General features: G+C 63.4%; 63 protein-coding genes, 1 tRNA gene and 1 pseudogene (2 of these 65 running past the window's edge). 13 read left to right on the top strand and 52 right to left on the bottom strand.

Annotation, left to right across the window (positions count from 1 at the left end; all coding sequences use genetic code 11):
* Together K369_RS12540 and K369_RS12535 are read left to right on the top strand one after the other, a co-directional pair.
* On the top strand, positions 1-433 hold the 3' portion of the coding sequence (locus K369_RS12540) for a Uma2 family endonuclease (protein WP_084570807.1). 152 nt of this gene lie to the left of the window's left edge; only the last 433 of its 585 coding nucleotides appear in the window; the start codon falls outside the window, past its left edge; the stop codon is at positions 431-433.
* Between the two features lie 136 nt (positions 434-569).
* Complete coding sequence (locus K369_RS12535) at positions 570-1,745, top strand: IS4 family transposase (RefSeq protein WP_036289774.1); 1,176 nt, start codon at positions 570-572, stop codon at positions 1,743-1,745.
* A 45-nt stretch (positions 1,746-1,790) separates the two neighbouring features.
* Here the strand turns inward: K369_RS12535 and K369_RS12530 are convergent, their stop codons facing one another.
* Entirely contained in the window at positions 1,791-2,402 is a 612-nt protein-coding gene (locus tag K369_RS12530; protein ID WP_036295071.1) for a transglutaminase-like cysteine peptidase, read from the bottom strand.
* Between the two features lie 214 nt (positions 2,403-2,616).
* On the opposite strand from K369_RS12530, the gene K369_RS12525 reads away from it, so the two are divergent.
* The 4 genes from K369_RS12525 to argC all read left to right on the top strand — a co-directional run bounded on the left by K369_RS12525 (position 2,617) and on the right by argC (position 5,955).
* Positions 2,617-3,828 carry a cupin domain-containing protein gene (locus K369_RS12525; protein ID WP_036291604.1) on the top strand — a complete coding sequence of 404 codons (1,212 nt, stop codon included), beginning with the start codon at positions 2,617-2,619 and terminating at the stop codon, positions 3,826-3,828.
* A 159-nt stretch (positions 3,829-3,987) separates the two neighbouring features.
* Positions 3,988-4,476, top strand: a complete 489-nt coding sequence (rplM, locus tag K369_RS12520; protein ID WP_018266208.1) for a 50S ribosomal protein L13 — start codon at positions 3,988-3,990, stop codon at positions 4,474-4,476.
* A 2-nt stretch (positions 4,477-4,478) separates the two neighbouring features.
* Positions 4,479-4,961, top strand: coding sequence for a 30S ribosomal protein S9 (gene rpsI, locus K369_RS12515; RefSeq protein WP_018266207.1), 483 nt, complete (start codon positions 4,479-4,481; stop codon positions 4,959-4,961).
* A gap of 85 nt (positions 4,962-5,046) precedes the next feature.
* Positions 5,047-5,955 carry an N-acetyl-gamma-glutamyl-phosphate reductase gene (gene argC / locus K369_RS12510; RefSeq protein ID WP_036291601.1) on the top strand — a complete coding sequence of 303 codons (909 nt, stop codon included), beginning with the start codon at positions 5,047-5,049 and terminating at the stop codon, positions 5,953-5,955.
* 250 nt (positions 5,956-6,205) lie between these two features.
* Here the strand turns inward: argC and K369_RS26490 are convergent, their stop codons facing one another.
* Together K369_RS26490 and K369_RS12505 are read right to left on the bottom strand one after the other, a co-directional pair.
* On the bottom strand, positions 6,206-7,078 hold the full coding sequence (locus K369_RS26490) for a hypothetical protein (RefSeq protein WP_156967875.1): 873 nt from the start codon (positions 7,076-7,078) through the stop codon (positions 6,206-6,208).
* Between the two features lie 228 nt (positions 7,079-7,306).
* The gene (locus K369_RS12505; RefSeq protein WP_036291599.1) at positions 7,307-8,407 is read right to left on the bottom strand and encodes a COX15/CtaA family protein; all 1,101 of its coding nucleotides are present in this window, start codon (positions 8,405-8,407) and stop codon (positions 7,307-7,309) included.
* Positions 8,408-8,586: 179 nt separating this feature from the next.
* Here K369_RS12505 and K369_RS12500 point away from each other — a divergent pair, with 179 nt between their 5' ends.
* Together K369_RS12500 and K369_RS12495 are read left to right on the top strand one after the other, a co-directional pair.
* A complete protein-coding gene (locus tag K369_RS12500) occupies positions 8,587-9,186 on the top strand; it encodes a MerR family transcriptional regulator (protein WP_036295070.1) in 600 nt (199 codons plus the stop codon).
* 67 nt (positions 9,187-9,253) lie between these two features.
* Positions 9,254-9,331: transfer RNA gene (locus K369_RS12495), tRNA-Pro, on the top strand.
* Between the two features lie 214 nt (positions 9,332-9,545).
* On the opposite strand, the gene K369_RS12490 is transcribed toward K369_RS12495, so the two are convergent.
* The 14 genes from K369_RS12490 to K369_RS12420 form a co-directional block, all read right to left on the bottom strand.
* Positions 9,546-10,571 (bottom strand): phage late control D family protein, encoded by a 1,026-nt coding sequence (locus tag K369_RS12490; RefSeq protein ID WP_036291597.1) that lies wholly within the window; start codon positions 10,569-10,571, stop codon positions 9,546-9,548.
* A complete protein-coding gene (locus tag K369_RS12485; RefSeq protein ID WP_051949256.1) occupies positions 10,564-10,794 on the bottom strand; it encodes a tail protein X in 231 nt (76 codons plus the stop codon). The genes K369_RS12490 and K369_RS12485 overlap by 8 nt, the downstream gene beginning before the upstream one ends.
* On the bottom strand, positions 10,791-11,216 hold the full coding sequence (locus tag K369_RS12480; RefSeq protein WP_036291596.1) for a phage tail protein: 426 nt from the start codon (positions 11,214-11,216) through the stop codon (positions 10,791-10,793). The genes K369_RS12485 and K369_RS12480 overlap by 4 nt, the downstream gene beginning before the upstream one ends.
* Positions 11,216-14,038, bottom strand: a complete 2,823-nt coding sequence (locus K369_RS12475; RefSeq protein ID WP_036291592.1) for a phage tail tip lysozyme — start codon at positions 14,036-14,038, stop codon at positions 11,216-11,218. Before K369_RS12475 ends, K369_RS12480 begins: the two co-directional genes overlap by 1 nt.
* Positions 14,039-14,141: 103 nt before the next feature.
* Positions 14,142-14,528, bottom strand: a complete 387-nt coding sequence (locus K369_RS12470) for a hypothetical protein (protein ID WP_051949255.1) — start codon at positions 14,526-14,528, stop codon at positions 14,142-14,144.
* A gap of 61 nt (positions 14,529-14,589) precedes the next feature.
* Positions 14,590-15,123: a phage major tail tube protein gene (locus tag K369_RS12465; RefSeq protein ID WP_036291591.1), complete on the bottom strand. Its 534-nt coding sequence runs from the start codon at positions 15,121-15,123 to the stop codon at positions 14,590-14,592.
* Positions 15,124-15,182: 59 nt separating this feature from the next.
* Positions 15,183-17,060: a hypothetical protein gene (locus K369_RS24695; RefSeq protein WP_051949254.1), complete on the bottom strand. Its 1,878-nt coding sequence runs from the start codon at positions 17,058-17,060 to the stop codon at positions 15,183-15,185.
* A 31-nt stretch (positions 17,061-17,091) separates the two neighbouring features.
* Entirely contained in the window at positions 17,092-17,502 is a 411-nt protein-coding gene (locus K369_RS12450) for a hypothetical protein (protein WP_036291588.1), read from the bottom strand.
* A 14-nt stretch (positions 17,503-17,516) separates the two neighbouring features.
* Entirely contained in the window at positions 17,517-17,843 is a 327-nt protein-coding gene (locus tag K369_RS12445) for a hypothetical protein (protein ID WP_156967874.1), read from the bottom strand.
* A 163-nt stretch (positions 17,844-18,006) separates the two neighbouring features.
* A complete protein-coding gene (locus tag K369_RS12435) occupies positions 18,007-18,696 on the bottom strand; it encodes a hypothetical protein (RefSeq protein ID WP_036291582.1) in 690 nt (229 codons plus the stop codon).
* 87 nt (positions 18,697-18,783) lie between these two features.
* Positions 18,784-19,074, bottom strand: coding sequence for a hypothetical protein (locus K369_RS12430; protein WP_198033112.1), 291 nt, complete (start codon positions 19,072-19,074; stop codon positions 18,784-18,786).
* Between the two features lie 201 nt (positions 19,075-19,275).
* On the bottom strand, positions 19,276-19,404 hold the full coding sequence (locus tag K369_RS27965) for a hypothetical protein (protein ID WP_256380989.1): 129 nt from the start codon (positions 19,402-19,404) through the stop codon (positions 19,276-19,278).
* A gap of 6 nt (positions 19,405-19,410) precedes the next feature.
* Positions 19,411-19,608: a hypothetical protein gene (locus K369_RS12425; protein WP_036291580.1), complete on the bottom strand. Its 198-nt coding sequence runs from the start codon at positions 19,606-19,608 to the stop codon at positions 19,411-19,413.
* A gap of 37 nt (positions 19,609-19,645) precedes the next feature.
* Positions 19,646-20,617: an N-acetylmuramidase family protein gene (locus K369_RS12420; RefSeq protein WP_051949253.1), complete on the bottom strand. Its 972-nt coding sequence runs from the start codon at positions 20,615-20,617 to the stop codon at positions 19,646-19,648.
* Between the two features lie 103 nt (positions 20,618-20,720).
* Here K369_RS12420 and K369_RS12415 point away from each other — a divergent pair, with 103 nt between their 5' ends.
* Entirely contained in the window at positions 20,721-21,269 is a 549-nt protein-coding gene (locus K369_RS12415) for a site-specific integrase (protein WP_051949252.1), read from the top strand.
* A 10-nt stretch (positions 21,270-21,279) separates the two neighbouring features.
* Here the strand turns inward: K369_RS12415 and K369_RS12410 are convergent, their stop codons facing one another.
* On the bottom strand, positions 21,280-22,806 hold the full coding sequence (locus K369_RS12410; protein WP_036291579.1) for a hypothetical protein: 1,527 nt from the start codon (positions 22,804-22,806) through the stop codon (positions 21,280-21,282).
* Between the two features lie 7 nt (positions 22,807-22,813).
* Positions 22,814-23,647, bottom strand: coding sequence for a hypothetical protein (locus K369_RS12405; RefSeq protein ID WP_036291577.1), 834 nt, complete (start codon positions 23,645-23,647; stop codon positions 22,814-22,816).
* Between the two features lie 153 nt (positions 23,648-23,800).
* On the opposite strand from K369_RS12405, the gene K369_RS12400 reads away from it, so the two are divergent.
* The 3 genes from K369_RS12400 to K369_RS12390 all read left to right on the top strand — a co-directional run bounded on the left by K369_RS12400 (position 23,801) and on the right by K369_RS12390 (position 25,722).
* Positions 23,801-24,583, top strand: coding sequence for an ABC transporter permease (locus K369_RS12400; protein WP_051949251.1), 783 nt, complete (start codon positions 23,801-23,803; stop codon positions 24,581-24,583).
* A gap of 165 nt (positions 24,584-24,748) precedes the next feature.
* Positions 24,749-24,928 (top strand): hypothetical protein, encoded by a 180-nt coding sequence (locus tag K369_RS12395; protein WP_156967873.1) that lies wholly within the window; start codon positions 24,749-24,751, stop codon positions 24,926-24,928.
* 80 nt (positions 24,929-25,008) lie between these two features.
* Complete coding sequence (locus K369_RS12390; protein WP_156967872.1) at positions 25,009-25,722, top strand: hypothetical protein; 714 nt, start codon at positions 25,009-25,011, stop codon at positions 25,720-25,722.
* On the opposite strand, the gene K369_RS27155 is transcribed toward K369_RS12390, so the two are convergent.
* From K369_RS27155 to K369_RS12235, 33 genes and pseudogenes are all read right to left on the bottom strand, one after another.
* Positions 25,714-25,929 (bottom strand): hypothetical protein, encoded by a 216-nt coding sequence (locus K369_RS27155; RefSeq protein WP_036291570.1) that lies wholly within the window; start codon positions 25,927-25,929, stop codon positions 25,714-25,716. The genes K369_RS12390 and K369_RS27155 overlap by 9 nt on opposite strands.
* 87 nt (positions 25,930-26,016) lie before the next feature.
* Entirely contained in the window at positions 26,017-28,482 is a 2,466-nt protein-coding gene (locus tag K369_RS26485) for a hypothetical protein (RefSeq protein ID WP_156967871.1), read from the bottom strand.
* Between the two features lie 35 nt (positions 28,483-28,517).
* On the bottom strand, positions 28,518-29,771 hold the full coding sequence (locus K369_RS24690) for a hypothetical protein (protein ID WP_051949250.1): 1,254 nt from the start codon (positions 29,769-29,771) through the stop codon (positions 28,518-28,520).
* 10 nt (positions 29,772-29,781) lie between these two features.
* Positions 29,782-32,049 carry a hypothetical protein gene (locus K369_RS12370; protein WP_036291566.1) on the bottom strand — a complete coding sequence of 756 codons (2,268 nt, stop codon included), beginning with the start codon at positions 32,047-32,049 and terminating at the stop codon, positions 29,782-29,784.
* Complete coding sequence (locus K369_RS12365) at positions 32,049-32,690, bottom strand: phage tail protein I (RefSeq protein WP_036291564.1); 642 nt, start codon at positions 32,688-32,690, stop codon at positions 32,049-32,051. Before K369_RS12365 ends, K369_RS12370 begins: the two co-directional genes overlap by 1 nt.
* Positions 32,687-33,616, bottom strand: coding sequence for a baseplate J/gp47 family protein (locus K369_RS12360; protein ID WP_051949521.1), 930 nt, complete (start codon positions 33,614-33,616; stop codon positions 32,687-32,689). The genes K369_RS12365 and K369_RS12360 overlap by 4 nt, the downstream gene beginning before the upstream one ends.
* On the bottom strand, positions 33,616-33,996 hold the full coding sequence (locus tag K369_RS12355; RefSeq protein WP_036291562.1) for a GPW/gp25 family protein: 381 nt from the start codon (positions 33,994-33,996) through the stop codon (positions 33,616-33,618). Before K369_RS12355 ends, K369_RS12360 begins: the two co-directional genes overlap by 1 nt.
* The gene (locus K369_RS24685) at positions 33,993-34,865 is read right to left on the bottom strand and encodes a phage baseplate assembly protein V (protein ID WP_210165051.1); all 873 of its coding nucleotides are present in this window, start codon (positions 34,863-34,865) and stop codon (positions 33,993-33,995) included. Before K369_RS24685 ends, K369_RS12355 begins: the two co-directional genes overlap by 4 nt.
* Before the next feature lie 5 nt (positions 34,866-34,870).
* The gene (locus tag K369_RS12345) at positions 34,871-35,629 is read right to left on the bottom strand and encodes a hypothetical protein (protein ID WP_036291560.1); all 759 of its coding nucleotides are present in this window, start codon (positions 35,627-35,629) and stop codon (positions 34,871-34,873) included.
* Positions 35,630-35,635: 6 nt separating this feature from the next.
* Entirely contained in the window at positions 35,636-36,028 is a 393-nt protein-coding gene (locus tag K369_RS12340; RefSeq protein ID WP_036291558.1) for a hypothetical protein, read from the bottom strand.
* Positions 36,025-37,071, bottom strand: coding sequence for a major capsid protein (locus tag K369_RS12335; RefSeq protein ID WP_036291556.1), 1,047 nt, complete (start codon positions 37,069-37,071; stop codon positions 36,025-36,027). The genes K369_RS12340 and K369_RS12335 overlap by 4 nt, the downstream gene beginning before the upstream one ends.
* A gap of 55 nt (positions 37,072-37,126) precedes the next feature.
* Positions 37,127-37,801 (bottom strand): head decoration protein, encoded by a 675-nt coding sequence (locus tag K369_RS24680; protein WP_051949248.1) that lies wholly within the window; start codon positions 37,799-37,801, stop codon positions 37,127-37,129.
* A gap of 28 nt (positions 37,802-37,829) precedes the next feature.
* Positions 37,830-39,194, bottom strand: a complete 1,365-nt coding sequence (locus K369_RS12325) for a S49 family peptidase (RefSeq protein WP_051949247.1) — start codon at positions 39,192-39,194, stop codon at positions 37,830-37,832.
* Positions 39,191-40,876 carry a phage portal protein gene (locus K369_RS12320; protein ID WP_051949246.1) on the bottom strand — a complete coding sequence of 562 codons (1,686 nt, stop codon included), beginning with the start codon at positions 40,874-40,876 and terminating at the stop codon, positions 39,191-39,193. Before K369_RS12320 ends, K369_RS12325 begins: the two co-directional genes overlap by 4 nt.
* A 15-nt stretch (positions 40,877-40,891) precedes the next feature.
* Entirely contained in the window at positions 40,892-41,128 is a 237-nt protein-coding gene (gene gpW, locus K369_RS12315) for a gpW family head-tail joining protein (protein ID WP_036291554.1), read from the bottom strand.
* Positions 41,129-41,132: 4 nt separating this feature from the next.
* On the bottom strand, positions 41,133-43,169 hold the full coding sequence (locus K369_RS12310) for a phage terminase large subunit family protein (protein ID WP_051949245.1): 2,037 nt from the start codon (positions 43,167-43,169) through the stop codon (positions 41,133-41,135).
* Positions 43,166-43,804 carry a MarR family transcriptional regulator gene (locus K369_RS12305; RefSeq protein WP_198033111.1) on the bottom strand — a complete coding sequence of 213 codons (639 nt, stop codon included), beginning with the start codon at positions 43,802-43,804 and terminating at the stop codon, positions 43,166-43,168. Before K369_RS12305 ends, K369_RS12310 begins: the two co-directional genes overlap by 4 nt.
* A gap of 103 nt (positions 43,805-43,907) precedes the next feature.
* Entirely contained in the window at positions 43,908-44,492 is a 585-nt protein-coding gene (locus tag K369_RS12300) for a hypothetical protein (RefSeq protein ID WP_051949244.1), read from the bottom strand.
* 28 nt (positions 44,493-44,520) lie between these two features.
* Complete coding sequence (locus K369_RS12295; RefSeq protein WP_036291549.1) at positions 44,521-45,126, bottom strand: transcription termination/antitermination protein NusG; 606 nt, start codon at positions 45,124-45,126, stop codon at positions 44,521-44,523.
* Positions 45,127-45,413: 287 nt separating this feature from the next.
* Entirely contained in the window at positions 45,414-47,039 is a 1,626-nt protein-coding gene (locus K369_RS12290; RefSeq protein ID WP_051949243.1) for a primase-helicase family protein, read from the bottom strand.
* Positions 47,036-47,296 (bottom strand): hypothetical protein, encoded by a 261-nt coding sequence (locus K369_RS26480; RefSeq protein WP_156967869.1) that lies wholly within the window; start codon positions 47,294-47,296, stop codon positions 47,036-47,038. Before K369_RS26480 ends, K369_RS12290 begins: the two co-directional genes overlap by 4 nt.
* A gap of 380 nt (positions 47,297-47,676) precedes the next feature.
* Positions 47,677-48,882, bottom strand: a complete 1,206-nt coding sequence (locus K369_RS12280; RefSeq protein WP_036291545.1) for a hypothetical protein — start codon at positions 48,880-48,882, stop codon at positions 47,677-47,679.
* A complete protein-coding gene (locus tag K369_RS12275) occupies positions 48,879-49,358 on the bottom strand; it encodes a hypothetical protein (RefSeq protein WP_156967868.1) in 480 nt (159 codons plus the stop codon). Before K369_RS12275 ends, K369_RS12280 begins: the two co-directional genes overlap by 4 nt.
* Positions 49,355-51,868 (bottom strand): DNA methyltransferase, encoded by a 2,514-nt coding sequence (locus K369_RS12270; RefSeq protein WP_051949520.1) that lies wholly within the window; start codon positions 51,866-51,868, stop codon positions 49,355-49,357. The genes K369_RS12275 and K369_RS12270 overlap by 4 nt, the downstream gene beginning before the upstream one ends.
* Complete coding sequence (locus K369_RS12265; protein ID WP_036291541.1) at positions 51,858-52,061, bottom strand: hypothetical protein; 204 nt, start codon at positions 52,059-52,061, stop codon at positions 51,858-51,860. Before K369_RS12265 ends, K369_RS12270 begins: the two co-directional genes overlap by 11 nt.
* Positions 52,058-52,537 carry a hypothetical protein gene (locus K369_RS24670; RefSeq protein ID WP_051949241.1) on the bottom strand — a complete coding sequence of 160 codons (480 nt, stop codon included), beginning with the start codon at positions 52,535-52,537 and terminating at the stop codon, positions 52,058-52,060. Before K369_RS24670 ends, K369_RS12265 begins: the two co-directional genes overlap by 4 nt.
* On the bottom strand, positions 52,534-52,758 hold the full coding sequence (locus tag K369_RS12255) for a hypothetical protein (protein ID WP_036291540.1): 225 nt from the start codon (positions 52,756-52,758) through the stop codon (positions 52,534-52,536). The genes K369_RS24670 and K369_RS12255 overlap by 4 nt, the downstream gene beginning before the upstream one ends.
* Entirely contained in the window at positions 52,755-52,973 is a 219-nt protein-coding gene (locus tag K369_RS26475) for a hypothetical protein (RefSeq protein ID WP_156967867.1), read from the bottom strand. Before K369_RS26475 ends, K369_RS12255 begins: the two co-directional genes overlap by 4 nt.
* A 4-nt stretch (positions 52,974-52,977) precedes the next feature.
* Positions 52,978-53,274 carry a GcrA family cell cycle regulator gene (locus K369_RS27960; RefSeq protein ID WP_036291537.1) on the bottom strand — a complete coding sequence of 99 codons (297 nt, stop codon included), beginning with the start codon at positions 53,272-53,274 and terminating at the stop codon, positions 52,978-52,980.
* Between the two features lie 37 nt (positions 53,275-53,311).
* Positions 53,312-53,533 (bottom strand): annotated as a pseudogene (locus tag K369_RS28265) (GcrA family cell cycle regulator); the annotation flags it as partial.
* 3 nt (positions 53,534-53,536) lie between these two features.
* A complete protein-coding gene (locus K369_RS12245) occupies positions 53,537-53,884 on the bottom strand; it encodes a hypothetical protein (RefSeq protein ID WP_156967866.1) in 348 nt (115 codons plus the stop codon).
* Positions 53,885-54,310: 426 nt separating this feature from the next.
* Complete coding sequence (locus K369_RS12240) at positions 54,311-54,673, bottom strand: hypothetical protein (protein ID WP_036291533.1); 363 nt, start codon at positions 54,671-54,673, stop codon at positions 54,311-54,313.
* A gap of 82 nt (positions 54,674-54,755) precedes the next feature.
* A complete protein-coding gene (locus K369_RS12235; RefSeq protein WP_036291531.1) occupies positions 54,756-55,010 on the bottom strand; it encodes a hypothetical protein in 255 nt (84 codons plus the stop codon).
* An 85-nt stretch (positions 55,011-55,095) separates the two neighbouring features.
* Here K369_RS12235 and K369_RS24665 point away from each other — a divergent pair, with 85 nt between their 5' ends.
* Positions 55,096-55,529, top strand: partial view of a helix-turn-helix transcriptional regulator gene (locus K369_RS24665; RefSeq protein WP_198033110.1) — the 5' portion only. It continues 253 nt past the right edge of the window; only the first 434 of its 687 coding nucleotides appear in the window; the start codon lies at positions 55,096-55,098; its stop codon lies off the right edge, out of view.

The following is a 55,529-nucleotide window of genomic DNA, read 5'->3' as shown; positions in this document are numbered from 1 at the left end:
CCAGAACCTTTCCTCCGGCATTCGTGAGAGGCTGAGGGCGAATGGCTCGTCGTGCCGGACATTGACCGAGAGCTTCCGGCTGAGAGACGCCCCTATGGATTCATCCACGCTGCCGGATGTGATCGTGCACTGCCGACCGCTCGAGCCCGGCGCGACGTCGCTGAACGATCCGACCGTCCTCGTCGAGGTCATGTCCGAGGGCAGCAAGGCGCGCGACCGTTTCGAGAAATGGGCCGTCTATCAGAAGCTGCCGAGCCTGCGTCATTACGTGCTGGTCGAGCGCGACCGCGCGCATATAGAGACCTTCGATCGGGCAGGCGCGGTCTGGGCCGGCGTGCGCATCCTCGATGGCCTGGAGGCGGAGCTCGATCTGCCGGCGATCGGCGTGAGCGTTCCGCTCGCGGAAATTTATCGGGATGTGATTTCTATTTAGGTAGGGCGCGATCCTTCTCCCGCCTGCGGCACGGCTGTCCGGGGAATGAGTCGATAGGTCGCGGGCGCATGCCCGGCTTTCCCGAGAGTTTCGGGGTACTTTCTGGTTGTCGAGACTCAGAAAGAAAGAGCCGGACATGCGCCTCGAGAATAGCGTCTTCGTCGAGCTTCTCAAACCGATCGATCGTCGCAGCTTCCAGAAGATCGTGGATCGTCACGGCGGCGACGCCTACGACAAATCCTTCAGGAGCTGGAGCCATCTGGTGGCGCTGATCTTCGCGCAGCTGGGCGCGGTCGTCAGCCTGCGCGCCCTCGTCGCCGCCTTCAACGCCGAGGCCAATGGGCATTATCACCTGGGCGTCGGGCGTTTCGCGCGCTCGACGCTCGCCGAAGCCAGCGCCCGCCGGCCCGTCGCCGTCTTCGCCGATCTCTTCGCTCTGCTCGCCGCGACGCTCGACCGCAAGACGCGGCGCGAGGGAGCCGAGATGCTCCGCCTCATCGACTCGACCCCCATCCCTTTGAGCAAGTTCCATGCGTTCGCCCGCTCCAACGGCCGCATCCACGGGCTCAAAATGCATGTCGCCTATGATCGCGGGGCCGACCGTCCCTATCGCGTCGAGGTGACGCTCGCCAATGTCAATGATGTCACCATCGGCAAGAAGACGCCGATCGAGGCGGGCGCCACCTATGTCTTCGACAAGGGCTATTATGATTTCAAATGGTGGAAGGGCATTCACGACGCCGGGGCGCTCTTCGTCACGCGGCCAAAGACCAACACGCGCTTGAAGGTCGTCGCCGAACGGCCGCTCGATAAGACCCGCGGCGACGGCTTCACCGTGCTCGCGGACAGCGAGGTCGCGCTGGCCAGCAAGGGCGATTCCAAGCTGCGGATGCGCCTGCGCCGCATCCGCATCGAGCGCGACGCGGCGAGCCGGACGAAATCGCCGATCATCGAGGTGATCACCAACGACATGACCCGCGATGCGGTGGAGATCGCCGCGCTCTACAAGGCGCGCTGGGCGATCGAGCTGCTGTTCCGCTGGCTGAAGCAGCATCTCTCGATCCGCAAGTTCTTGGGCAAGAACGAGAACGCCATCAAGCTTCAGCTGCTGGCGGCGATGATCGCCTTCCTGCTGCTGCGCATCGCCGCGCACAGCCACGGCGTCACTCTGCCGCCGCTGCGCTTCGCCGAGCTGGCTGGCCGCTTCCTGTTCGCGCGCCGGCCCGTCGCATCGATCGACGAGCCGCCGCCCAAATATCGCGTGCCGAGCCGGTGGAAGTCCGACTGCCAGATCGAGATGATCTATGCCTGAGTTTCCCCGGACAGCCGTGCGCCTGCGGGAGAAGGAGAGGGGGCGTTATCGCGCGCCGATGCGCCGGCGGGTCTCGATCGTCACCCACACATTCGGGTCTTGCTGCGACTGGCGTTTCACGAAGCGATAGCCGGTCGCGTCCCACGGCTTCACCTCGTCGGCGAGATTGTCCAGCACGAAGTCGCCGCGATTGGTGCGCGCCGTCAGAATCGCATGGCCCTGGTCGTTCTTGTCGCGCACGATGGTCATCAGCAGCGCCTGGCGCGGAAAGCCCATTTCCATCAGCAGCCGGCGCTTCTGCAGCGCGTAGATCTTGCAGTCGCCCTTGCCGTCGGTGGGATAATCCCAATGATCGGCCATCGTGCCCCAATGCTCGAGATTGGAGAGAGGCTGTATCGCGGCGTTCACGGCGCGATTGATCTCGTTCAGCCGCGCCCAGGTTTCGCGCGAGAGGTCGAGATCGGCGGCGGGCAGGACCGTCTGTCGGCATTCCTGCGGCTGGCGGCCGCAAAAATCCATCCAGCCATAGGGGATGGAGGTCGGCTCGCCGGTGACGACGAAGCTCGCGCGCGGGACCTCCGCGCGTGCGGCCGAGGCGCTGCAGACGATGAGCGCCAGAGCGAGCGGACTCAAGACGCGAATGAGAAAATAGGCCACGCGAACCCCCGAAGCCGGCGTGGAGCGCCGCAGCCCGCCGCCGCGGCGTCCCTCGCCATCGGGGCCGAGAATGCGCGCGCGCCTTTTGCCCGCTCGCCAATTCGAACGCTCGGATTTTAGCGATCCCGCGTTTTTCCCTGCGGTTGACCCTCGCGCTGGCGGCGCAATCTGACAGAAGCGGTCGCCTTCCCCTTTCCGCTGGAGAAAGAAGCAAATGGCCACTGCAAAGAAGCGCGAGACCGCCGCGCGTCCGACCCCCTCTTTCGGCAATCCAGATCTTCCGCCGCAGGGCGCGATCAATGCGCGAAATAAAGCCAGCCTCACCGACCCCGGCCCGCGCAGCGAGGCGATCGGCGGGCAGTTTCCTTCGGCTCAGTTTCCGCCGCCCACCGACGTCAGCGACATGCCCATGTTCTGGGCGTCGTTCAACAATGCGCCCAAGCGCGTGCAGAACGGCGGCTGGGCGCGGCAGGTCACGCAATATGATTTCGCCATCGCCGAGGAGATTTCCGGCGTCGATATGCGGCTGACGGCGGGTGGAATAAGGGAGATGCATTGGCACCTCGCCGCCGAATGGGGCTATGTCTCCTATGGCTCCTGCCGCATCACCGTGCTCGACGATCAGGGCCGCGCCTATGTCTCCGATGTGAAGGAGGGGGACATTTGGTATTTCCCCGCCGGCCAGCCGCATTCATTGCAGGGGCTAGGGCCGGACGGCTGCGAGTTCCTGCTCTGTTTCGACGACGGCAAGGCGACCGAATACAACACTCTGCTCGTGACCGACTGGATCGCCCATACGCCGCCCGAGATTCTCGCCGCCAATTTCGGCCTGCCGGCCGAGACCTTCGCCAATATCCCGCTCAATCAGCTCTATATTTTCCAAGGCGAGATTCCTGGTCCCTTGGCCGCGGATCAGGCCGCATCGGCGCAAGGGGAGGGGGCGCCGCCCTATCCTTACACTTTCTCGCTGAAGGGCAGCGCCGCCGCCAAAAAGACCAAGGGCGGCGAGGTGCGCGTCGCGGACAGCGACAATTTCAAGGTTTCCTCCACCATAGCCGCGGCGCTGGTCACGCTCGCGCCGGGCGCGCTGCGCGAGATGCATTGGCATCCCAATGGCGACGAATGGCAATATTGGATCAAAGGCCATGGCCGCATGACGCTGTTCGACGCCGGACCCAAGGCGGTGACGCAGGATTTCCACGCCGGCGACATAGGCTATGTGAAGCGCGCCCATGGACATTACGTGCAGAATGTCGGCGATACGGAGCTGCAATTTCTCGAGGTTTTCCGCGCCGCGCATTTCCGCGACGTCTCGCTCACCGACTGGCTCACCCATACGCCGCCGGCCATGGTCGCCCAGCATTTGAACATAGACGAGGCGACCATCGCCAAATTCCCGCGCGGCAAGCCCATCGTCATGCCGTGAGATCGCAGGTATGATAATACCTATGCGGTCTATTGCCGGGAAATGCGGGCTTTTCGGGCGCTCACGGGCGCCCGATTCCGTTTGACAGGGGCGGCGCGGTCGCTTATCACCCAGCGATCCCACGGGCGCAGACCCGAAAAGAACGGAAATAGCTCTCCCATGTTTGGCAAGACCTATTCGGCGAAGCCCGCCGAAGTGCAGAAGAAATGGGTGCTGATCGACGCCAAGGGCCTCGTCGTCGGCCGCCTCGCCAGCCTCATCGCGCTGCGTCTGCGCGGCAAGCACAAGGCGACCTTCACCCCCCATGTCGACGACGGCGACAACATCATCGTCGTGAACGCCGACAAGGTGATCCTCACCGGCCGCAAGCGCGACCAGAAGGTCTACCATCATCACACGGGCTTCCCGGGCGGCATCAAGGAGCGCTCGGCCAAGTTCATCCTCGAGGGGCGCTTCCCGGAGCGCGTGGTCGAGAAGGCGGTGCAGCGCATGCTGCCGCGCGGCCCGCTCGGCCGCAAGCAGCTCGGCAATCTGCGCGTCTACAAGGGGCCGGACCATCCGCATGTCGCTCAGACTCCCGAGCCGCTGGACGTCGCCGCCCTCAATCCCAAGAATGCCCGCAACGGCAAGAACGCTAAGAGCGCCTGACCATGGCCGAGACCACGCTTTCCTCTCTCTCCGAGCTCAATCAGGCGACGGTCGCGGCAGCGTCCGAGGCGCCGAAATATGAGCAGAAGCTCGACAAATACGGCCGCGCCTACGCCACCGGCAAGCGCAAGAACGCCGTCGCCCGCGTGTGGATCAAGCCCGGCACGGGCAAGATCACCGTCAACGGCCGCGACGTCGCCGTTTATTTCGCGCGTCCGGTGCTGCGCATGATCCTGCAGCAACCGCTCGGCGTCGCCAATCGCGTCGATCAATATGATCTGGTCGTCACGGTTGCTGGCGGCGGCCTCTCCGGCCAGGCCGGCGCCGTGCGTCATGGTCTTGCAAAGGCGCTCACCCATTATGAGCCCGAGCTCCGCAGCGCGCTGAAGCGCGAGGGCTTCTTGACCCGCGACTCGCGCGTGGTCGAGCGTAAGAAATACGGCAAGCGCAAAGCCCGCCGCAGCTTCCAGTTCTCGAAGCGCTGATTATCTCTCGATCGGCGATACGGGCGACAAAGGGCGGCGCGAGCCGCCCTTTTTATTTGTCTCACGGGAATCGGAACCAGCACCAATGGCGAAAATCTTCATCGATGGCGACAGCGGCACCACGGGGCTCGAGATCCGCGAGAAGCTCGCGGGCGCGCCGAATCTGGAGCTCGTCTCCATCGCGCCGGAGCTGCGCAAGGAGATCTCCGCCAAGCGCGACATTCTCGCGCGCGTCGATGTCGCCATTCTCTGCCTGCCGGACACTGCGGCCAAGGAGACGGTCGCGCTCGCCGATGAATTGGGCGAGGCCGGACCGCGCATTCTCGACGCCTCGACAGCGCATCGCGTCGCGCCCGGCTGGACCTATGGTTTTCCCGAGCTCGCGCCCGGCCAGACGGAGGCGATCCGCAAGGCGCGGCGCGTCGCCAATCCCGGCTGCTACGCCACCGGCGCGATCGCGCTGCTGCGTCCGCTCGTCGATGCGGGGCTGATCGCCGCGCAGGATGCGCTGACGATCAACGCCGTCTCCGGCTATTCCGGCGGCGGCAAGCAGATGATCGAGGCTTACGAGAAAGGCGAGGCGCCGGCCTTCGAGCTCTACGGCCTCTCGCTCGAGCATAAGCATTTGCCGGAGACCGCGGCCTATTCGCGGCTCGCCGCGCCGCCGCTGTTCGTGCCGTCCGTCGGCAATTTCCGACAGGGAATGCTGGTCTCGATTCCGCTCCGGCTCGACGCGCTCTCCACGCGGCCTCGCGCCGTCGATCTCGAGGCGGCGCTGGCGCGTCACTATGCTGGCGCGACTTATGTGCGCGTCATGCCGGCGCCGAAGTCCGGCCGTCTCGATCCGCTCGCCTTGAACGGCACCAATGATCTCGAAATCTTCGTCTTCGCCCGCGAGGAGAGCCGCCACGCGCTGCTCGTCGCGCGGCTCGACAATCTCGGCAAAGGGGCGTCGGGCGCCGCCGTGCAGAATCTGTCGCTGATGCTCGCCTAGCGCGCGAGCCGACTTCACTCGGCGGCGCGGAATGATGGGAGCGGTTTTGAAAGCATGGCAAACGTATTCTGCGGATGAGATTGGACCGGAAGCCAGATCCAGGAACAGATCGACCAGCTAACGAAGCATGTCGTCAACATAGTGAAACGCCTCACCGCATTGCGGAGGCCGTTATCGGTCGGCGGCGTCCTCGGAAGGCGCGCTAACTTCCTTATGCTTAAGGTAAAGCCTAAGCTAAAAAAGTAGCGCCCTACCTACCTAGTTCCTCGAACCGTTTTCTCTTCTCTTCATCCAACATTACATCGATAATAAATTCTAAATCGACGTCATCAGCAACATTACTGCTTCGCTTGTAACCAAATTTTTGCGAAATAATACTCAGTAACGCCATTGCTTTTCCTTTTGATACCCCATCAGTAACAATAATTCTCTCGAAAATATGTCTCCAGAACTCATTCTCTGACCTTAAGTGACGTGCCTGTGAACTAAATAATAGCTTCATCCTTTGAAGCCTAATCGTAATATTTTTCAACTCGTCACCGAGGCGTGCAGCAGTATTTTTTGAATCCTCAATTTCACCACTTAGCGCGCGTCTATTTTTTCTTGAATAGTAGTTTATAGCTACAAGGAATACAAAGTATATGATCGTATATACAGCTGAGTTTGCGGCGATCTGATAAACATTTATATTCCCTCTTGTTGGGTCCGCCCGCCTCAACGCCATCCCCCTCGGAGCACTAACCAAAATCGGAGACGGAGAAACAGCCCCCTTTGTTCCTTTCACAATAGCAACATATTCAGATGTCGGTGGAACTTTACCTATTACCAATATACTACCCGCTCGGCCTGTTGGATTTAAAATTTCTATCCCAGATATGCCGGTATTTGATACCACGCCATCGATACCAATGTTCATTCCAATCTCGATATTTACCTGGTCGGGGCTATTATTATTTATTACAACACTAATATAATAATTATTCGCGTCTTCAGAAACTGAATAATCAACACCGCCAGAGAAAGTAAAATATGGCATTAGGATGTTGATCGTACCGACGAAAATTGCGGTGGACGCGGCAATAAGGAAATCCTTAAAGACGCTCACGTAGTCGATGTCCTTCATCAGGAAGCCCCGGCAACAATAGCAGTGTTAGAACGAGTCGCTCGATTTTACAGCAAACTCTGCCGCCTTTGTCCATCAAATGCGCAGGCTTGGCTACCCATTGCGGCCGTGGGCCCGGGTCATGCTCTGAAAGGTCGACTCCGTCTGCTATGAAGCGCTGCGGCGGAAGGTGTCGAATGGATTGTCGACGGCGAGCACTGACTGCAACGATTATTGGGGGCGTTCACGTCAGTCTTCGTCCGTCACGGCCTCGGCGTTATGCAGGCGACGCGCATGCAGCGTCGCCACAGCCAGCACGCCCATCGCCAGCGCCTGATGCGCGAGCCCGGCCCAGAGCGGCACGACGAGCAGAAGCGTCGTTATGCCGAGCACGACTTGCGCGCTCACATGGCCGAACAGCAGGCCGGCGCCGCGCGCGGCGCGTCCGCCCGCCGTGCCGGCCGCGTCGATGAGATGAAACAGCGACAGTGCGAGCAATACATAAGCGATCATGCGATGATCGAATTGCACCAGCGCGACATTGTCGACGAGATTGCTCCACCAAGGCGAAAGACGCAGCAAATCCTCCGAAGGCGGAATGAAGCTGTCGTCCATCAGCGGCCAAGTGTTGTAGGCGTAGCCGGCGCGCAGCCCAGCGACCAGCGCGCCGGCGCCGATCTGCGCGAGCACGAGAAAGAGCAGAAGATTCGCGAAAAAGGAGAGCCGCCGGCGCCCGCTCGCGACGATGATGCGCGTCCCATAGCCGAGCCCGCCCGCGACCCACAGACATGCGGCGAAGATGAAGGCCGCGAGCAGCAGATGAATGGCGAGCCGCTCCTGCGCCACCTCGACGCGATTGACGAGTCCCGATGACACCATCCACCAGCCGACGCCGCCCTGCAGTGCGCCTAGCGCCAATATTCCGATGAGCTTCGGCTTCACGCTTTTCGGCAGCCGTCCGCGCAGCCAGAACCAGGCGAGCGGAACGGCGAAAGCGAAGCCGATGATACGGCCGAGCAGACGATGGCTCCACTCCCAGGCGAAAATCGTCTTGAACTGCGCGAGGTCCATGTTCGGGAACATCTCGCGATACTGCGGAATCTTCTTGTAATCCTCGAAGGCGGCTGACCATTGCGCCTCCGAGAGTGGTGGAAGAACGCCTGTTATCGGCTTCCATTCGGTGATGGAGAGGCCCGATTCGGTGAGCCGCGTCGCGCCGCCCACCACCACCATGGCGAAGACCAGCGCCGCTATGACGAGCAGCCACAGGCGAACGTCGGTCGCGCTCTCCTCGCTCGGCGGCGCGACGATGGCGGGCGTGGGAGCGGGAAACTGGATCCAGTCGGTCATGGGGGCGGCTCGATGTGAGAGGCTCTCGCGCGCCAATTAAGGGGAGCCGCGCGCCCTTGTCCACGGGGCCGCGGGACCGAAACGCCGCGGGCGAGAATTTTCCGGCTGAAAAACGCCACGTCCGGGAGGAAAATAGAAGCGCGCGAATCGTCGCGTGGGCAGGGAGCGGAGCGCAGATTTTGACCGCCAAGACCGACGGCGCCTTCCGCACGATCGGCGAGGTCGCGGAGAGCCTCGACCTTCCGCCGCATGTGCTGCGCTTTTGGGAGACGCGCTTTTCCGAGATCGAGCCCGTCAAGCGCGCCGGCGGACGGCGCTACTATAGGCCGCGCGACGTGGAGCTGGTCGCGGCGATTCGCCATCTGCTCTATGGCCGCGGCTATACGATCAAAGGCGTGCAGCGCCTGTTGCGCGAGCAGGGCGTGCGCGCGGTGATCGAGAGCGCCCGCGGCGGCGGCGGGCCGGAGCGCGCCGATTTCGACGAGCCCGAGCCCCAGGCCGCCGAGGCTCCGCTCTTCTCCTATGGCGAATCGCCGGCGCGGCCGGAGCCGTCACGCTCGTTTCACGCGCCGGAAATCCACGAGGAGGACGCGCCGAGGGCGTCCACCTCTCTCGTCGCGCTCGCCGCGCGCGAGCCGCCGCCCATGCTGACGCTGCCCGCCGTGCGCCTTTCCGAGGCGCCCGCCGCCGGCCTGCGCCCGCAGGATGAGCGGCTGCTGCGGCAGGCGCTGGCCGATCTCGCCGAATGCCGCCGCATGCTGGAGCTGACGCGGCGGTGAATTCCTCGCTTCTTCTGCGCTGTCATGCGTTGCCAGCGGCTTCGCCGGCCTCTATAAGGGCGGCCATCGGAGTGTAGCGCAGCCCGGTTAGCGCACTTGTCTGGGGGACAAGGGGTCGTGGGTTCGAATCCCGCCACTCCGACCAATTAAACGCTTGTAATATAGCGTTTTTCTGGCCAATGAAGAGGCCGGGCGTTTCGCACGAAAGTGGAACGGAACCGCCCGAAAATCCCGCAACGGCGCAAAAAGTCCCGCAGAAAGTCCCGCAGGGATTCTGCTCTTGTTCCCGTCGGCCCAAGACAGCAAAAAGCCCCGCCGGCGGACCAGCGGGGCCTGAAGCTTTTCGACCATGCAGCGGCCTATCGCGCGTCTTCGCCGGCCGCGCCCTGCGGTTCTTCGACCTCCATCTCCGTCAGCCATCCAGATGATCGCGCCAGGCGGTGGACGACGCCGGTGATTCGATATTCGCCATCGATCCCGCTGCGCACGCCGGAGAGCGTCAGGGGAGCTTGCGGCTGCGCGGCCGCCTCGCCGTCGATAATGACGGCGCCGCCGCCCTTGCCGCGCGCGATCTCGTCGGCGTTGGCGTCGGCGCGATCTTGCGCCTGGCTGCGGTTCGGAAAGCGCCGCGTGTCCACATGGCTCGATTTCGCCGCGGAATCGGCGGACGCCTGAACCTGCTCATATTTCCCGGTCTTCGGATTATAGAGCCAGACGACGGCCGTCTTATAGCGCGGGCGGCTTTGCAGCGGCGTCAAATCCCAATAGACGAGGTTTTGGCCATAGACGGCCGAGACGCCGGCGAGCGCCCGGCCGCTGGTCGAGCTCCCCGAATTGCGCGGCACGAAGACGGCCCGCGTCCCGAAGACCTTGAAAGTCGCGCCGATCTCCTCCGCCACTCGCTTGCCCCAGGCGAGGAAGCTCTCGTTTCCGATCTGCCAATAGTCGCGTCGGATTTTCGCCAGCGACGAATCGACCTGAACGGTCAGTCCTGCCGTTTTGGCCCATTTCTGGGCCGCCTGCTCGAAAGTCATATTATCGGCGTGGCCCTGCTGCTTTTGCTTCGCCGGCCCGACGAAATCGACGCCCGATGCGGTCAGCGCCAGCACGAAGCCTTCGCTACGGCCTCCGCGGCTGTGCGGCTCATCGGTCGTCCCCTGGAAATTGACAGCCTGGCCGCCCGACTTCCACGCGAGCTTCACCGAAATATCCGCCCCGACCCGCGGCAGCTTGATCCTTCCGCCGAGATCGTCGAGCAGCAGCTCCAGGGCGTCGCTCATCCCGCCGTCATAGAGCCTCAGCGCGAGCGAGAGGAGATAAGGCGAGAATCGCTCGGTGACCTCGGTCCCGTCGACGGAGATCGTGTAGGAGACGCCCTCAATCATAGAGCGAGACCACTTCGGCCGCCGTCGCCGCCGCGGAAGCCGCCGCCGGCCGCAAGACGCTGACCGCGGTTCCGACCGGAAGAATGGCGCCGAGCGCAGAGAGCCCCGGATTGCGCACGAGCGTATCCTCGACGAGCCCCGCGACCTCGCGGCGATAATAGCGCCAGAGCAGCAGATCGAGCGTCGTCCGCTCGGTCTCGACAATGAGAACGTCGATCGTCATGCGAACAAGCTCATCAATGTGCCGAGCATGGCTTGCGACGAAGCCGCCTTCGGCGATTTCATCAGCGAAATTTCGAATGTGATTTCCCGGCCGATGCCCTGATTGTTGAGATAGCCCTGCTTTTGCCGCAGCCTCTCGAGGAAATACCAGCCGAAGACCGTCCCGTCGCCGCGCACCAGCATTTGCGGCTGTCCGCTCCGCGCCATCGTCTCGAGCGTCGAAAGGCCGCCAAGCCCGCCGAACTTTCCCGGATAGAGCGTGCCGGAGAGACGCAAAGGCTCATCCGCCTCGCCGACGAATTCGCGCGGGCGCGGGCCGCCGACAATATCCTTCGCCGCAAAATCCGCGCCCACCTCGCGCTCCATCTCGGCGACATTGACAGGGGCGACGTCGAATTGAACGGTTCCGAGCTGATAGAGCATTACCCGTCCCCCTGAAGGCCGCCCGTCCCATATCCAGCGCGCCGCAGCTGCGCGAGCGATTGCATCGCCTGGCCGCGATCGACGGATCCTCCCCAGCCGAGCTGCCTGCGCAATTGCACAGTCTCCCGCAGCGCCTCGTTATGCGCATGCAACGACGCAGAATCGACATCGAAGCTCGCCCGGCCGCCGACCGCGGCCATATGCTCGTCACGATAGGTCTGGAGCATGGATTGCCGGCGCCCGGCGGCGGTCTCCTGTGGATTGGCCCGATATCCGCGCAGCCATCGTCGTGCATTTGCGACGCGCGCGCCGGTCGAATTGTCGCCGTAGCGCTCGAAGTCCCAGCCGATCGCGCCCGCGCGACGCAGATCGGTGACATTCGCCCATCCGCGCGTGCCGCTTCGAGAACGCGCCTCGCGGGCGAAAAAATCCACCTGCGTCGCAAAATCCGTCCAGGGCTTGCCGCGCGCCGCGGCGAAGGCCTTGAGCGCGGCGAAGCGCTCATTCCGCCATTGAAACAGGCCATGCGCCGTGCCGCGATCGCCCGGCCGGCCATTGCTCATGATCTCGCTCTCCTGCTGGGCGTTGCCCGCGGCGATCGCTGCCGCCTCGGGCGTCCAGCCATGCACGCGGATGAGACGCTCCATGAGCGCGCGGCCGCGAGCTCCGAGGCCGCCCTGCGGAACGCCGCCGTCGCCGTCCCCGGCGCCCACATCGAGGTCCTCCATCGCGCCGGCGCGCGCGCGAATCGCCGCCGCGGATTGCGGACCGGAAAGCGACGCGCCGGCCCCGATCAGCCGAGGCGCGCCGCCGCCTCCCAGCGCCGCCCGTCGCCCCAGCGAGGCGCGGCCATAGCCGATGCGGAACGGAACCGTATCCGCATGAGCGGCCGAGACGCCGAAAGCCTTGCCGAGCCCCTCCGTCGCTTTTTTCCAAAAGTCTTTCCAGAAATCGGATGATTCCTTTTTGGCGTCGGAGAGCGCTTTTTCCCGTTGGGCGACGCCATGACGCGCCCCGCGTCCGCCATTCTCGGATTTCGGCTTCGCCGCTTCGCTCTGCGGCTCCTCATCGTCCCACCAAGGCATTGTGACGCCGAGCGAGCGCCACCATTCATGCGCCTTGCGCTCGATCGCCGCGTCCTTCGCGGCCGCATGAGGGTCATGATTTTTGAACGGATTACGGCCCTCGATCACGCTCGACAGCACGCGGATCGCCGTTGCGAGGCCATGAAGAAAGCCAGAGACAGGCACGGCCTCCAAAGCCGCGGCGCCGAGATCGTCCAGCGCCGCCGATAGCTCCTTCAGCGTCGCTTTCGGATCATTCTTTTGCGCCTTGACGCCCTCTTCGAGCGACATCGCCTCATGATAGAGCCGACGATGCGCCTTCAGCGTCTCTTCCTGCTGAATCAGAATCCGGCCGAGGTTCGCCGCCGTCGACGGCAGCACCTGGTTCAGCAGCCGCACCTGATCGGAAAATGTCTTATAGCCGCCTCGCACAGCCGCCGGCTTGAAAATTTCTGTGAACCATCGGCCAGGATCAGAGGCGAGCAGATCGTCTCCTTTGACCTTGCCCGTATATCCCATGATCTCGCGAGAGCCTTTCGCATAGCGGATTTTCCCGGGCTCGGAGAGCAGGCCGAGCTGGTTCATGAGCAGCGCCGGCATATGCCGCTTCTGCAACCCGCCGCGCAGGGTGCGCGTCAGCATCGCCAGCGCATCGCCGGCGGAGCTGCCGTGCATCTCTTGTATGAGCGACGGCATGGTCGTGTTCAGAAACTCGTCGGAAAGCGTCGCGCCGGCGCTCTTCGAATATTTCGCCGCCTCGTAAATCTGTTCCGTCGAGATCGTGCGCCCCATGACCTGCATGGCGCGCACCTGGCCTTCGAGATAGGCGCGGAACCGTTTTGGATCATTCATGAGGCCGAGCGATTCCCCGCCTTTCACGAGATCGGCGAGATTGGCGTTTTCGACGCCCATGCCTTTGAGCACGCTCGCGGCCTTGGCCAGCGGGCCGAGCAGCTCGAACATTTCCTCGGGATGCTGGACTGCGGAGCGCCCTTCCTTGAACAGCTCGAGGATTTCCGAAACGCTCATATTCGGCGCGCCGCGCGCCGCCTTTCTCGCCGCCGCCTCCGCGCGCGCCAGCTCGTCGGGCTTTATCCCCGCCAGTCGCGCGCCGGTGAGCACATGGCCGCGCTCCGCCGCTCCCTCGACCAGCTTGGTGATCGCCTCATAGCCGATATAGCCGCCGGCGAGCGGCAGCACATGACCGAATTTCCCGGCGAGCGCGCCCATGGCCGCCGCGCCGCCGGGCGTGAGCAGGCCGGAACCGCCGGCGCCGGACATGCCGGAGATCATTCGTCGGCTCGACGAGAGGCTGGCGGAGCGCCCGGCGCCGATCGCGGACATTCCCGCGATGAGGCCGAGGCCGGAGCCGCCCCCCGCCGCGCGCTGCGCAGCGGCGAGATCGCGATAGAACGCCTGCTGCTCGCGCTTCACATTGCGCAGCGCCGCGACCTGCGCGCGTTCCCAAGCCTTGACGTCCGCCGACTGCCCCTTCGTCCATTTCGCGGCGTCGCCGGCGAGCTTTTGCGTTTTGGCGTAATCCTTCCAGGCCGTCGCTACCGCCTCGACATCCTTCGCCGAGAGCTTGAGCCCGGAGAGCGACCGCGTGAACCGATCCGTCGCCCCCGTATTCGCCATGCCCTTGGCGACGGCCTTTGCCGCATTCTCCGCATCTTTCAGCGCCTGCCCGACATTGCGCGCGGGACGCGTGACATCATCGATGAGCTTGACCGTCAAGGAGCTCGTCAGACTTGCCATCAATCGATCCCCATCATCTCGCGCGCCTCGATCAGCTCGGCGATGAAATCATCCCAGGGCATGGACATGATTTCCGTCATGCTCCAGCCCATGTTGCGTCCGATCAGGGCGCGATAGTGCCGCCAGCCGCCGGGCCAGAACCGTCGCTCTCGACGTCCTGGAACCGGCGGGGCAAAAAATCTTTTGCGGCCTCGTCCAGAGCCAGGCGATCGTCATCGTCCAGCGCATCGAGAACGACATCGGGGATGCTCGCACCGGAATCGTCCCGATAGATCGGGAAGCGCACAGAATCCTTTTCCTTGATGCTCTCGACCCAATCGGCGACCTCTTTCGCCGTCAGCCTGTGCAGATTGACATGATCATAGATCGCGCCGTCATAGGCGAGCGGCCATGCCAGCGTGACGCTCTTGAAGCGCGCCGCGCCGCCGACGAATTTCGGCGCTTCCGGCTCCGGCGCAGCGGCGACGACATCTGTGTTTCCATCATCCATGGATCGAGCCTTTCATGAAAAAAGGCGCAGCGCTATCCGCGCCGCGCCGTGACGACATTTCTCAGCTGATGCGCAGGATCGCGTTCATATCCGCGTTGCGATCGACGCCATTGACGCGCCATGTGGAGTTGAAGAAATCATAATAATAGATTTCCTGCTTGTCCTCATACAGCTCGTAATGGGTGATCTCGCCGACCTTGTGATCCTGCTCGCCCAGCTTGCCGCGCTCATGCTCCTGCTCATTGAGCTCGAGCAAGCGCCCGAAGACGACGACCTTGCGCTCGATCGCGCGGCCGCCATTCTTGTCGCGCAGCACGCCATAGACAGTGTAGGGCTTCACAGCCTGCGTGCCGAGCCCGAACATCGCCTTCGTCTGCGCATCAGCGCCGATGAGCTTGAAGCTCAGCTCGAAGGCCTCGAGCCCGAGGCCGCCGATGGTGAGCGCGCCGATCGAGCCGCCGGCATGATGCTCGGCCGATTTTTCCTTGAGCTGCGGCAGCATGATCGCCTGCAGCGTCAGATGTTTCGAATTATTCGGCCCGTCGTCGCCGGCGAACAGATTCGCGGCTTCCCAAATGATGACCGATGCGGCCATGAGACTATCTCCGATGGTGCGAGAAAGAGAGACGACGCGCGCGAGAGCGCGCGCCGCGATCAGGCGAATTGACCGACGATCGTCGCCGATTGCGTGACGAGCGTCGCCAGCTCCTCGACGAGCGCCTCGTAATAGGGCCGGGAATCGATCGTGACCTGCGCGATCGGCGCCGGCTCCTCGCTCTGGAAGAAGACCCGGAACTTGCCCTGCCGAAGATCGGTCGGAGAATTCCGCGAGGACTCGAAGCCGACGCGGAAGCCGATCGAGCCTTCCTGAAGCAGCGCCTCCTGGCCGATCGCGGTCATATCGTTGAGCACCGCCTGAACCCCATGCGAGGTCACATTGTCGACGCCGAGACGCAGGCGGATCGATTTGAGCAGCGCCAGATGCGCCCAATCGCGCCCGCGCGACTTGTTGTAGAACCAGAAGTTCGGATCCGTGTCCGCATTCCAGAGCCCGGCGAAGACGAAGCCATTGCTGGCGATCGCCGTCTCGACCCCGACCTCTCCGCGCTCGACCACGCCGATATGCGCGGCGAGCAGCTCCTGGCCCTCCGTCGCGCCATCGACGAGCGAGAAGCTGTAATAGGTCTTGAGCCCGACGATCCCGCGCATCTGCTGGCCGGCGAAAGACCAGAACGGATAGCCGCCATGCAGAAAATCGGTCCGCACGGCGAGTCCGAGCGCGCGCGCCACGCCGTCCTCATAGCGCGTGTTCACGCCATCCGAGACGACGGTCCATGCGTCGATCGGAATGAGCCGGCCGGAGCCGAGCGATTCTTCCCAGGCGATGGCGTTGGCGACGCCCGTTCCGGGACCTCCGACGATCGAATGCGCCAGCAGCGCGTTGAGCACCGAGGGCAGAGCCGCACAGATCGGATTGGCGGTGATGACGGCGTCGACGATCGACACTGTGACGTCGAAGCCGTCGCCGATCGCGAAATCCGTCGCGCCATCGGCGATGGTAAAGCCGATCTGCGTCGCGTAAGCGGCGCCGACGGTCGCATTGGCGAGCGCGACCCCATGCGGATCGGTGACGGAAAAGACGCCCCCATTGGCCGGCACGGCGGCCGCGACCGTTATGTCGAACTCGTCGCCGGCGACGAAATCCGTCGCGCCGTCGCCGATCGTGAAGCTCAATCCCGGCGCGGACGCGCTGGAATAGGCGACGCCGACGACGCCGACGCCGTCGAAGGTCCCATCCGGCCGCACCACCGCGAAAGCGCCGCCATTTGTCGCGACGCCGTCGAAGATCGCCCGCCAGACGCCCACCGCCGCGGCCGCATTGGCGGCGAGGCCGCTCACGACGCCATTGCCCGTGTTGCCGCTCTTGGCGGCGCTCGCGGCCGAGCGCGCGCCGCCGATGCAGCGGACCTGATAGACGCCCGCCTGAACGCCGGCGAGAAAAGCCGGCGAGGCGAGCGTCATCGCGCCATTGCCGGTGTTGCCGCCGGCTTTCGTCGCTCGCGAAACATCGGTCGAGCCGCCGGACGCGCTCGTCTGCCATGTATAGCCCGGCGCGCCGATGAGCCGCGGAATGACGCCGGCCTGCGATCCCGCGCGCAACAGCGCATAGATTCCCGTGCCGGTATGGCCATTGGCCGAGCTGCCGTTGCGCGCGCCGATGATATTGGCGATCATCGCCGCATCATTGCCGCCGGCGGCGACGCGCACCGCGACGATGCGCGCGCTCGTCTGCAGATCCGCCAGCTGATCGTCGATCGCCGTCACCGCCTTGTAGAGATCGCCCGTGCCGATCTTCGCGAGCGCCACAGGATCGCCGCTGTCGAAAGCGACAGGCTCGTTCAGCGGCAAGAAATCGGCGCGCGCGTCATCGCTCGGCAGCACCAGGCCGATCACCGAAAGATCGGAGGCCTGCGCCGGCCGCGGATCGGTGTCGTCACGATTGAAGATGAGACCATAGGTAGGGGAGGTCATTGATGAGGCTCCGTGAATATGATTTTCGTCATCACACGATGTGCTTGAGATCGCGCACATCGCCGTTCGGCGGCTGATCCGGCGCGTCGAATGCGGGCGGCCGTGGCGCCGTGATCTCGTTTTCCACGAGCAGCGCGCGAATTTCTTCGATATGCGCGCGCAGCTTTTCGATATAACGCCAGCAGCGTGCGAGATCGCTTCGCAGCTGGGCATTGGCCTTTGCCTCCGCATCGAGCAGCAGCTTGATGCGATCATCGACCAGCTCGTTGAGCGCGCGCTCCGCCTCGGCGTTGATCTTCTTCGCCTCCGCGCCCTGCTTGCCGTGTCCGAGCAGCCATGACGCCGCCTCTCGCAGGAAAGCGCCGACGACGCCGCCGCCGCCGAGCGCCGCGATAATCGTCGCCGCCTGTTCCGAAATATCGTGACTGCTCGCATCCGGCATTCGCCGACCTCCTCTCAGCTCTTGACTTGCATCCCGCGGCACACGCGCGCCTCTGCGTCGAGGCGCGCGGCGTCATTGACGATCGCGAGCCCATCCTTGTCCGGGTGCGCCTCGGCATAATCGGCCATGCGATCGAGCGCCGCGTCCGACAAAGGAACCGGACATACCGGCGCCAGCTTGCGCTGTATTTCCAAGCGCCGCGCCGCCGGCTCCTTATTCGCGGCTCGCGCCGCCAACGTCGGAGCCAGCTTTGCGGGCGCGCAGCCGGCGAGCGAGCTCGTGAGCATCGGCAGCAGCGCCAGGCAGAGCGCTGCGCGCATCGGCGATATCTGCGACCACATCGGATGTCTCCTCTGCGGCCTCGGCGACCGCCGCCTCTTCGTGGGTAGCGACGCGATCCTTGTCCTGGCGCCGGAGACGAAGCGCCCCGAGGAGCGCTTCGAATGCCGGGCCGAGGAGCTTGCCGAGAACCGCGCTCGCGAATGTTGCGAGCGCGCCCATGGGTCAGCTCGCACCGAGGGTCGAGGCGCTGGCCGTCGCCGGGATGACATTGAGCGCCGAGAGGCGCGCGATGATCAGCGGCTCCAGATTGTCGCCGGCCCATTTCGCCACCTTGGGCTCATAAGCCACGATCCATTTCAGCGCCGCGGCGATCACCTCATTGGAGACCGGCACGGTCGCCGTCTCGTTGCGCACCGCGCCCGCGACGCTGGCCAGTGCATAGTCCACGGCCTTGGCGATCACGTCATTGGTCAAAAACGTCTGCACATAGGAGGGCAGAAAGCTTTTGACGCCCCACGAGACCACCGCGAGGAAGATCGAGCCGCTCGTCGCCAGCAGGCCAGAGATCCAATCGCCCCAGGGAATGGAGACGGTCGACGCCGCCGGCGCGGCGACAGCGTCCGCAGCATAGGCGGCGCCGACGCTGAGCGCGATCGTGCCGGCGATAGCCGCGGCGACGAGGGCGAGGCGGGCGACGATCCGGGCCGCGGGCGTGCGAACGGCGGAGACAATCTCGCAAGCGGCCAGGAACGCCGTGGCGATCGTCACCATGAGAATGCGCGCGATATTCAGCAGCGCCGGCTTATAGGCCACGCCGATGACGAAGCCGATCGCCAGAAACGAAATCGGCGCCGACGGGAATATCAGGGCGGCTAGAACCGCCACGACGGTAAGTGCGAACAGAGCTTTCATATTCCGATCTTTCGATTATTGGCGGGTCACTGCATCGCGATTGCGCGCGGCCCCGCCGGGACGCCGCGCGCGCGAAAGGGAACGCGGTCAGTCCGCAGGCGTGAAGTCCACGTAGAACTTGTCGCCGTGCTTGAATTTCCCCCAGAGCGCCTCGTTGGCGATCTGAATCGAGAGCGACGCGCCAGGAGAATATTTCGCGAAGGTGTTGTCTTCGTCCAAGCCGCTCTCATCATATTGATTTTTGCAGACGGCATGCATGGTGAGCGTCTCGCCCGTCTTCACCTTCACTCCCGCGTCTTGATTGTTCGGATCAGCCCAATCCGTCGTGAAATGCTCTTGCACCATTCCGACTTGCAGCTTCGCGCGCATCGTGGTCATTTGCTTAATCCTCGTCTATTGCTGGAAACCGCCGGCTCGGATCAGTTGAAACTCTGCCCGGTGATGGCGAGCCAAACGACATTCAGGAGCGGCGACACCAGCACGAACGCGATGAAGGCGAACGCGGCGAGCGCCGCGCGCTTGATGATTTTCGACATGTGAGGAGCTTTCAGTTGTTGAGCGCCAGTTGATAACTGCGCGCTACTCCGGCACGCCCCAGCGGGCGGCGTAGAGAATGGCGGGGAGAAGCTTGACGAGATAGATCGCCGCGAACGCCGCGCATGCGCTCGCCACGATCAGCAAGAGCGCGTCGCGATCGTCCGGCGGCATGGCGCGTCAGTCCTTCGGCGGCACATAGACCTTCTTCAGATCGGCCCATAGGCGATAGAAGGCCGGCGCGCATGCGACGAGAAATATGACGACCGCTATGGTGGCCGTCGTGCGATCGGGATGCGGGAATTCATGCAGGAATAGGCCGAGCGCGATTGCGCCGACGGCGGCAGCATAGGCCGCGTAGACCAGAAACTTTCCCATTGCGATCTTCCTTCTCGGAAATTTGACGAGCCGCGCATCATGCGGCGCGCTTCGACCACTTCTTGAATTGCGCGCCGAGCTTGTCGGCATACATCACGACCTGGCCAGAGCCGTTGTAGCCGCGCGCGAATGTCTCCCAATTGCGCGCGCGAATATCGTCGTCGAGCTGCGCATGCTTGATGTAGCCGAGCATATGGCCGAGCTGCGCCGCCTCGCTCTCCTTCGCCGCCGCGAACATTTCGACGGCGCTCGCGGCGCCGGCGGCCTCGAAATTCTCGCCGAGCACCTGGCCCATGCCGATCGAGATCGCGCGATAGGCGCACTCTTCGTGGATCGCGATGGCGCGAGAGAGGCGCGCATAATTGCCATCGCTCTGCTCGAGCGCCGAGCCGCCTGGATAATTGCCCTTGCGCCAATGCGCATAGGCGAGGCCGGCGAGCACAGCGCGATTGAGGCAGGCGTCATAGGTGGAGCTCGGGAGCTTCGCGAGCTGCCGATAAAAAACATGCGGCTCGAACAGGATCACCGGGCACCCGCGACCGTCATAGCCGGATCCACGCGACTCCACATCCATCACCGCATGCAGCGCCGCGACCTCGCAGCCGATCGAGCGCGCGGCCGCGGCAATATCCGCCTCGGTGATGCGCCGCGCCGCGCCGGCGAAGCTCGGCGGCGCCGACGCGGGGGCAGCGGCCACAGGGACGACGAGCGCCGGCTTGCCCCATTTGCCGAGCGCCGCGCGCGTCGCCGGGCCGGCGAGCCCGTCGATGGCACCGCGATAGAGCCCGGCGTCGCGCAGCATGATCTGCTCGAATGCGAGGCGCAGCCGCTCGGCGCTCCACGGCGCCGCGACGCCGCCGACGCAGGCCTGCACGGCGGCATAGATCGCCGAGCGCGACGCCGGGCCGAGCGCACCATCCTCGGCGAGCTGCGCGCCCTTGGCGTTGAGCGCGCGCTGAATTGCGCGCGCGTCGAGAGACCCCGTCGGGGCGTCCAGCTTATTCACCATTTGGGGACCTTTCACGTGAGGCCCCAAACAACGTCGCTCGGGGCTTGTACTCATGTTAATTTTTTACTAACGTGCGCGATCTGCTGCTTTCAGGAGCAAGAAGATGCGTAAGAGTTTCAGTCACGCCGCAGCGAGCTATCTCGACAATGGCGGCTCCCAAAGATATCTGACGCCGGTCCTCGACTATTTCGGCGAGACGCCGCTCGACGAAATCTTTCCATTCGACATTCGTAAAATGGCCGATGCGCTCTACCCGGAGCATTCGGCCTCATCGAAAAATCGAATGGCCATCACGCCCGCGCGCGCTGTGATCCTGCACGCCTACCAGCGCGGCTGGTGTCCTTATGTGCGCGTTCCGCGCTTCAAAGAGGGCAAGCCGAAGCGGAAAAGCCCGGCGTCGCAAGTCTGGCTGGCCACATTCATCCGGCAGTGCGAGAAGGACCGTCTGCCCCACATCGCGGCCCTCGTCCTTTTCATGGCGACGACGGCGGCGAGGGTCTCCGAGGCTATCGCCCTGCAATGGTCGGATATCGACGTCGCGTCGAAAACCGCGCTCCTGCGCAAGACGAAGACCGGCACAAATTCCATCCGCCATCTGACCGACGAGATGATCCGACGCCTCATCGCGCTCGGCGCCCCCATCCTAGGTTAGGGCGTGTGGGTCAAAGGTCCCACGTTTTGGCTCGGATAAACGCAGATACGATCTTAGCTGCTTCGATGTATCCGGTTGCGTTGAGATGGAGCGTATCTCCAGTCCTGAGCGCATCTGGCACCCAACCCTTTGCGTAGGCTGTCGCGTCTGGATATGGCCCGCTGGGCGCTCCGAGAGCGACGAGCAAATTAAAGAGGTCCAGGTAGTAGTTTGGATGGGCGGCAGCAATGGCTGCATTCTTCGCATCGATCGCGATCCGGCCAGGGTTGCTATACTCGGTGGACCCCGCAATAAAACCGATCCAATCGCCGACGATGACGAGATGCGCGTTCCCCGCGCCCATGCCATGCGCCGCCTCGACGGCGACTATCATCGCCTCATACTGGCCGTCCGGGTCCGTCCCGCCGTTTTTCCAAACATCCCCGAGATACGTGACCTTCGCCAACTGCGCCGCGGTGGCGGCCTGAAATCGCGCGTAAATCTGATCGCTGGTTTCGCCCGAGACGCCTTGATTCTCACAAGTGAGCCCACGCGCCGCCGCATTATAGGCGGCTGCATTCGCCATTTGCCCGCCGAGGCCGTAAGTCAGCGAATTTCCCCAGCCTATCCACAGCCGGTTATTGCCGCTGTAGTCGGTCGCGCGCGGCGCGTGGGACTTATATAGATGATCGGCGCGTAGTGATCCTTGCAGTCCATACTCCCACGCCAATGCCCCCTCGATGAGCCAGTAATTCGCGACCTGCTCGCCTCCACCAGGGAGCATCGCTGCATTGACCCGCAGATACCGAGCAAGATCAAATTTTGCCCTCACACTCGTCGCCGAGTCGTCGCCTCCGATATACGTGCCGGCCTCTGTTACTGCGCCCGTGGGCGCTGCGGTGGATGCGATCGAGTTGACATATGCGAGATTGGCGGCCCCGTCTGCTCTGACGCCAATTATCGCCTTGACGCCCTTACCGAAACCATCGCCGCTCGCGGGACTAGACCCGCCTCCGGGACCGAGCACGTAGATATGATCTTGCGTGGTGTCGCTGGTTGCCCTCTGCATGTAAGTCATGATGCGCAGATTGTCAGCAGCGCGCCCTGTCCGATATAGAGTCTTGTTGGTAGCGACAGCGTTCTGATCGGCTGACGAGCGACGCGCTACGAGAAATGACTGATAGGCGTCAATATGTGGCTCGTCGCCGCGGAGTATGTTGCCGCCATCGACGCCGTTGAACGACAGCACTGGGATGCCGGTCGCCCAACTATCGGCGGCGAGCGTCGGCTTTTCTGCGGTTGTCGATGCGGTAAACGCCCATGTCCCGCTAGCATCGCTCCACGTCGCGACTTTGTTGCTTCCATCGGCCGTCACATTGATGCGGCTGTCATAGTCGAGATATGAGCCGACCGGGAGCTGCGAGAGGGCGAACGGCGACGGAGCCATCCCAGCGCCCGTATTTGGGGTGAGCAGGGGCTTGCGCATCGCGGCCGCCTCGCTCGCCGCCAGCAGCGTCACGCCGCCGGCGACGAGCGCTTCTCGTCTCGTGAGCTTCATGGCGCCCTCAATTGTCGGAAGAGACTTTGACGCAGACCTGCACGTCGCTGGTCGAGCCGAAGGCGGACGTCGAGGCGGTGGCGACGAGCACCAGGCGCAGCGAGCTGTCGGCGCTCTGGAAGAGCTTTCCGACGCCGTCGGCTCCCCAGACGGTCATCGTGCCGAGGTTGCTGTAGGGGCTCGCCAGCGAGATCGGCGCGCGGACATATTGCACATCGGCGGCGGCGATGTTCGCCGCAGCATGATCGGCGAGCTGCGCGGGCGTTCCCGGCGCCGCCGAGAATGGGAAGGCGAGCAGCGCCGCCGTCTGCGCCGTCTTGCTCGTCACCACGATCGTATGAATCATCCCGCGATTGAGCGAGCCGAACACATTGGCGAAGGTCAGCACGCCGCCGATCGGATAATTGGCCGAATAGGTGGAGGCGGTGATCGTCGGCGTCACGCAGACGACGCGCGTGAGGCCGGCGACGACCTGATCGCTCGCGCCCGGCGTCGAATGATCGATGCTGATCGGCGAGGAGGACGGCGCCGGCGTGACGTAGATTTGCGTGGTGAAGCTGCTGACCGCCTTGGCCCAGAGAGCCGAGCCCTGCGCATTGAACCGCACGGTCGCGCCCGGATCGAGCCTGACGCCGGCGGCGCCGATCGGCTGAGACGCCGACACCTGCACATAGGCGCCATGGGAATCCGCCTGGACGTCAAAAGAGCCGGAGGCGCTGATCTGCGTCCAGGCGTTCGGCGCGATCGAGTAATTCGAAGTGTCGGCGCGCGCCGGAATGGCGGCGCAGAGCATCATTGTCGCGAGCGCGAGCGCCGCGGCGAGGAGGGTGAGGAGCCTCATAGGATGTTCCTTTGGGTTACAACGAGGTAGCGCGCCGCCGCTCATTCTTGCCGGGAGGCGGGAGGCGTGCTTTATGGGCGCCGCAATTGCACAAACCAGTTGCAGGCTGATAGCTGGGCTAGTTCTTGCCCGACCGTTTACCTGGAGGACCGGATGTCCCTAAAAGCGGCTTTTGCTCGCCAGCGGGCCGTGATCATGGCGCTGATGCTCCGCAACATCCGCACGCGCTACTTCGGCCACGGCCTCGGCTATCTGGTCGCGATCGCATGGCCCCTCGTGCATACGTTGATCATCATCGGAATCTTCTCCCTCAATGGCCGCATCGCTCCCATTGGGGAAAGCACCACGCTTTTCGTGGCGACCGGAGCCGTCCCTTTTCAAGCGCAATCCTATCTCTCGACCTTTATGATGACCTCCGTGCTCTCGAGTCGGCCGCTTTTCGCCTTTCCAGAAGTCAAGGTGATGGACGCCCTGCTCGCGAGCATTGTGCTGGAGGTTCTTTCCTCCTCCGCTGTCGTTCTGATTCTCATTGTGATCGGCGTCGCTTTCGGCGAGAACCTGATGCCACGGGACTTGGAGCAGGCGGCAAGCGCTTATGGAGCCGCTATACTGCTCGGCGTCGGCCTCGGATTCTTCAACGGAATACTGGCTCTAATCATCCCAATATGGGCTATGCTGTTCGCGGTATTCCGCATTTTGCTATGGATTGCCTCAGGCACTGTTTTTTTGCCGGACAACCTGCCGGAGCCCTATCGCACGATACAATCCTATAATCCGATCGCGCAATCGATCGAATGGATGCGATACGCTTATTACGATAGCGTGGGGGCAGGATTCCTGGACCGCGCCTACGTCGTGAAGTTCGGGATCGTGGCGATTTTCGTAAGCCTGCTGGTCGAGCGCATGACGCGGGGTCATGTGTTGTCGGCGAGATAACTGAAGCAGAGATCCTCGCCGCCGCGAGGACGGCCCGGATGGATCGAGCCATTTGGGGAGGCTCCGGTGGTTTGCTTCCGAAAGGGAGAGCCGGTAGGGTATGACCATCCCGACAATCACTGAGAGATTTTGGTGAGGTCAAATCAGACGGACGAGCGTTATTTCATGAATGGCCTGTCGGCTCAGGAGGTCGCGATAGTCGCTTTCATCGAGCTCGATCGAGACTCCAAGGCCAGAGAGTTGACCTCTGCCGAGCATTCGGCGTGGCTTCTCGGCCAAATGGCAGTCGATGAAGCCACGCCAGAAACGCGCGAGCGCCTTCGTTCCATTTATGGGAACCGGTGAGCATCTAGTCTAGGCGCTCTGCTGTCATATGCAGATTATATGTTGGGCTTCGGCTGTTTGACAGTCAGTGAGGGGATATAATGCCGATCGAAACAGACCTTATTCTCTCACTCGGGACACTATGCGAGATCACGCATAACTTGCGATTTTTCTACGGAGTTGAGCGGTCAGGCCTATTAGATTGGTTTGTGACGCCGATCACCTCTATTCCAGGCTTGATCGATGCGCGCTTCCGTCTCGATATCTCCGACGACACCCTCAATCTCGTTTCGCTCGGCGAGGGTGTCGATAGCGTCATGCATCTACCGACTGGAATTTTGCTCCACCATTCGTTTCCTCGCGACGAAAGCCATCGTGTCGCAGCCAATTGGCGAAGCGAAATTCCCCGCGCGATAGAGAAATATGCATTCCTCGGCGATCGAACGGCGCAATGGCTCGACGCCTCCCACCGCCCGTGTCTTTTTGTCGATCGCGACGGCGCACACCAAGCATTGGACGACGCGCGCCGCGCGGCATGTCTATCCGCAACTCCCGTCTATGACGATATCCTCCACGCGCTTCGCAGCGCATTCCCGGCGGCCGATCCAACGCTGATCGCCGTCAATCCGACATGTGCCATCGTGGACGAGGGCCGATCCGATCTTCGCATCGTGACTGTCGGCGATTACGGCGAATGGCATGATGGCGTTGAGGGCCATTTCGCCGGGAAGGTAGATGCATGGCGGGATGCACTTGGATCACTCGATATTCGTCTGCTCAACGAGGCTGTTGCGGATTGCGCGCAGCTAGAATGATTGCTGGTTTCTTACGAAATATGATTTTAGCACCGAAAATATATCCATTCCGCTCATGATTACAAATGGCAGCATAATGATTGCCAGGACATAATCATGAGTAACCGCGATGATCTCGACAGCCAAAGATATCGTGACATTAGCACCGAGGAACATCCCATAAAACAGAGCGTAAAATTCGTTCTTGCTGATTTTATCTTCGCTCATCTCTTCGGCTCCTTTGCGTGCATGGCGCGGTAATTTTCCGTTACAGATGTAGCATCCCGCACGAAGCAGCGTGCGGGATGCTACCAATCAATTCAGACGCTCGGTCGTGATGCGCAGATCAAAAGTCGGAGTCCCTGTGACCCCCGTGGCGTGCACAGAATAGCTGATCGTCTGACCTCCGAGATTATACACTGTGCGACAACCATCGCTTTCCGCGTTTGCGACCGTGGTAGCTACACTGTTGATGATCGTAGACTGCGCAGCGCCGTCATTCCACCCCAGGCCGAGAGACCAGCTACCCGCAGAGCCAGTAGCTCTGTTCACGATATAATAGCAAACGCGATACAAGCCCGAATAGACAGGTTTGACGAGATCGCCTGCGACTGTGGTTGTGTCGTGTCCAGAGATAATAACGTCAGGGGCCGTCTTTTGCGGAAGGCCAATATCGAGCTTCGGGATGTTCGTCGGATAAGTTCCGCCGTTCGCCTCTCCGATTGCAGTCAAAATATTCGGACGAAGGTTATCGCTCGGTGTGCCCGAATAGTTCCACTGTAACCCGGTAGCGCCGGGGTCTTTGCTTATGTCGCCGGCCCAAAATTCGTTAGCCGCCGGATAGAGGTTGTTCGCTGTGAAATCGAAAAACACCGCCGACGAATTTGGGCCGTAAGCACCCTGAATGTGCAATCCCGTGAAAAAGTTAGAATCAGTGACGCGCAGGTAAAGTCCAGAACCATGATTGGTTCCGGTCGTGTTCAGATGAATCTCGAGTAGCTCAAACGTGTTTATCGCCGTATCAGTAGAGCCGTCGTCAGCGCCGTCGAGACGAACTCCCGTCGTGTTGTCGAAATCCCCGGTTATTACCGTAACATTTTTCCAGATATTTCGACCGCTATTATAAACATGGCCGCCAAAATTCGATGACGGGTATGTATTCGAGAATATTCCATAATTGACAAAACTTGCGCTCGTTAAGTTGCGCACGTAGCCGTCCGAAGCCGCATGAAGCAGTAGACCTCCACCTCCCGAATTATTTCCGTAAAGGTATATTTCTTCGAGCCCCCACCCATTCAGAGGACCATCGACACTTATCGTCGGGCTCCCATCGGCAGGACCAACCCATGAAAATTGCACGCAAGCAATAGGTGTAGCAGGGTCGGTAGATACCGGCGTATCTCCGCTCCCAACGAGATGAACACCGCTGCGCGTAGATTTTGTAGTCGCGTTGCCATCGCCGATGTGAATGGTGGACGCAACATTATAAAAACCACAGGGAAGTGCAATACGGCCGCCCCGTGTCGGAAGCGCATCAATGAGCACTTGAATCCGCGCTTGCGTCGGCGCGCTTCCTGTGTTGTCCACACCCGCCCAACGCCCATCCCACGTTGTCGGCGGCAATTGCGCCAACCAGCATTTACCGTCCGCCGATGGCACCTGCGAAAACCCATCGCCGGCGCCCGCATTCAGCGAACAAACAGAGCCGGACGGGAGGAAGACGAGCGGGCTACTATCCCCGAGGGTCGAATAGCCGAGTCTCGCAATTGCTGTCGCATATGTAGTTGGATGCGACGAAAGCGCTGTATTGTTCGCCATGACAGCTTGCACGGCGCCGAATGTCGCAAGACCATTCAAGCTGTTCGCCGCATTACCGAGCGCAGACGCGACGCCATAGCCGAGTCCAGACAAATCTATGACATCCGGCTGCGTGAAGATAAAGCTTCCCGACGTATCAATGCCCGTCGCGAATTCATGGCTCGGCGCCGTCGCAGCATAGACGCCGCCACGATAGCCAACGCTCGGCGGCAGGAGTGACCACGCATGTCCCGTCGCGTCCAACGTCGCCAATATCGGGAATTGCGCGCCATCCGACGCTCGTAGCTTATACGGCGACGACGAGGTATCGAGCCACCATTGGCCGAGCATCGGCGCGCCAGCGGGGCCATTCGTCGGCGTGGAGGCTCCGCTCGAATTGCCGCCGAATCCGTAAATCGCAGTCCAAATATCCTGCACCGCGAGAGCCGCGAGCGGCTGGCCCGGCGCGGTGACGATCGTCGGATCCGACGTCCCGAAAATATCGGTGATCGGCGACCACGCGGCGAGATTGTCGAAAGCCGGCGGCGAGGAGGGGCTGACGCTGGTGACGCCGATCGTCACCTGGAAGACGAAGCGCGCGACATTGATGACGCGCGAGCCATCGGTATAGGTCAGGTCGCCCTGATAATTGCCCGAGAGCGTCGCCGCATCCTGCTGGCTCATCAGCAGAGCCAGCATCGCCTTCTTGTTCGTATTGTCGGTGGAAATAACCCGGATGTTTCCGGTCCCCGTCGAGAAGCTATGCGCGGGCGACGCGTCGCTGGGCGAATGCTTCAGGCTGAGCGCGAACGATCCGAGCAGCGGGAAATTCGCGGAGGGAATCGAGACCGTCAGACTGCGCGCGAAAGTCTCATTCGTCTTGATGGTGACGACGAGAGGCGCCGCGGCCATGATCGGGGCCGCGGCCGAGACGACGAAGGTGAGCATCATCGTCGCGGCGAGTGCGCGAATATATCGGATCATGTCGAAGGTCCTGTGCGCAGGAAAGACAGGGACGATCAGCGTCGCCCATTGATGTGGATCACACCGCTCACGAAATTGCCGACGCTCGGGAAAAATCGAATTCCCGTCACAGCGCCGACGCCGGTCCACCAGCCGCCGCCGGTCACATGACAAAGGTCGCTCACCGTCGTCGGCTGCGTCGTGTCCCAGCGAAGCGCTTTCGGGCCGCTCGATTGAGCGGGATCGGTGATCCTTATGCTGCCATTGCAGCCGGGAGCCGCATTCGCCGTATAATTGCCCGGGCGAGAGATCGAAATTCCGCCGGCGCCGGTGGCGCCGTAAGATGTGTTTCCGCCCGTGTCGGCCGTATGCGAGGCGAAGCTGTAATTCGCGCCCTGGAAGGCTCCGCCGCTCTGAATTTGACAATAGAGATCGACGCCACTGGCGCTCGGCAGCAGATTGCTGATCACGATCTCATATTCGATGCAGCCGGAGAGCAGGCTGGCCGTATCGAACAGCTCGGCGCTATTGCTCGCCGTCAAGGTCGCGAGCCGATACCAGCTCCCTCCCGGGAGATCGGCGCCCGCGACGCTGTCCTTGATGGACATGCCGCCGAGGCCGAGATTGGTCCGGCCGATCGCCTTGGCGCCGGAGCCGAGGCCCTGATCCGCATCGATGCGCAGGCGGTTGCCGAGCGCCGTCGCCGTCGTCGTCGCGAAATTCGGGTCGCTACCCAGCGCATTGGCGAGCTCGTTGAGCGTGTCGAGCGTCGTCGGCGCGCTATTGACCAGCGCCGCGAGCGCCGCCGCCACAAAGGCGCAATTGGCGATCTGCGCGCTATTCGTGCCGGGCGCCGCCGTCAGGACCGTGCCGACCCCTATGATCTGCGGAGAATCGAGCGGCGCGAGCGCGGCGAGCGCCTCTGTCAGCCCGTCTATGCTGGAGAGGTTGAAGCCATCGATGAGCGCCAGCAGCTTGGCCAGCGTGTCGCCGCGAGCGGCGACGCCGCCCAGCACCGCCGTCAGCACCGCATCGCGGATCGGATTGGCGTCGCTCAAATAAGCTGTCAGATAGGCCGATATTTGCGCGGCTTTGGTTTGCGCCTCCTCGGCGTAGGGCGAGATCGCATCCTGCACGGCGGCGATGGCTTGCGCCGTGCCGGCGGCGATCAGCGTGTCGAAATCGGCGCGCACCGCCTCTGTGGCGGTGAGACGCGTCCCGACCGATCCGAAAATTCCGTTGAACGTGTCTGCGTCGAGCGGCGTCGTGCGGTCGACATGGTAATTATTGTCGGCGGATGGCCCGGTCATTCCACAGCCCTCACAGCGCCGTCATCATCACATCTTGCACGAAAGGCACGTCAGTGACCTCCGTCGAGGTCATGTCGATGCGATAGCGCGCCGCGGTCGTCGACGGCACGGTGAATGCTGCGAGCAGCTTTCGCTTCTTCGCATTGGCCGCGTCGACCGTGACCACGACGCTCGTCGGCGTGTAGACGGTCGAGCCGATGACGATTTTCGGCGTCGCTGCATGCTTGGCGGCGTCGAATTGATCGAACTCCGTCTCCGTCTGAATGCTCGTCGTCGAAAGGCCGAAATCATGCGATTGCGAGATGGCGACGCATTCTCCGCGCGGACGATAGGTGACGCCGCGCGCATTGGCGTCGAGAACAATGGCCGGCTGCAGCTCCGTCGTGCCGATGAAAACAGCCTGCAGCTGCACCAGCGGCGGAAGGCCCATGAGATCGCTGGCGCCGTCCGCATTGTCGAGCGTGAGGCTCTGCCATTGCGCATTCGGCAGCGCCGGATTTTTGATGCGCCAGGTGACCGGGACGCCGGCGGCCTGCCAACCGGCGTGAAGGATGCGAATTTCCGTCATGCCGCTGTCGAGCGTCAGCGGCTGAAAATCGACGACCGTTCGCGTGGTCGCGAATTTCGCGCAATTGAGCCGGAAGGCGAAGTCGCTGTCGACGGAAGGCTGCGACCAGACGCCATCGGTGCAGAGAAAGCGCGAGCCCTGCGCGAACTTGTTGCCGGAGACCGTCTCGAGCGAGTGATTCCCCGTCGTCACCGTCGCCCAGGCGTAGCGCTTGCCCGGGTCGAGCAAGGTCGGCGTCATGGAGAATTTCACCCAGCCGACCGAAAGATCGATGACATTCTTGACGACATGCGCGATCACATTGTCGAAATTCGGCTCGCCGTCGTCATAGCAGCCGAGGATGAGTAAATGGACGTCGCCATTGACGCCGACGCCTTTGAACGAGAGATCGACGCTGGTGACGATCGAGGCCTGCGCGTTGAGAAAAGTCTGGCCATAGATCGAGCCGTTGAGGCCGACCTCATTGGTGATGTAGTCCCAATAGGTGTCCGTAACCGTGCGCTGGATGACCTGCTGCACCTCGTAAATCTCATGGCCCGGCCATGGCGCGCCGGGGCCGAGATCGGCGACGACCTGAAAGGTCTCGCCATCCTTCGTGAAGAGCGCGCCGACCGATTGATTGGCGAGCGCGCCCCAGCCGGCCTGATTTTCGCAAATCGTGACCGTCGGGCCATATTCCGTGACCGTGCGCGAGAGCGTCTTCTGCACGGCCGTCACGACCGTATGCGTCAGCTCCGAAATATTGACGGAGCCGCCGTCGCCGAGCACCTCTATGCGCGTCTCCTCCGTCCAGACGGGGAGCGCCAGATTGCCGGTGATGGTGAGAGACGGATTGTCGGAGCTGAGCAGCGCCAGCTGCGCATCGCGCTGGCCTGCCCAGGGAAACCGTATGCCCTCACGAATGCGGGCGAGCCAGGATGCATTGGCCGCGTCCCAAGCGTCGCCGAGCAGCGCGGGATCATACCAATAGGCGCGCGCCGCGTCGGGAAGCTTCAGCTTCACGCGAATGAGCGCCACGTCGGTTTTGAGCTGGCGGAACGCCACAGGGCTCGGAATATTGCCGAGCTGCCCATAGATGGAGAGAATATCAGTTTTGATGGTCTTGACCGAGGATTGGACGTCCGAGACCGCCCCCTCCGCCTGCGTCATGCGGCCTTCGACCTCATAGAGCGACTTCGCGCGCAGGTCCTGAAAGATCTCGATCGCGATAATGGCTGTGTTCGACAGCTCGACAAAAGCGATGCAGCAGCGGTCCGAAGGTATCGCCGGCTTGGCGGGCGTCGGAGAGGCCGCGCCCTGCACGATCGTGAAATTGATCTTGCGCGTCTCGGCGATCGGCAGCGATTGAGAGACCGTCTCCTCGGTGTTCGCATCGACTTCCACCAGTCGGTTGCCGGAGACCGTCTCGACGGCGCCGTCCGCCAGGATGGCGATATATTTGCGATCGCTGGAGATAATCGGCAGATAGCTCTGGACGCTGATGACCGCCGCTGTCGCATTGCGATAGACGATCGCGCCCGCGAATAGCGAGCCGGCCGAGATGGACAGCTGCAGCGGATTGAGCTGAGACACGGCGAAATCCGCCCAGTGACGCGGATAGTCGATCGCGCCGCCGACGACATGATCGACGCCGTCGCGCGCGAAGCTGCCGATGTCGTTGAAATCAGTGACTTCGGCGACTTCCGCATCAGTGAATATTTTGCGGTCCATCAGAACCTCTTCCTGTCCACGAAATCGCCGACGTGATGCGAGCCGTCGAGCAGCGGAGCGTCACCGAATGTCAATTTGCGCTTATGCGCGAAGTCGACGCGATACCAGCTCTCGGGCGCCTTGGCCGCGCGCAGCGCCGCGCAGATACGATGAAACGGCTCACGCGAGGGCGTGCGGATCGGCTTGCGGCCGATCGCGCCGCGCCCGAGCGTGAAAGCCCGCGGCGGCTTGTGCGTGACGGTCTTGACCAGATAGCGCGCCGTGAAATCCGGGTGCGCGACGGGCGTGCGGCCAATCGCGCCGCGATTGACGACGAAGCGCGCCGGATAGGCGATTGTCGCGACGATCGTCGCATCGACATAGGACAGAAATCGCGCGCTCGCCGCCCGCGTTCCGACCTCGAAATTGGCGACGATCGCTTCCGCCGCGACGCGGCGCTTGACCGCCTCGGACCAATCCGAGAACCACAGCCGCACCCCGTCATGCACGGCGAGAAAGGGCAGAAAGGCGATCGGCGCCGCGGCCGGATCGAGCGCGGTCCTGATCGGAACGGGGAGCGCGTCGCCCATGGCGAGCGCCAGGCCGCGCTCGAAGGGCGCGCCGGCGCCCGATTGCGGCAAGAGATCGGCCGGCGTCGTCACGTCTGCGCCTCCGCCGTGATCGCATGCGCGCCGAGTATCGGTATCGCATAGGGGTCCGGCGCAATGTCCGAGACGGGCGCCGATATCGCCGCCAGCACGACGCCGGATCCATAGAGCGCGCCGACGAGGGCGGTGACGGGAACGAGGCCGCCGATCAGCATGCGATCCGCCGCCGTGGCGACGAGTCTCGCATCGGCCTCTAGGCGCACCGTCTCCGCATCTGGGCCGCGGGCGACGGTGATCGCGCCGGCGACGGCGTAGACGTTGCGGGTCGCGCGCAGCGCCGTCACCGCGACCGCCTCCGGCTTGCGATTGTCCGCGAGCAGCGCCGTCCGGCAAATCGCCAGCTCGCTGTCGGTGAGATCGCGGCCGGCGGGGCCGGAGAGCACGACATCGACATCGCCGCGGCGTCCATGGACGGCGCGGCCATTGACCTGTGCATGATAGAGCGTCGGCAACGCCGTGTAGACGTCGTAGAGATAGCCCTCCCGGCTTCCCGCCGCCGGCCGGGAAAAGGCGAGCAGATAGCGCATCAGCAGACGCGCGTCGGATTCCATCACCGCCGCCTGGTCGCCCGTCGCCGGCGTCACGACGAGGCGCTGGACATTGGCGCGCGCGACCACATTGTCGAGATCGTCGCCCGCGGCCAGCGGCGCGAGAACCGCCTTGACCGCATCATTGACGCGCGAGCGATCGAGCAGGCGCAGATAGGACCATGCCTGCGACGCGATGACGACAGGGTCGGTTTCCAGCACCCCGACGTCATAAGCCGGCAAACTCGAATCGATCGCGCGCGCCGCCGCCCAGACGGTCGAAAAGCGCGCGAGAAAGGCGCTCTGCAATGTCTCGTAGGACAGCGCCTCGATGATCGCCGGCGCCGGCAGGCGCGAGAGATCGATCGTCGAGCCGGAGAGATCGACCGCCATCACATATTCACCGTCTTGGGAATGACCACGGTGTAATCGCCCTCCAGCGCATTCGGCCGATAATCGCCCTCGACGCCGAAGCCGAGGCGGCCTTGCCGCAGGCGGTCGGCGCTATTGCTCGCGGTCGGGAAAACGAATTTGCGCAGCTTGAAGCGCGGCTCCCAGAGCTCCACCGCGATCGCATAGGCGGTCATGAAGCGCAGCATGGCGGCCGGCGTCACATTCTCGCGCCCGATCAGACCCGGAACCGCCGAGCCGAACAGGCGGCGCATCACGCGGGCGCCGATCCTCGTCGTGAGAATGACCTCGAGGCTCTGGACGACATGCGACCAGCCTGTGAGAGGCTTGCCCGTCCTGCGATCGACGCCGGCGCTCGTCATTGCCAATCCGTCGCATCCGGCAGGCCGGAGATAATTCCGAGGCCGCCGGCGACGCCCTGAAGATTGCCGCGGAAGCCGACGGCGCTCTGCACCACGCCGCCGACGAGAAGAGAGCCGGCGATCTTCAGCGCGCCATTATGGGCGATCTGCGCGGCCTCTATCGTCACGCGCTCGGCGGATCGATGCGTGATTCCGCCGGCCCCGATGGTGACCGAATGCTGGCCGCCGAAGCCGCTGATGGTGACACCATCGCTCGGATGGAGCTTGACCGCATGCTCGGCTCCGCCGATGCTGACCCGCATTTCCAATCCGCCGTCCTTGGTCAATGTCCAGCCATGCAGAAGATCGCCGGCGTTGCCCGCCCATGGATGCGCGTCGTCGACGGTCGCGGGAGACGGCTCGTCCTTATGCACGGTCACGGAATGGCTCTGCTTCGCCATCGTCTCGGTGACGCCGTCGACCTCGCGCTTCAGGCTCGCGTCCTTTTGCGTGACGCGCGACTTTCCGCGCACGTCGACGTCGGCGTCGAGATCATCGGTCGGCGCCGGATTATCGTCCGACCATGTGAAAGGCATGAGCACGGCCCGCTGAATGTCCCCGCCGGGGCAGAGGAGGCTGAGCTGCTGGCCGATGCTGGGCGGCGACCAGGATTTGCGCGCGCCGGCGATTTGCGACGGCGGCAGCCAGGGCGATTTGACCGCATCGCCGTTCTCATCGACGCCGATCTGAATCCTGACGCCCTTCTCCTTGTCGCGATCGGTCACCGTACCGTGGATCACCGATTGCTCATGCGCCCAGCGGAGACGCGCCAGCTGCTCATGCGTATTCGCGACCTCTTTCTGCAGCTCGGCGATGAGACGATAGAGCATATGCATCAGCTCTGCGGCTCCGTCGTCGTCGGATCGGCCGGCTCCTCTATATCCGCCGCCTCGCCTGGGAGATCGGCGAGATCGCCGGGCGCGCCGGCGACGCCCAGCGCCGGGCCGTAGGATTGCGACAGGCCGAGCAGCGCGAAATCGGCCTGCCAGGCGGCGAGATCGACATCGCCGCGGATTTGCCGCTCGACCACATCGGCGAGCCCGGCGATCTCGGCGGTGTCGCCGCGCATGGCGGCCAGCAGATCGGCCCAGACGCCATCCGGCGCCTGGCCGATCATCGGCTCATTGATCGTCTCCACCGTCATTTCGACGATGCGAGCCGCGATCTTCTGGCCCTTGTCCAGCTCGAACAGATCGGCGCCCGTCTCGATCATCGTGATCTCGAGCACGATGGCCCGAAACAGATTCGCCCAGACGCTCTGATCGGCCTGCAGGGCGATCTCGCATTGCCGCCAGAAGCAGGCGAAGGCGAGCGCGGAGGATGTGTCGACAACGAGCTCCACCGCTCCCGTCATCCCTTCCGCGCTGACCTCCGAGGGGAGAAACAGCTCGAAGCGCGGTCGGCAGATCGTCGCCTCCAGCAATCTGCGCCCGGCGATATGCGACCGGCCCGAGGCCGCATAGACGCAGATCGTCGGAGAGGTGACCTCGATCGGAGCCTTGGGCTCCAATCGCACGCGATCCGCCGCCAGCGTGCGCCCGCGCAGCGCCCGCGAGGCGGCGAGCCCGGCGGCATAGGAGACGAGACCGGCCATTTTCCCTCAGAGCGGAGCGAGCTGGCAGACGAGACGGGACACGCCGTCCGGCTTGGCGGATTCGACGCGATAGCGCGGCGCCCCCGCGCGATCGACCGCGACGATCTCATCGCCTTCCCTCGGCGCCGGATGATCCTCGTCGAAGGAAAAAAGCGAGAAATCGGCCGTCGCCTTCACAGCGACGACCTCGGATTTCGCGCCGGCGTCGACGAGACGCCCCTCGGCCCGCAGGACCTCTGTCGGCAGATCGAGAATGCCCATGATCCGATAGGCCGGAGAGGAGAGCTGCGTCGAGCGCGTGAATTCCGCCGGCGCGAGCGGGCGGATTTCGAGCAGCGTGGCGAAGGCCTCATCGAGCGCGCCATCCGCCTCGGCGAACAGCGCCTCGAAAACGGTCACTGCTGCGCCCCGGCGTCGACCTCGACCAGCATTTCGGGGCGGCGGCAGATGGCGAGCGGATTGCTCTCCGTATGCAGCTCGACGCCGGCGCCATGGTCGAGGATCTTCGGCGAGACATAGACCTCCTTGCCCGGCATGTTCACGAAGCGAATGTCATTCGCCGGCGCGAAATGCGTATAGAAGCTGTCCATCGTTCCGACGGGGCGGGCATGGCCCTTATTGTCGGCGACGAAGGGAGAGGAAACGCCATTGACCGGCGCGCGGCCGTAATATTCACGCCAGCGGATTTGCTGGAATTCGAAGACGCGGCCCATCTGGCCGCCGCTCTTGACGCGCTCGATATTCGCGAGCTGCGCGGCGGCCTGCCAGTTCACCCAGAATTTCTCGACCTTTGGATGCTGAACGAAGGCGTTGAAGAAGCTCGGGGAGACGATCACCTCGATATAGCTCATCGTCTCGCCGCGCAGATTGGTGACGATCGCCTCGAACAGCTTCTCGCACTGGCCGGTGATATCGGCATTCGGGTTGGAGAGATCGAAATAGATGATCGTTTTCTGGAAATTGAAGGCGGCGAAGAGATCGTAGATCGTATTTCCCTTGCCGTCGGTGAGGAGGCCTTTGAGGGCGCCCATACGGATCCATTCGAGCGTGATCGAATGACGGTTGCGGATCGCGAACAGGCGCTTCGCCGTCTCATCCTCGAGCGTGCGCGGATGCGCGCTCGTCCCCACGACGGTGATCAAATTCTGCAGGTCCTGCGGCTTGATCACATCGTCGAGCGGGAAATGCGGGATCTCGAAATAGAGCGTATCGCCGGGCGTGCGCTTGGCGACCGTGGCGGGACCGCCGCGATCGACCGCGGGAAGCACGGCGAGCGTGTTTTCCTCGCGGCGCACCTCGACCAGCGTCGACATGGAGCCGGCGCTCGGAAAGACGTTGAGGTCATTGATCAAGCCGTAGAGGTTCGGCAGGCGGTTGATCGTGCCGGTGAGCTGCACGGCCGTATAGGGAAAATTAATCTGGTCGGTGGTGATGCCGGTCATGGCGGGGAGTCCCATTGGAGGGCCGGCGCGACCGGCCTATTGGAAAGATCGGGGATTACAGGCCGGCGCGGACGACGACGCCGCGCGGCTCGACATCGGCCAGCGCCTGCGCCTTTTGCGCATCGGTGAAGCCGACGGGCCAGACGATTCCGCTATCGGCGAGGATGGCCGTGCGCTTGATGTAGACGATGCGGCCATCGGCATTGCCCGGATCGCGGACGATCGCCGAGAAGCCCTCGCATTTAGCCGAGCCGTCGAGCGCCGCCGGATCGAGAATTTTGATCTTGCCGGAGCCGGCCGCGATGGTGACGTCGAAGCCGTCGCCGACGATGAAATCGGTCGCGCCGTCGGCGATGGCGAATTTGATCTGATTGGCGAAGGTCGAGCCGACGACGACATCGCCGAGCGCGCGTCCCTTGGGATCGAAGACGCGGAAGGTGCCGCTGTTGGAGGCGGCGGCGATGCAGCGCACCGCATAGACGCCCACCTCGGCGCTGACGATGATCGGGGTGGTTCCGTCCAGGCTGAAAACGCCATTGCCGGTGTTGCCGCCGGTCTTGGCGGCGACCGAGGCGGCGCCGATCGAGACCTTGCCGAGCGGCGTGCCGATGATGACGGCATTATTGGCGAGCAGCGCCGCCTCTTCGCGGCTGTAGGCGAGCTCCTCTTCCCATTTGACCAAATCCGAAATCAGCTTCGGCGCGGATACTGTGCGAACCGGGGCGACCATGCGAGGCTCCTATGAAATCGAGCGTGCGTCAGCGACCGCGCATATTGGCGATCATGCGATCGGCCGCCGCATCGAGACCGGCGGCGAGGGATTCCGCCGTGGTCTGCGTCTCGACGTCGACCTTCGGATTGGGGACGAGCGCATCGAGACGATGCGTCTTCTCCGGGACGGCCGGGGGCGGCGATGCGGCCGGCGCCGCGGCGGCGAGCGCTTCCGCCGCCGCATCCGGCGACATCGAGGTCTTGAAGGCGAAATGCTGCGCCAGGCTCTCCCGGCCCTTGGCGTTGGCATGGCCGAGAATGGCGCCGATGCGCTCGCGCTCGCCGCTCGCACCGGCCGCGAGGCCTTCGTTGCGGCCTTCGGCGCGCCCTTCCGCGCGAGCGGTCGCGACCGCCGCATTATGTTCTGCTCTCGGAATATCGGTCACATCCATCGTAGGTCCCTTCGCTAATGAGCCGCCAATGCGGCTAGAGCTTTTCAGTGAGGAGAAAAGATCGGCCAGCGTGCCGACGTCATCGGCGAGCCCGGCGGAAACGGCGTCGGCTCCGATGAAAGTGCGCGCTTCCGTCGCGCGGATCGCTTCTTCGGTAAGACCCCGACGTCCCTTCGCCACAGTGCGGACGAACATCGAATAGAGCTGATCGACCTCGGCTTGCAGGTCCGCCCTTACGCTCTCGGGAAGAGGCTCGAATGGATTGCCGTCGACCTTGTGTCCGCCGGCGTAGATCAACGTCGGCGTCACGCCCAGCTTATCCATGCGCCTCGATTGATCGAGATGAAGCATCACGACGCCAATCGAGCCGGAAATTCCCGAGGGCGTCGTAATAATGCGCCAAGCTCCCGACGCCATGGCGTAAGCCGCCGAGGCCGCCATTCCATTCACGAGCGCAACGATCGGCTTCTCGGCCGAAATCGAGCGAATGACATCCGCCATCTCGAATGCGCCGACGGCTTCGCCGCCTGGACTATCGAAGTCGACGATAATCCGCTCGACCTCGCGATCCGCGGCGGCGGAAGCCAGCTGCGCCATCACGCCTTCATAAGACGTCAAGCCAGACGGAGCGCCGATCCATGCCCCACGATTGACGAGCGATCCTTCCACCGTCACCAAGGCTAAGCCGTCTTTGAAGAGATAGCGCGTTTGAACGTAGGTGTCGCCATAAGCGTCCTTAAGGCGAGGCCCGCGTCTCTCTCCGTCGAAGCGATCGAGCATCTGTGAGCGCCCGGATCGAGCGGATTCTACCTCTGCTTTGGCGGCTGAAAGATCGAGCATCGGCGCGACGCCATCCATATGCTCGGCGAGCACCGATGCGATTACCTCGGCCTTGCGCGGATGCAGCAATAGCGGCGTCTCGAAAGCCGCGAGCGCGATCTGTGCGAGATTGCGCCTCATGCCGCCTCCTTCTGGGCGCCCGGGCCGGCTGGACCCGTCGCCTCCTCGCTATCGGGCTTCGCGCCCTTGTTCGACTGCACGGCGGCGACGATCGACAGTCGCGAAAGGCCCTGCTCGGCAAGCACGTCATTCTCGAAGGCGATCTGCTCTATGTTCTCTTCCCAATCGAGGCCCTGCTCGGCGCATTCGATTTCGAGATTGGAGGTCAGGCCCTCCATGCGCAGCGCGGCCGCCTCCGCCTCCTTCGTCGGATCGACATAGCCGCGGCCGGGGCCGATCCAGCGCGCTGAGACATAGGCTTCCGGCATGTCCCAAAAATCCGGCGCGCCGGCCGGAACGACGATATAGCCCTTGTCGAAAGCCTCCTCGAGAAAGGCGAAATAAATCGGCTGGACATACTGCTCGGCGAAGACCGCCTGCAGGCGCTTGATCGTCCGCCATACCTCGTTCAGCGCCGCGCGCGCGCTCGAATAATTGGTGCGGCTCCAATCCATCGCCAGCTGCTCATAGGAGAGACCGAGCGCCGAGGCGATGCTCTGCAGGAAAGCCGCTTGAAATGCGGGGAACGCCGTCGTCGTGCGCGTCGTTCCGTTCATCGTGATCTTGCTGCCGGGCAGCATCAACGGAATGCGCACGCCGCCGAGCGTCGCCGGGTTTTTCTCGTAGTGGTCGACCATCCTATCCAGATAGGAGGCGCGCACTGATGCCCCATTTGTTCCGGCGGCGAGGCTCTTCGCGACCTCCTCGGCGGGGAGATCGCTCTCGACGAAGGCCGCGAACAGAGCATTCGCCGTCGCATTGGCGATTTCGAGATCGGCGTGCTTATTGACCATGCGCAGGCGCGAGACCAGCGATGCGAAGGGCGTTATCGCGCGCGTCTGATCCTCGCGCTCCGGCTCGAACGCATGAATGAAAACCGGGCGCCCCCAGGACGTCTCGCGCGGAATCTTCTCCCATGTCTGCGACTGAACGGCGGCCCACCAATCGCCGATGTGCGCATTGCGGATATAGTAATTGCTCGGAACGCCATCCGGGTCGAACTCGACGCCGCCGCGGATTTTCAGCGAATCCGGCATATTGTTCGGATTGCTGAGACGATCGGGATCGATCTGCGCGAGGCAGGTCGCATAGCGTGCACGCTTCAGCCGCACACGGCTCGTATCGAATTTCAGCGCGCCGCAGGCCTCGCCGACTGTCGCCAAGGTGCGCGCTGCGAGCCGAAACTGGCCGTTGAGCGACATCCGCCGACGCGCGTCATTGAACTTGCGCGGATCGCGCGAGAACAGTTTCCATTCCGAGCGGATCGCGCGGCCGAGATCGCGCGCCGCCTTCGGCTCGATCCCGAGCGCGCGGGCTTCGGGCGTCGGCACGCATTGCCAGCCATGGCCAACGAGCATATCGGCGAGACGCATCGCCGCTGCCGCCGCATGCGGATCATTACGGATGAGATCGCGCGTGCGATCGACAGAAACGCGAATATTCGGCAGCACGGCGGAATCGCCGGAAGTGAGCCCCGGCCAATAGGCGGCGAGCTCCTGGCTCATGCCAGATGCGGCGCGATAGGCCTGTGTGCCGCTGATCGCCGGCGGCGAGGTCATGGGCATTGCCGCGCGAAAGCCGCGCGGCGCCCAGCCGATCTCGCTCGCCGGCGTGACGCCCGCGATCTTGGCGAATTCCGCCATTCTGCTTCCGTTTCGTTAGAAGACGATCGAAATGCCCGAGGGCGCGCCGCCGCCGGCGAGCTGCGCCTCGAGACGGGCGATATAGGCGCGCAGCGCGTCGCGATCGGCGCGCTGATATTCGACGCCCTTTTGATTCGTGCCGTGGTTCAGCCGGATGGCGCGACGGCCGATATTCAGCTCGTGCAGCGCCTGGCGCGCCTCGGCGAGCCAGCGCTGGAGCGTGGCGGAATCGACGGCGGGAACGTCGGTCATCGCATCAAGACCTATTGAGCGCCGCGAGGCGCGCGAAAGGATCGTCGTCGACCTCATCCGCAGGAGCCTGCTGGACGGGAGCGGGCAAAGCGAGCGCGGGGACGACGACCTCGACGGCGCGCGGCGCGAACAGGCCTTGCGCGATCGCTTCCTGCGGCACGCCGCGGCGCTTGGCGAGCAGCGCCCATTCTTCCGGCGTCGTCGAGGAGAGGCCGAGATATTCCGCCAGCGCATTATTGTAGACGCGGCAGTCGAGAAGGTGATTGTCCTTCTCGCTCGGACGCAGCTTCCAGACTTTGCGCGTGCGGCCTTTGAACTTCTCATCGGCGAGATATTCCGAAGTTATCTGCCGAAAATACGTCTCGTCGAGCCACGCGCCGAAATGGCAATAGCCTTCAGGGTCGCGCTCACGCCCGGCGGCAAGCCCCTCCTTGTGCAGATCGGCGTAGAACGCGCCCTTCAGCGGCCAGGTGCCGACGGGCCAGAGCTTCGCGCCCTGCTTGATCTTCTTGCCGGCGAGATCGATGTCCACCAGCGTCGGCATGCCGATCGCCGGGCGCCCCCAGCCGTCGCGGCCGTCGAGGGCGAGCACCATGTCATTGCCCGTGTCCGGGTGCATTTCCTGATTGGCGCGCACCCATGCATAGACGACATGGCTGCGATAGCCGGAATCGACGCCGAGCGCATCGATGCGGCGCTTGCGGCCGAAGGCGTCGGAGAACTCGCGTTTCAGCGCCTGCGCTTTCAGCTTCTCGAAGGCCTCGCCGTCCGGCGACTCGGTCGATCCGTCGAGATAGAGGGCGTCAATGGGCCAGCTCTGCCGATCCGGCGCGACGGCGAGGATTTCGAGCCATATGCCGCGCATCTGGACGTCGGCCGCGGCGACGAGCATGAGGCCGCGCGGCGGAATATGGCCGCGCGGAAATTCGGCGCGGCGCTCCATTAGGCGCACATGATCCGGCGCATCGCCCTTGATTTCATAGGGCAGCCCGAACCAGAGATTGTAGAGCGCCTTGAGCTTCTTCGGATCGTCGCCGGCGTCGACGATCTTCTTGGCCAGGAAGGGCCAGGGGACGAAGGGCGAGCTGAGACTGTCGAAATGATAGGACGGAAATGCGCCGGGACGCGGATCGGTCGCGACCCAGCGGCCCTTGCGAACCATGTCGCGCTTCTCGAACTCGCGAATGATGGCGCCGCAGCAGGGCGCGACATAATAGGCGGCGTAAGGCTCTTGGCGCTCATAGACGAAATTCGCCGAGAGCGGGTCGAGCACGAAGAGCGACGGCTGGCCTTGATCGTCCGTGCAATGCGGGCAGGGGACATGCCAGCGGCGCTTGTCGCCGAGCGCGTGGCGCGCCTCGATCTTCGACGCGCCCTTGATCGTCGGTGTCGAAATATCCGCCTTCTTCCAGTCTCCCGACTTCAGAAAGCTGGTCAGACGGCCGTCGCTGAGCTCGAGCGGGTCGCCCTGATCGTTGAGATCGTCGGCATATTCGTCGATTTCGTCTCGGAAGAGCTTCTTCAGCGTTTTCGAGCGCAGATCGGCCGCCGAGGAGGCGAGCAGCAGGTCGAGTGAGCCGCCCGGATATTTCTTGCTGTAAGTGGTCGAGCCTTGCGCGCTGCGCGACGTCTGCGGAACGACTTTCGCCGCGAGCGATTTCGTGCCGTCGATGGCTATTTGCAGCTTGTCGCGATTGAAATCCGAGAGAGCGCCGTCGGTCGGCTGCAGAATCGCCATTCGGCACGGCTCTCGGTCGATCGTGTGACCGATCGCCGCGATGAGTAGCGTCGTGAAGCCGCTCTGCACGCCTTTCATGACGGCGAGCTCGTTGACGCCCGTGTCCGGGCCGAGAAAATTGAGCGGCTCGACGATATAGGGCGTCTCGGACGGATCCCACAGCTGACCCGCGCGCGGCCCGTCGGGGACGATGAGATTTTCCGCCGCCCAATCCGCCGGCGCGACGCGCTGCGGCGGCGTGATGACCGCCGCGAGCGTTCCAGCGACCACAGCGAGGGCGGAAATTCGAAATTTCAGCGTCATGCCGCGTCGTCCCGAACATCGGAGGACTCGCCGGAAGAGGCGAGGGCTGAAAGTTCCTTGGCGAGCTGGTCGCGCAGATCATGCGCGATCGTCTTGAGCAGGCGCGCGGCGCCGTTCGATCCCTGCGACGCCACCGCGGCGGCGAGATCATCAGCGTGCGAGGGAAGCTGGTCGATTTTTCGGACCATGACGTCGGCGCAGCGAGTCATCGCTTCGGTGACCTTCTCCAGCGGGAGCAGCTTGCCGAGGCGCTCATCGAGGTCGAGCCGCTTCAGCTCCGCCTCATAGGACGTCTTCAGCGCCTGCTGCGCTGTGTAGGCTTTCGAGGCCGATTGCGTCTCGACGCTCGGCGGCGCGGCCGCGGGCGGCTCCTCCTCGAGATCAGCGCCGCCGGCGAGCGCGCGAGCGAGATCGATCGTCTCGCCAGCGGCGCGATCGAACTCGGCGATGTTCACGAGCTTCGTGCGGCCCGGCCCCGGGCGCGTATGCACGAGGCCCTTGTCCTCGAACCGCGCCACGCGCTCGGCCACCGTCTGCTTCTTCAGCCCCTTGCGCTTGGCGAGGTCGGAGACGCTCATCCAAACGCCAGCAGCATCGAGGCCGGGCAGCAGGTCAGGAGGTGTCAGGTTGCTCATGTCAGGCATGTCAGGCATGTCAGGGCGGCCAAGTCAGGCCATCGCTACCGTTTCCCCGCACCTTTTCGAGCCGTGTCGGCGGCCGAAAGGGGGGAAGGACCCGTCAGCCGCGGCGTCCCGCCACCAGGGTCAGCACGCGACCGACGGCTGGGGGCAGCTCCTCGGCCACAACTCTTTGAAAAACTGCGGCTGTCTCGCCTATTACCATCTCGTTCGGTATGAAGACGCCACTCTTTACCTTCTTGATTTTACCTCGCCATACGCCCCCGGCCACATTCCGAAATACTTGGCCGTTGAGCTTTGGCGACAATCGACGGTTCGCGCCTCTACCTGATTTGATAAATGCGCCGGCAACGAATGTCCGCACATTTCCCCAGGGGAACGCCAAGACACCGCCGCGCTCTTCTCGCGCATTGAAATACTTGAGCGAAATATCCCCTCCACGGGTGACGAGCGAGTAGGAAATCTCGGCCTCGCTCGCCCCCACGTCATGGACCGACCTCGGCACAGTCGATCCACTCAAGCCCGTCTGCATTCGCAGCGGCGCGATGATCGCCTGATGCAGCTCGGCGCCGACGCGGTTCAGCGCGCCGACGACCTGTGTCCGAAACGCGCCCGCCGCGACTTCGTCGAGACCTTCGATCTCTTGACGAAGCGCGGCGTCGTCGAATGTAACGAGCAGCTTCAAGCGACGCTCTCGGGGATTTTCGGGATAGCTACGCCGTTTGCGCCAATTCGCGATTGGCGCAGCGCGAGGATGCGGACTTGATCGGAGGCCGTCGGCCCTGCTCCACAAGCTCCACATGTCCGACTTCGATCGGTAAAGGCGTCGGACGGCCGATTATGTCGAGCAGTACGCGCAGCAAGCCGATCTTGTCAACGCCCTCGACAACAGCAATGAGCCCCTCGAACGGCCCGACGAGAATACGCACGCGATCGCCAGCGCCATAGCGTGCGATCTCCGCCTCGCTCGCCGCCCCGGGATTGAACTCGCGATAAAAGGCGATCATCGCATCCGGCACGGGCGAGGGCCGCTCGCCGCTCTCCAAAAACCCGAATACGCCGCGCATGTCCTTCACCGCGCGGATGGTGCAAGCGCCTTGCTCACCGTCGAGCTCCGCCCGCAGGAACACGTAGCGGCCGAAACGCGGGCGCTTCGTCACGCGCCGCACATGACGGCCGGACCTCGCCAGCTTCTCCCGCACATGAGAGCGCTTCACATCCACAGGCCGCAGCATTTTGAAGCCCGCCGCGCAAAGCCGCAGCGCGACCTCTTCATCCTTCCCCTCGTAGGCTTCGACCACATACCAGCGCTCGACCATTTCGCCCTCCGTCGCCGACTGTCCCACCTGTCCCACCTCTTCATTTGAGAAAAGAAGAGGTGGGACGCGCTAAACACATGTATTCACTTCGCTTGTCCCACCTGTCCCACCTGTCCCACCTATTTCGCCTGGTATCGACCCAGCCAAACCTCTCGCAGGCGTGCGCGCGCGTATACGCGAGGGAAAAGGTGGGACAGGTGGGACAGGTGGGACACTTCCCACAAATTCAAAAACTTGCATGCGTCCCACCTCCGCCGACAAAAGTTGCGAGGTGGGACAGGTGGGCGCTACAGCGCCGTCTCCGCCTCCCCGCTTCCATCGCCGGCTGGCGGCGAGCCGTCATCGTCGCCCCATTGATAGGACTGCCCGATCTGCGCCTCGAAGGCGGCTCGGCATTCGGCGAGGGGCGGGAAAACCCAGCAATAGACGCGCTTCGACTGGACGAGAGGTCGCCCGTCTTCGCCGATCGCCTCGACTTCTTCGAGCGATTTCACCCTGGCCATATTGGGAAGGAGACGTTTCATACGAATGCCGAATTCCGTCTCGGCCGCCTTTCGCCGCACGCCGATGCGTTCCGTGCTGCGCAGATAATCGTTGAACAACGTCACGATCGGCACACGATGCCGCCAAGCGACAGCGCGATGCGTCTGCGTCCCATTCTCGAGCCGCGCTAGCCACCAGGAGGCGATCGGATCGAGCGATCGTATCTTCTGCTCGAGCAGCGCCTCTGTGCGCGGGATCGATCGCAAATTCGGCGCGCCCGGTGCGTCGAGCTCGCAATCCAAGAGATCGGCGAGCAGCGCCTCCAAGCCGCCGCCCTCCAGCTCCTTCCACATTTCGGCGAAATAGCCGTGATTTTCCTTCACCCCGTCGCCGACATCGAAGACGGCGAAGCGACGCTCATCCATGCCCGCCGGAACAACCCAATCGCTATTCGACGTGAAGATCAGCCGCACATAATTGTTGAGCCTTATCGGATCGACGCCCTTCGCCTCGATCATCTGCTTGGGCGCCGTGACGAGGCCTTTGAGCCGACCCTCTGCGCCTTTGTCGCCGGCCCAGACGCCTTCGTCGACTTGCAGCAGCAGGCAGCTCGCCATATGCGCGTTGAAATTGCCGATCACATAGCGTTGATCGTCGACAAGAAAGTAATGCGCTGCGATCATCTTACCGATCACATCGCCGATCGTGCTCTTACCGACGCCCTGCAACCCCCGCAGCACGATCGCCGTGCCGACGCGATCGCGCGGCCGTTGCAGCAGATGCGCCAGCCAATGCCATATCCACTCGAAATGAACATTATCGCCGAGACAGATATTATTGATGAGGTGATCTCGAAAAACCTTATAGCGCTTCCATCTCTCCGCTTTCGGCGTGACGCGATCCGGCGCGATCGAAAACCCGCGATAGAGATTGATATAGCCGGGCGTGCCCTCCACCTCGTCTGGATTGGGCCAAAACTCTATTCCGACATAGGTCAGCCGCTCCTTATGACCGAGCCAATAAGGCCCGAGCTTCACGAAAACGCGCACCGTCTCCCATGTGCCGTCATCCTGCCGCTTGCGCCGTGGAACCGAGGCGCCGCGATTGTGCATATAGGCCTTGAAGGCGTCGAGCGAGAGCATCCGCAGCCGATCCTCCGGAGGAGCCTCCGGCTGCGTTCGAATGACGATCGCGCGGCTGCCGATCAGCACGAAAGCGAATTCGCTATTCAGCCGATCGATGACGCTGCCGTCGCCGTCACCGCCATCATCATCGGATGGCGGCGGCGGATCTGGAGGCTCTTCCGGCGGCTCGCGCGGCGGCGCATCGTCCCCCGAGGAGGGAGGCGCATCGCCGGATTTCGCGCCGCGCGGAAAGGCGAGAATTTCCGCCGTCTCGACGATGCGAACGATTTCGTCGGAGGATGTCATTTCGCTGCGGCCGCCTCACGATCGAGACATTCGATCTCTTTCTGAATCACAAGGAGAGCGCCGAGGATTTTTTGTTTCGCAGCCAAGTGAGAGAATGAGACGGCGGACGGTCCAGGAAGAGGACCGACTTTCGGCTTGTTGGCCTGCTCTTCTCGTATTTCGCCAATCCTTCGATATACGTTGTTGAGCTCTATCCTTCCCTCCTCGGCGACATTGTAATTATACGCTTCGCCGAGGAGCGCCAGAGTGAGAATCACTCCACCGATTTCTTGCCGCGCCGAGCCCACTGGGCGCGCGAAAACATAATCGACGAGCTGGATTGCCTCTTCTCGCGTGCAATCACAAGCGTGGGCCAGCTCGAGAGCCTCTTCGAGAAAGCGATGCGTGCGCTCTGTTCGATCGAGAGCGACGCCCTCACCGAAACAGTCTTTCGCCCATCGCACGACCAGCGTCTGAAACCGCCCGGTCAGAAACGTGTCGCGGTCATCTTTTCGCGACGTAATCCTTTTCGAACAATCCCGGGCAAGTGAATTCACGCGATCGAAAATCGTTCCGCCGCCATAGCAGCCGCGTGTCGCTTTCTCGATTTCCTCGAGCGTTTGGATGACGTCTGAAAACAGCTCTTGATATTGTGTCGTCACGCCGCGACCCTCCCCGTCATTCTCATCTTATTGAAATCATCGCCCGCGCGGCTCATCGCGAGATAAATCGCGAGCCGCGGATGCGCGGCGGAAAAGCGCTTTCCCGCGCGCTCCATCTTCAGCCTGGTCGCGAAGGCCTCGCTATCGCCATCGCCGAGCAGAAACAGCTCCTCGACGCTCGAAGGCACATCGATCAGCGGCCAGTCGTTTTCGAAATCCACATCGGCAGAGCCGACGAAGACGGCGCGCGCGCGCCCGTGAGCGTCGGGCTTCGTCTCCGTCGGATGACGCACGCGCCCCTTCGCCTTGCCGCAGAGATTGTCGAGATCGACGGAAGAGCGGAACTCCGCGCCATCGAGCAGCGGCGAGCCTCTTTCCGCGAGAGCGTCGAGCACGGAGATCACCGTCTCGATTCCTTCGCCGATCATCAGCCGCCGTGGCGCGCCGCTCGCCGGCCGCAGCAGAATGGAGCCGCCTTTCTTCGAGCCTCGCACCTTCTTCGACGGCAGCTCCTTGCCCTTCGCATCGAAGATCGCCGCCTTGCCTTTCTCGGTCGAAAGATCGATCCACGTCTGGTGCACGCCGCCGAAGCGCCCATCCGGCCTTTCGATCGCCGCCACCATGGCCGGCCCCTCATGGACGATCTGACCGCCCGGCTTGTCCCAGAGGGCGAGACGCTCCGCGAATTTCAGCCTCGCGCCCGCCGGCAGGGAAAGCCCGCGATGCGCGAGATAGGCTTCGACCAGCGTCCCCTGCGCCGGAACCGCGCGCCGCCATATCTTCCAGGCGCGGCGCCGCTCATCCTCGCGAAACTGCTCCGTGACGCGCGCCTGGCGCACATCTTCTTCCGCTCGCTCGCGCGCCTCCCGCGCCAGACGCTCTTCGCGCGCGCGCCGCTCGGCCGCGCTCTCCGCCGCCGCGCGCCCTGGCGGCGCCCGTCCGGTCAGCGCCTCGCAGGCAGCGATGAAATCCGTGCCGTCGATATGCATGGCGAGCCCGAGCGCGTCGCCGCCGAACCCGCTCTTGCGGCAATACCATTTGTTCTTTTTCACATTGACCGAGAAACGATCGACGCCGCCGCAACCAGGGCAGGGCCGCCCCTCATCGCCCGGCGGTATCTTGATCGAGCGCCGACGGCAGAATTCCGCGACCGTCACGCGCCGCGCCTCTGCGATCCAATCCTCGAAATCGACGTCGCTCACGCCGCCTCCGAAAAATTGCAGTTGAAGAAGCCCTGCGCGCCCTTCACAGGCCGCAGATCGTTCGAGGCGCGAACATCGAGCATCGGCCATGCGAAATTGGCGTGTTCGTCGCGCGCGGAATCATTGACGAACGCGCCGCCGAATTCATGAACGATGCGCTCGGCGCGGATCGGCGCGCCGAGCGTGGCCACGCCGAGAATGCAGGACAATGGCAGGCATCCCGGCTGCGCATGCCATTTCTCGAGCAGCGGCAGCGCGATTTCGGATCGCAGCGCCGTCGTCCATGGCTCGCGACCCTTCAAACGAAAGATGAGATCGGCGATCTCCTCCCGCTTGACCTTGCGCGCGCCGGCATGGAGCGCGATGCGCTGTCCGACCACCGAGCGCGGAGCCTCCCAGCTGCGAAACTCATACGGCTTCGCGCCGGCGACGATCAGCGAGCACCAGGGCTGCCAGATGGTGAGCGCCTTCATCACGCCGCCGCTCCGCTATCCAGCAGGTCGAACATCGTCGGCGCGCCGATCTGTCGCTCGGCCGCTTGCAGATATTTGACGCCGTCGAAAAAATATTTATCCGACAGCTCCACCGCGCGACCGCGGCGCTTCAAATGCAGCGCGCGAAACGGCACGGTGAAAAGGCCCCCGAACGGGTCATAGACCAGCTCGCCCTCGCGGCTGTAGCGCTGGATCAAGCGATCGACGATATCGAATTGCAGCGGGCAGACATGCTGCTCGCGCCCCGCCGCGCTCTGCGCGCCGTTGAGGGTCCGCATGCGATTGACGTCGTGCCAGACATCGGGATCATGCGAGCCCGGCGCCAGCGCCATGAAGGTCGAGGGCAGCGCGCCGCGCGCCTCCAGCTCCTCGCCGATCCGCACATGCGTCTCGTAATCATAGACGCGCGCCAGGCTCCATTGCGTGAACAGCTTGGCCAGCGAGCCGGGATCGATATGGGCCAGCTCCTCGGGCGTCGCCAGTCGATCGCCCGAGGAGCGCCAGAACGCATGCGCATCCACCTGCCAGCGCGCCAGCGACGAGGCGCCGCTCTCGCGCTCGCGCGTCACCGGCGCATCGGCATAGCCGCGCGAGCGATCTGTCTGCCGCTTGCGCATGAGGATCACATATTCGGGCGAGCCGACGCCCATTTTCGTCCCGTCCTTCAGCATCTCGGAATAGCCGAGGCGGTAAGTCTGATTATTCTCGCGCACGACATCGGTGACGACGGTGATCATCCCCATGAACTGAAAGCCGTGGCGCTTGTAGTGAAAGATCGTCTCGGCATGGAAAGGCGAGATCGTCGGCACGCCTTCGCCCGTCACATTGCCGAACAGCACGCGATCCTTCACATGAATCGCGGCGATGCGGCCGGGCTTCAGCGCGCGCAGCAGCTCCGGCGTCAGAAAATCCATCTGCTGCCAAAAATGCGCATTGTCGTCGGTGTGGCCGAAGTCGTTATAACTCGGCGTATATTCGTAATGATTGGCGAAAGGGATCGAGGTGACGATCAGATCGAGCGAATTTTCCTCGAGCCGCCGCGCCTCGTCCACCGTGTCATTATTCGCGACCTGCCATCCTTGCCCGGAGGCCTCGATCCGCTCGACGCCGATCGTGCGCGCCAACGTCTCGTTCATGGCGACATCGTTCAAGCCATATTTATGAATGATCTCGGTCATGGTCGCCCTCAGCTCGCCGTCGCGCTTCCACTTCGCCATCAGATCTCGATAGACCTGCCGCTCCGTATCCGCATAGACGACATCGACGCGCACGCGCTTCTTCTGCTGGAAGCGCTGGATGCGATGCACGGCTTGAATGAAATCGTTGAACTTGTGAGACACGCCGCAGAAGACGGCGCGATGGCAATGATGCTGCATGTTCGGCCCGGAGCCGAGCATGATCGGCTTCGCCGCCAGGCGTCTCAGATTGCCATCGGCGAAGCGCTGCATAATGTCGTCGCGCACATTCATCGCCTGTCCGCCATAGACGGAGACGACATCCGGCAGCGCCTTCTCCAGCGCCTTCCGCTCATCCTCGAGATCATGCCAAAGCAAAAAATGATCTTGTGGATCGGCGCCGACGATCTCCGCCGTCTTGGCGATCCGCGCGGAAAGGCTGGCGCGGCGCGCCCGCGCCGCCTCGCCGAGATCGCCGGCGGCGTCGCCGAACAACTGGCCCTGGCCATTGCGCTCGAAGCGATAGCCGTCGACCTTGGTCGAGACCTCATGCGCGACCAGCTCGAAAGGCGGCAGGTCATAGCCCTCGTCGGAGAAGCCGAGATCGCTCGGCTTCTCCAGAAACACCGCCCAGCTCGACACCCACAGCCAGAATTCCCGCTCCTTATGCGGATAGAGCGTCAGCTGATTGGCGCGCGTCGAATCGCGCTGAAAGAAGCGCGTGAGCGCCTGGCCCGTATCCATCACGCCGAGAAAGCCGGCGTAATGAATCAGCTCCTTATAGCGGTTCGGCGAGGGCGTCGCCGTCGCTACGAAGCGAAAGCGCACGCGATCGAACAGGGTCAAAAACGTCTGATAGGTCTTCGAGCCGAAAGACCGCAGCACGCTCGCCTCGTCGAGGCTGACGACGAGAAATTCATTCGGATCGAGCTTGCCGTCGCGAACCGGCTCATAATTGGTCAGATAGAGGCCTTCGGCCTCGCATTCCTCGATGCGGCTGATCTTCCTGATCTCGACGCCGAGCTTCTCGCGCGCGTCGAGAATAATATCGCGATGCACGCCATAGGGCGCGACGATGAGCCCACGACCGCCGAATTCCTCCTGCAGCGCCCGCAGCAGCTCGATCTGTATAATGCTCTTGCCGAGGCCGAAGCGCGCGAATATGGCGCGCCGGCCGCCGCGCGCCGCCCATTTGACGAGCGCACCCTGATGGCCGAGCAGCGCGGGCGAGAGATCCTCGTCCCGTACCTCTATTCCGCTCTTGGGCGCGAGCCTTATTTTGGCGCGCAGAAAATCGAGATAGGGATCATCGCCCATGGCGCGCCCCATTCTGGCAGGCCGGAGCGGCGGCGCGCAGGCGGCGGCGCATAGCGGCGGCGGCCTCTTCGCCTTCGCGCTCGGCGATGGCGAGATAATCGAGCTCCCAGCGCTGCGGCACCCAGCGCGGCACTTCGATCCAGGCGCGCGCCAGATCGGCCTTCAGCTGTCTCGCGCCGCTGCGGCTGCTCATTGCTGATGCTCCGCGATGAGATCGAGAATGAAGCCGCCGAGGCCCTGCGGCTTGCCGCCGGCCGCGCGCGTCATCGCCTTGCGCAGCAGATCGAAAGGCGCGCGATGACGCAGCCCGATCGAGAGCGCTATGCCGAGATCGCGCGCATAAATGTCCTGCGCATTATCGAGCTTCAGCCCATTGAGAAATATCTCGCCGAGGCGGCCGTCGGAATAAAACCCGAGCGTGCAAGAAAATTGCGTGCCTTCGAACTCGAATTCGAACGATTCGCCCGCGCGACGATCGGGCAGACGCTGCGGCGCCTCGGTGAGCCGCGCGATAATTCCCGCGGCAATGGACATATAGAGGCGCGCCGAAGTCGAATCGCACCAGCCGCTATCGATGAGACAGAGACGAAACGCCTCTATTTCTTCCTGAGAGAGGGGAGCGCCGACAGCGAGGCGCCCGGCGAGAGCGCCGATCTCGTCGAATTTCATGCTCGCCTCCCGGATGCCCGGGCGCGCTTGGCGAGAATGGCCGTGCGGCCGCTGTCGCGCAGATAGGTCAAAATCTCGCGGCCATCGGCGCGCAGCTCGGCGAGCGCTTTGCGCAGCTCATGATGCGACGCCACATCGCGGACGAAGAGCCATCCTTCCTCGAACATTCGCGATAGCCATTCGCGCTCCGAGCAATTTCTCGCTTTCTGCAGGCTGCTCATCCGAGTTCTCCCCTATGCGCGCGGCACGCCCAAATCATTTCTTCGGGACGAAACGGCGAGCCGCGCCCAAATGGCGCGAGCGCGTCGTCGCAGACGAAGCAGCGATGCAGAATGCGCGCGCGACCGTCGACGATGACGACGCCGCCGCGTGACGACGGCGCCGGAGGATCCTGCGACGGCGCGGCCGATGGAGAGGAGCCGAAGAGATCGCTCATCGGATCACCGCCCTTTGCCGCGGGACTTGCGCGGCTCCGGCGGCCGGAAGCTGATCGCATGATGCGCCTCGCAATAGAGCGGGCGACGCGTCGGCGCGCCGCAATAGCAAAAATCCTCGGCGCGCGGATCGCCCAGCGGATAGCGGCAGAGCCCGTTGCGCAGCTGCAGAATGGAAATTCCAGCGCTGGCGATCGTTGGCTCCGCGTGCGCCGCTGCGATGATCTCGCGCGCCTCCGCGACCGCCTCTGCAAACGGCCATTCCGCCTTCGGCTCCGGCGCTAGAGCCGGCGCTATGGCCAATTCCTTCGGCTCGGCCGAGGGGGGGGGTAGGGGCCTTCGTCGCCTTCACGCGCGCTAGTTTCGATCGCGTGGCGCGGCCGACGCCCTTGCCGATGAGGCCGATATCTCGCAGCCGCCCGATGACGCCATTCTTGGAAATGCCCGAGCCGAGCCGCGCCGCGATCTCGGACGCCGGAACGCCGTCGAGCCAGAGCCGCTTCAGCGTCTCGTCATGCGCGAGCCATTTCGATCGGGGTTGCGCGAGCGCCGCTTCCGCCATCGCTCAGCCCACCAGCTCGCGTAGCGCCGCGCGCTGCGCTTCCATTTCGAGAATTTCGTCGCCATCAGACGCCAGGACGCCGAGGCGAACCATGTCCAGTTCGTGGGAGAGGCGGGCGATTTCATTCTCAATCTCTCGGACATAGGCAGCCTGAAGAACGCCGAGCACCCAGCCGCGCACGCCCTTGGTCCGGCGATTTTTGATATTCTCGAGCGTGCCGGGCGCGAGCCCCGTGCGCCGGGCGACGATGCGCCGCGCTTGCAGACGCGAGACGCCGGAGCGTCGCGCCTCTCTCTCTTCCAGCTCGCCGGCCCATCTGCGGGCCGCCTCGTCCAATGCGACGACTGACATTTTATCATCCGCCAGATGATGTTTCATCATTCCGATCCGTGCTCCACTCCTTGTCATGAGGAGAGAGCACGATGGAGATGAGACGAGACCTTGCACCTTCCGCTTCGCCGCGAGGCCGCCAAGCACAGGCGGCGAAGCTGATGTTTCTCTTTACGACCGTCCGGGGCCGGCTCAGCAGGCCGGCCCCAGCGGTCGGATCGTTGCTCCACGAGACAAAGGCGTTGCAGCCACGATCAAATCCGCCCACCTTTCAGGACGCGCTCTCGCGCGAATTGAGCCGGTGCCACCGCGGCCTAATACGGTTGCCGCCGGAGCGGCTGGCGACCCCTTTTCCCGAAGCATCGAAGGACGCCTTCGGGCGGGGACCGGGTAGCCGGCGGACCGAAGTCCGGCGTTCGGCGCACCTCTTCGCGCTCTCGCGCAAATTCATCCCTCTGCGCATGCCCGCGGGGACGTATCCCCGCGGGCCGGGGGAGGGGCGGGCGCAAGATCGCTGCGATCTCGCCCGCCATCCGCGCGCGCCGCTCCACTGGCCGCGCGAAGCTTCGATTTTTCCGCCGTCTCGGCGGCGCGCTTGCGCCTCTCGGCGATCGCCGCGCGCACCGGTCCGATGGCGTCGGCGAGCGTCGCGGCGCAGGAATCGCCGAGCCGCATGCGCCCGATCTTGCCGTCCACCTCGAAGAGAATGACGAGATCGCCCGTCTCCTCGCCGGTCTCGCAATTGCGCCAGGGGCCGACGGAGATCAGCGTCCTCAGCTTCGCCGTCCGCGCGGCGACGCGCCCGCTCACGAGCGCAGTCCTTCGAGATCGTCGGCGACGATCGCGTCCGCGCAGGCGGCGAGAAAGGCGAGGAGATCGACGAGGCGCGCGCTCATGCGTCAGCTCCTTCGGATTGGAGATTGGCGATCGGCCGCGAGACGTCCTCCGGCCACGCCGCGCCGGCGGGCCAGCTATCGGAAAACGACGAGATGGCGCGCTGAATTGTGCGCGCGCCCATGTCGCTCCCCTTACGAAGCTCTCCGGCCCGCGTGCCTTTGCTCAGGAATTTTGCTGAGACGGTCGCCTCGGCGAGGCCAGTCGCAGCGCAATAGGCGTCGATGACGCGGAGGAGGTGTTCGATGCTCATGGGTCATGAGGCTAGCGTATTTTTATACGCCGTCAACGTAAATTTCTCTGGTCGCTGTGCGTATCGGAATACGCGATAAATGGACATGGACGGAATCACCAATCCGATCATCGCGGAGATCAAGCGACGCGCCGAGGCGAAGGGCCATTCCCTGACCTCGGCGGCGGTCGCCGCTGGGCTATCGGATACGACGCTGACCAAGCACAAGAATTCTGCGACCGGCCCGAGCATTGCTTCCCTGAGCAAGGTCGCGAAGCTCCTGGAGTGCAAGGTGGAGGATTTCCTGGTGTCGCCAGGCGCGCCGCAGACGGCGACCGTCGAAAAAGATATCAAGCCCGTAGAAATGCGCCGAAGAGGCGCTCCGCGGCGAAAAGATATTCCGGTCCGCGGAACCGCGGCGGGATCGGCTCTCAATGGTTTCGAGATTTCTCCGAACGTGATCGAATATGTCCATAGGCCTCCGGCCCTCGAAGGCGTCGACGATGCTTACGCCATCTACGTCGTCAGTAAATCAATGAT

Source organism: Methylosinus sp. PW1 (assembly GCF_000745215.1).
Lineage (GTDB): Bacteria > Pseudomonadota > Alphaproteobacteria > Rhizobiales > Beijerinckiaceae > Methylosinus.
Note: the sequence above shows the minus strand (reverse complement) of the source record. Positions and strands in the feature narration are given on the sequence as shown.

Coding starts and splice junctions, on each gene's coding strand:
- K369_RS12480 (WP_036291596.1), bottom strand. CDS start 11,216: ATGCTCTATCAGCTCGGAACCGTTCAATTCGACGTCGCCCCTGTCAAT.
- K369_RS26485 (WP_156967871.1), bottom strand. CDS start 28,482: ATGATCCGATATATTCGCGCACTCGCCGCGACGATGATGCTCACCTTC.
- K369_RS12450 (WP_036291588.1), bottom strand. CDS start 17,502: ATGCCGGATGCGAGCAGTCACGATATTTCGGAACAGGCGGCGACGATT.
- K369_RS12535 (WP_036289774.1), top strand. CDS start 570: ATGCGCCTCGAGAATAGCGTCTTCGTCGAGCTTCTCAAACCGATCGAT.
- K369_RS12430 (WP_198033112.1), bottom strand. CDS start 19,074: ATGACCACGATGCGCGCGAAGCTGCAAGTCGGAATGGTGCAAGAGCAT.
- K369_RS12295 (WP_036291549.1), bottom strand. CDS start 45,126: ATGGTCGAGCGCTGGTATGTGGTCGAAGCCTACGAGGGGAAGGATGAA.
- K369_RS12310 (WP_051949245.1), bottom strand. CDS start 43,169: ATGACGCTGAAATTTCGAATTTCCGCCCTCGCTGTGGTCGCTGGAACG.
- K369_RS12255 (WP_036291540.1), bottom strand. CDS start 52,758: ATGAGCAGCCTGCAGAAAGCGAGAAATTGCTCGGAGCGCGAATGGCTA.
- K369_RS12475 (WP_036291592.1), bottom strand. CDS start 14,038: ATGGCAAGTCTGACGAGCTCCTTGACGGTCAAGCTCATCGATGATGTC.
- argC (WP_036291601.1), top strand. CDS start 5,047: ATGGCGAAAATCTTCATCGATGGCGACAGCGGCACCACGGGGCTCGAG.
- K369_RS12390 (WP_156967872.1), top strand. CDS start 25,009: ATGCCGATCGAAACAGACCTTATTCTCTCACTCGGGACACTATGCGAG.
- K369_RS12425 (WP_036291580.1), bottom strand. CDS start 19,608: ATGGGAAAGTTTCTGGTCTACGCGGCCTATGCTGCCGCCGTCGGCGCA.
- K369_RS26475 (WP_156967867.1), bottom strand. CDS start 52,973: ATGAGCGATCTCTTCGGCTCCTCTCCATCGGCCGCGCCGTCGCAGGAT.
- K369_RS24670 (WP_051949241.1), bottom strand. CDS start 52,537: ATGAAATTCGACGAGATCGGCGCTCTCGCCGGGCGCCTCGCTGTCGGC.
- K369_RS12245 (WP_156967866.1), bottom strand. CDS start 53,884: ATGTCAGTCGTCGCATTGGACGAGGCGGCCCGCAGATGGGCCGGCGAG.
- K369_RS12465 (WP_036291591.1), bottom strand. CDS start 15,123: ATGGCCGCATCGGTCATCATTTGGGAAGCCGCGAATCTGTTCGCCGGC.
- K369_RS12410 (WP_036291579.1), bottom strand. CDS start 22,806: ATGAAGCTCACGAGACGAGAAGCGCTCGTCGCCGGCGGCGTGACGCTG.
- K369_RS12415 (WP_051949252.1), top strand. CDS start 20,721: ATGCGTAAGAGTTTCAGTCACGCCGCAGCGAGCTATCTCGACAATGGC.
- gpW (WP_036291554.1), bottom strand. CDS start 41,128: ATGACCGACGTTCCCGCCGTCGATTCCGCCACGCTCCAGCGCTGGCTC.
- K369_RS12325 (WP_051949247.1), bottom strand. CDS start 39,194: ATGAGGCGCAATCTCGCACAGATCGCGCTCGCGGCTTTCGAGACGCCG.
- K369_RS12305 (WP_198033111.1), bottom strand. CDS start 43,804: ATGAGCAACCTGACACCTCCTGACCTGCTGCCCGGCCTCGATGCTGCT.
- K369_RS27155 (WP_036291570.1), bottom strand. CDS start 25,929: ATGAGCGAAGATAAAATCAGCAAGAACGAATTTTACGCTCTGTTTTAT.
- rpsI (WP_018266207.1), top strand. CDS start 4,479: ATGGCCGAGACCACGCTTTCCTCTCTCTCCGAGCTCAATCAGGCGACG.
- K369_RS12265 (WP_036291541.1), bottom strand. CDS start 52,061: ATGAGCAGCCGCAGCGGCGCGAGACAGCTGAAGGCCGATCTGGCGCGC.
- K369_RS12345 (WP_036291560.1), bottom strand. CDS start 35,629: ATGGCCGGTCTCGTCTCCTATGCCGCCGGGCTCGCCGCCTCGCGGGCG.
- K369_RS24695 (WP_051949254.1), bottom strand. CDS start 17,060: ATGACCTCCCCTACCTATGGTCTCATCTTCAATCGTGACGACACCGAT.
- K369_RS12505 (WP_036291599.1), bottom strand. CDS start 8,407: ATGACCGACTGGATCCAGTTTCCCGCTCCCACGCCCGCCATCGTCGCG.
- K369_RS12525 (WP_036291604.1), top strand. CDS start 2,617: ATGGCCACTGCAAAGAAGCGCGAGACCGCCGCGCGTCCGACCCCCTCT.
- K369_RS12400 (WP_051949251.1), top strand. CDS start 23,801: ATGTCCCTAAAAGCGGCTTTTGCTCGCCAGCGGGCCGTGATCATGGCG.
- K369_RS24680 (WP_051949248.1), bottom strand. CDS start 37,801: ATGGTCGCCCCGGTTCGCACAGTATCCGCGCCGAAGCTGATTTCGGAT.
- K369_RS12320 (WP_051949246.1), bottom strand. CDS start 40,876: ATGGCGGAATTCGCCAAGATCGCGGGCGTCACGCCGGCGAGCGAGATC.
- K369_RS24690 (WP_051949250.1), bottom strand. CDS start 29,771: ATGACCGGGCCATCCGCCGACAATAATTACCATGTCGACCGCACGACG.
- K369_RS12490 (WP_036291597.1), bottom strand. CDS start 10,571: ATGATTGAGGGCGTCTCCTACACGATCTCCGTCGACGGGACCGAGGTC.
- K369_RS12395 (WP_156967873.1), top strand. CDS start 24,749: ATGAATGGCCTGTCGGCTCAGGAGGTCGCGATAGTCGCTTTCATCGAG.
- K369_RS12360 (WP_051949521.1), bottom strand. CDS start 33,616: ATGGCGGTCGATCTCTCCGGCTCGACGATCGATCTCTCGCGCCTGCCG.
- K369_RS12405 (WP_036291577.1), bottom strand. CDS start 23,647: ATGAGGCTCCTCACCCTCCTCGCCGCGGCGCTCGCGCTCGCGACAATG.
- K369_RS12270 (WP_051949520.1), bottom strand. CDS start 51,868: ATGGGCGATGATCCCTATCTCGATTTTCTGCGCGCCAAAATAAGGCTC.
- K369_RS26490 (WP_156967875.1), bottom strand. CDS start 7,078: ATGAAGGACATCGACTACGTGAGCGTCTTTAAGGATTTCCTTATTGCC.
- K369_RS12370 (WP_036291566.1), bottom strand. CDS start 32,049: ATGGACCGCAAAATATTCACTGATGCGGAAGTCGCCGAAGTCACTGAT.
- K369_RS12355 (WP_036291562.1), bottom strand. CDS start 33,996: ATGACGAGCGCCGGCGTCGATCGCAGGACGGGCAAGCCTCTCACAGGC.
- K369_RS27965 (WP_256380989.1), bottom strand. CDS start 19,404: ATGCCGCCGGACGATCGCGACGCGCTCTTGCTGATCGTGGCGAGCGCA.
- K369_RS12435 (WP_036291582.1), bottom strand. CDS start 18,696: ATGAAAGCTCTGTTCGCACTTACCGTCGTGGCGGTTCTAGCCGCCCTG.
- K369_RS12290 (WP_051949243.1), bottom strand. CDS start 47,039: ATGACATCCTCCGACGAAATCGTTCGCATCGTCGAGACGGCGGAAATT.
- rplM (WP_018266208.1), top strand. CDS start 3,988: ATGTTTGGCAAGACCTATTCGGCGAAGCCCGCCGAAGTGCAGAAGAAA.
- K369_RS12420 (WP_051949253.1), bottom strand. CDS start 20,617: ATGGTGAATAAGCTGGACGCCCCGACGGGGTCTCTCGACGCGCGCGCA.
- K369_RS12335 (WP_036291556.1), bottom strand. CDS start 37,071: ATGACCGGCATCACCACCGACCAGATTAATTTTCCCTATACGGCCGTG.
- K369_RS12235 (WP_036291531.1), bottom strand. CDS start 55,010: ATGAGCATCGAACACCTCCTCCGCGTCATCGACGCCTATTGCGCTGCG.
- K369_RS12485 (WP_051949256.1), bottom strand. CDS start 10,794: ATGACGATCGACGTTCTCATTGTCGAGACCGAGCGGACGACGCTCGAT.
- K369_RS12445 (WP_156967874.1), bottom strand. CDS start 17,843: ATGTGGTCGCAGATATCGCCGATGCGCGCAGCGCTCTGCCTGGCGCTG.
- K369_RS12470 (WP_051949255.1), bottom strand. CDS start 14,528: ATGGATGATGGAAACACAGATGTCGTCGCCGCTGCGCCGGAGCCGGAA.
- K369_RS24685 (WP_210165051.1), bottom strand. CDS start 34,865: ATGCTCTATCGTCTCATCGCCGAGCTGCAGAAAGAGGTCGCGAATACG.